Genomic DNA, 41,391 nt, shown 5'->3' with positions numbered 1-41,391 from the left:
GAAAGATGCCTTGACAAGCACCCCCGCGCCGCGTTTTTGGCTTCGTATCGGGGTGTGGGGGAGTGTGGCTGCGTTGGTGGGGTTGTGTGCGCGGGCTGCGGTTTGGTGGGTGGGGCTAGCGCCCCAATGTGGCATTGGGTGCATCGCATGCACCGAACGCCACATTGGGTGCATCGCATGCACCCAATGCCACATTGGGGCGCATCGCGGTGAGCGGGGGGCGGGCTGTGCAAGGGGGCAGTGAGGGAAGCTCAGTCCGTGAAGGGGCCCCTCACGGACGGTCGCGGGGGCGTGAGAGAGACCCTGAGGAAAACAGGGGCTGTGAAGGTGGCCGGACCCAAAGGACCGGGGGGGCTAGTTCAGGTCCGAGGGTTTGGTGAAGGTCGCCAGTTCGGTCGGCGGCAGGGGGACCGCCCCCAGGGTTTCCAGGAATCCGGCTTCTCTGGTGAGCAGGCGGCAGACGACGCGCAGGCGGCGCAGCGGGTGGGGTTCCTCCAGCAGCAGCTGACGGTCTTCTAGCGGCAGCAGGCAGTCGGCGGCTAGCTGGTAGGCGAGTTCGCCCAGGTCGGCGTCGTCGTGCGGGGGGTGCCAGTCGTCTGCGTGCCAGGCGGCTTCGCAGTAGCGCTGGTGGGCGGCTCGGGCTACCTCGGCCAGCTGGCGGGCGGTCGGTTCCATCGCGGGCGGGATCGGGTCGTCGGGGAGCCAGTCGACCACGGCCATCAGGTAGGGCGCGGCCGCTCGGTGCAGTTCGCGCAGGCGGAAGCGGCGGGCGGCGCGGGTGACCACGTCGTAGCGGCCGTCCGGGAGGCGTTTCGCTTCGCGCAGGATCGTGCTGCAGCCGACGCTGTACAGGTGGTCCAGACCACTGACCTCGCGGACCAGCGGGGCGCGCAGGGCGACTACGCCGAACTCGTGCTCGGGGACATTGCCGGTGACCAGGTCCGCGGTGAGCTGCCGGTAGCGCGGTTCGAAGATGTGCAGCGGCAGGTGCGTACCGGGGAGCAGCACTGTCTGCAGCGGGAACAACGGCAGTGTCGCCGTTCCGCTGGGGCATTGCTCTGGCTCGGTCACGCGTCCACGGTACGGGCTGCGGAGCACCGCCGCAGTTCGTGTTTACCGCCGCGGCGGGGGTTTCAGCACCGCGAAAGGGTCGGTGATGTGCATGTCTTTGGCGGCAAAAGAAAACAGTGCCGCAGGTCGTCCGCCGGTCCGGCCGGGGGGCGCGGTGTGCCCGGTGGGGACTAGCAAACCGCGTCGCTGGAGCACGCGTTGCAGGTTCGTGGCGGACACTTTGTAGCCGAGTGCGGCGGAGTACAGGCCGCGCAGGGCGGAGATGGTGAATTCCTCTGGGGCCAGTGCGAAACCCAGGTTGGTGTAGCTCAATTTCGACCGCAGGCGGTCGCGGGCGCGCAGCACGATCGCTTCGTGGTCGAACGCGGTGCGCGGCAGGGCGTTCACGTCGTGCCATTCGGTGTCTTCGGGGACCACGGGGTCCACATCCGAGGGGACCAGGCCGAGGAACGCGGTGGCCACGACCCGCGGTCCGGGAACACGGTCCGGGGCGCTGAAGACGGCGAGTTGCTCCACGTGCTTGAGCTGGCGCACGTCCACCTTCTCCGCGAGCTGCCGCCGGATCGACGTTTCGACGTCCTCGTCGGGGCGCAGCCTGCCGCCGGGCAGCGACCAGCGGCCGAGGTGCGGATCGAGCGCTCGGCGCCACAGCAGCACCCGGAGTGTGTCCGAGCGCACTTGAAGGACTGCCGCCAGAACCTCGTGGGCGAGGGGGGCTCGGGTGTTAATATGGCTTCGCACGGTTTTCGATTGTAAGGCGAAAACCTGGATGGGGCGGAACCGGGGTCGATCCGGTTCCGAGGCCGGCGATCCTCGAGAGGGCCGAAGATATGACCACCACGCTTGACCAGGACTTGACTCCCTACGGCGGGGTCGAGGCGGACGCGGATTGGGCGGCCCGCGTGCGGGAGCTCGCCCGGAAACGCGACGCGGTGCTGCTCGCGCACAACTACCAGGTCCCGGAGATCCAGGACATCGCCGACTTCACCGGCGACTCCCTCGCGCTCAGCCGGATCGCGGCCAGCAGCGAAGCGTCCACGATCGTCTTCTGCGGCGTGCACTTCATGGCCGAGACGGCGAAGATCCTGGCCCCGGAGAAGACGGTGCTGATCCCGGACGCGCGGGCAGGCTGCTCGCTCGCCGATTCCATCACCGGCGCCCAGCTGCGCGAATGGAAGGCCGAGCACCCGGGCGCGGTGGTCGTCTCGTATGTGAACACCACGGCCGAGGTCAAGGCCGAGACGGATATCTGCTGCACGTCGTCGAACGCGGTCGACGTGGTCGCTTCCATCCCGGCTGACCAGGAAGTTCTCTTCCTCCCGGACCAGTTCCTCGGCGCACACGTCAAGCGTGTGACCGGGCGCGAGAACATGCACATCTGGGCCGGGGAGTGCCACGTGCACGCCGGCATCAACGGGGCCGAGCTGGCCGCGCGGGCCGAGGAAAACCCGGACGCCGACCTGTTCATCCACCCCGAATGCGGCTGCGCGACCTCGGCGCTTTACCTGGCCGGAGAGGGTGCGGTGGCCCCGGAGCGGGTCAAGATCCTCTCCACCGGCGACATGGTGCACGCGGCGCGCGACACCAAGGCGCGCTCGGTGCTCGTGGCCACCGAGATCGGCATGATCCACCAGCTGCGCAAGGCCGCGCCGGAGATCGACTTCCGCGCGGTGAACGACCGGGCGTCGTGCCGGTACATGAAGATGATCACCCCGGCCGCGCTGCTGCGGAGCCTCACCGAGGGTGCGGACGAGGTGCACGTCGACCCGGAGACGGCCTCGCGGGCCCGCGCTTCGGTGCAGCGGATGATCGAGATCGGGCAGCCTGGCGGTGGAGAATGAGTGGCCTAGTTAACGCCGGTGAGGCGAAAACCTCACCGGAGCCGCGCTGGGAGGCGCGCGCCGACGTAGTGGTGATCGGCAGCGGCGTGGCGGGGTTGTCCGCAGCTTTGCGGGCCCGAGAGCTCGGGCTGCACGTGCTGGTCGTGACGAAGGCGGCGGTCGCTGACGGCAACACCCGGTGGGCGCAGGGCGGCGTGGCCGTGGTGCTCGACGGCGAGCGGGACGAGGGCGACACGGTCGAGCAGCACACGGCCGACACGCTCACCGCCGGTGCCGGGATCTGCGACGAGGACGCGGTGCGGTCGATCGTCGGCGGGGGTCCGGCGGCCGTCACCGAGCTGCGGCAGAACGGTGCGGTGTTCGACCACAGCTCGGGCGGGCTGCTGTCGCGGGCTCGCGAGGGCGGGCACAGTGCGTTCCGGGTGATCCACGCGGGCGGCGACGCGACCGGTGCGGAAGTCGAGCGCGCGCTGGTCGCGCAGGCGGGCGAACGGCGGATTCCGGTGCTGGAGCACCACATCGCGGTCGACGCGCTGCGCACGCCGGCGGGCGAGGTGGCCGGTGTGACGGTGCTCGACCGCAACGGCGTGCCGGGCGTCGTGCGTGCTTCCGCGGTGGTGCTGGCCAGCGGTGGCTTCGGGCAGCTGTACCAGGCGACCTCCAATCCGGAGATCGCGACCGGCGACGGGCTGGCGCTCGCGTTGCGCGCCGGGGCGGCGGTGGCCGACATCGAGTTCGTGCAGTTCCACCCGACGGTGCTGTACACGCCGGGCGCGCGCGGGCGGTGTCCGCTCGTCACGGAGGCGGTGCGCGGGGAGGGCGCGACGCTCGTGGACGGCGCGGGCGCTTCGGTGATGGCTGGGGTGCATCCGCTGGGCGATCTGGCTCCGCGCGACGTCGTGGCAGCGGCGATCACCCGGCGGCAGACATTGGCTCCCGGCGGCATCGACGATCACGTTTTCCTTGACGCCACCGGTATTTCCGGGTTCGCGAAGCGGTTCCCGACGGTGCACGCCGCGTGCGCGGTGCTCGGTATCGACCCGGCGGTGGACGCGATCCCGGTGACCCCGGCGGCGCACTTCGCATGCGGTGGGGTGGTGGCCACTGTGGACGGACGGTCGAGCGTGCGCGGGTTGTACGCGGCGGGTGAGGTGGCGCGGACCGGGTTGCACGGGGCGAACCGGTTGGCGTCCAACAGTCTTCTCGAAGGGCTGGTTGTCGGGCAGCGGACTGCGGAGGCGGTCGCGGCGGACCTGGCCGCTGGGTTGCTGCCGGATCCTTCGCGGGGCCGCATTCCGGAAAGGACAACGGCTCCGGCGGCCGAACGTGATGCGCTGCAACGGGTCATGAGCCGGTACGCGGCGATCGGCCGGGACGCGGACGGGCTCGCGGCCGCGGGTTCGGTGCTCGACTTGTCGGCAAAGGACAGTCCGTTGTGGACGCACGCCGCGGTTGAGGACGCCGCGCTCACCCTTGTGGCGCAAGCGTTGCTGGCGGCGGCGGAGCGGCGGACGGAATCGCGGGGATGTCACGTGCGGACGGACTTCCCGGAGCGTGACGAAGGATTGCGGCGGAGCCAGCTGATCCGGCTGAGCCCGTCGGGACAGCCGGTGCTGGTCGAAGCGACGTCGTTGGAAGGAGTGGCATGAGCGGGGAATTCTCCGAATCGGTCGTTCAGGCGCTGGTGGTGGACGGGCTGGACGTCGCCGATGTCCGGCGGGTCGTGACCACTGCGCTGGAAGAGGATTTGCGGTACGGGCCGGACGCGACGACGGCGTCCACGGTTCCGGCGGACGCACGGGCGGTGGCGGAGCTGACCCCGCGCGTCGCCGGTGTCGTGGCCGGGATTCCGGTGGCGCTGGCGGTGTTCGACGAGGTGCTCGGCGCGGACTACGAGGTGGTCTCGATCCGGGAGGACGGTTCGGCCGCGGTGGCGGGAGAACCGGTGCTCGTGCTGCGCGGTCCGGTGCGCGGGTTGCTGACCGCGGAGCGCACGGCGTTGAACCTGTTGTGCCTGCTGTCCGGAGTGGCGACGGCGACCGCGGCGTGGGTGTCCGCGATCGAGGGAACTGGTGCCGCGGTGAGGGATTCGCGCAAGACCCTGCCGGGGTTGCGGCTGCTGCAGAAGTACGCCGTGCGGTGCGGCGGCGGTGTGAACCACCGGATGGGGCTCGGCGACGCGGTGCTGATCAAGGACAACCACGTGGTCGCGGCCGGTTCGGTCACCGCCGCGCTGGCGGCGGCGCGGGAACAGGCGCCGCAGCTGGCGTGCGAGGTCGAAGTGGACGATCTCGCCCAGTTGGACGAGGCGCTGGCCGCTGGCGCGGACGAGGTGCTGCTGGACAACTTCACGCCGGAGGAATGCGTGAAGGCGGTCGCGCGGCGGGACGAGGTGTCGCCGAAGACGCGGCTGGAGTCGTCCGGCGGGCTGACGCTCGACCGCGCGCGGCCGTACGCCGAGTCCGGTGTGGACTATCTCTCCGTCGGCGGGCTCACGCATTCCTCGCCCGCGCTGGATCTCGGGATGGACCTGCGTTGACCCTGTCGCCGCGGCCCGCTCTCCCCTAGAATCTCCTTGTCGGACAAGGGGAGGGGGCCGCGGTGCGGGGAATTGCCGCCGGAGCGGTGGCCGCGCTCGTGGTGCTCGGCCTGCCCAGCACGGCGACCTCGGCGAGGGCAGCCTCGTGCGCGAATCCGTCCGGCCCGTACACCGGGGCGGTGTCCTGGGGGCAGCGGCTGGTGAATCCGCCGCGGCTGTGGGCGCTGACCAGGGGAGAAGGCCAGACCGTCGCGGTGATCGGCACCGGCGTCGACAAGCAGAACGCGCAATTCGGGCCAGGGCAACTGCTCGGCGGCGCGGGCACCGCGGATTCCGACTGCGACGGCCGCGGCACGATCGCCGCGGGAATTGTCGGCGCGCAGCTGGCGAACGAGACTACGTTCACCGGCGTCGCGCCCGGAGTGAAGCTGCTTCCCTTGCGCTACACCGAAAGCAACGGTTCGTCCTCGGACCGCGGCGGCGATCCAGGTGCGCTGGCGGGGGCGATCGACACGGCGGTCGACCGTGGTGCGGGAGTGATTCTCGTGGCGGTCCCGGCGGGTTCGGACAGCCCGGCGCTGAGTGCGGCGCTTGACCACGCGAAGTCGCGCGGGGCGGTGGTGGTTTCGGCTGCGGCGGCCACTCAGCAAGGGGCGCATACCTATCCGACAGCTTCGGCGGGTGTGCTCGCCGTCGGCTCGACGGACGAATCCGGCGCGCCGGTGCAGAGCGAAGCCGGGGATTACCTGGGAATCGCCGCGCCCGGCGCGAATCTGGTGAGCACGTCGGCGGGCGGCGGTGGTGCGGTCGCGCATCGGTGGCCGATCACCGACCCGAGTCTGGCCGCGGCGTACGTCGCCGGGGTGGCCGCGCTGGTTCGCTCGGCGCATCCGGAACTGAAGGGCGAGCAAGTGGTGAACCGGTTGCTGCTGACCGCTTCCCGCCCGCCGTCCGGGGCGCACGATCCGCGCCGGGGCTGGGGGATGGTCGACGCTTACGCGGCGGTGTCGTCGATGTTGCCCGCGGACGCGCCCGGTCCGAGTGCGGCGGCGGTGCGGTCTGCGTTGCCCGCGGTGGTTCCGGCTGCGGCGCAGGCTCGGCCGACGTCGGACGTGGCGGCGGGGGTTGTCGCGGTGGGCGGGGTCGCGGTGGCGGCCGCTGCGGGAATCGGAGTGGCGGCGTTTCGGCGGGGGCGGCGGCGCGGATGGCGGCCGTCGCGGTTTAGCGGGTGAGTGCGGCAGGTGGGGGTCGTGAGTGGCGATGCCGGTTCTAGCCGCGATCAGCACTCACGAGGCGGGAACCTCCGGCGGTGCGGGTCGAGAGGCGATAGTGCGCCCCAATGTGGCATTGGGTGCATGTGACGCACCGAATGCCACATTGGGTGCATGTGACGCACCCAATGTGGCATTGGGGCGCTTGAGCCCGCACGTAGGCAGCCGGAACGCGGTGCGCCCTAACCGGGATCAACACTCACGAGACGCGTCGAGCCGATGATGGCCACCCCGCGTCCGTCGCGCGCGATGTGCACGCTGAAATCCGCGCCATCACGGGAAAACCGCGCGATGACTTCCCGGTAAGTGCTGCGGTCGTAGGATTCCCAGCCCGCCGCTTCCAACGTCGGCCGCACCGCTTCGGCCAGAACCCGCGGCGCGCCCGGGCTGTCCTCCAGCCGCACCCCGTACTGCCAGCACACCAGATGTCCAGGCTGCGAAGGATCGCAGTCCAGCTCACCGTCCACTGTGGGCAGTGCGCGCGGGCCGAACGCCGCGGCGACGCTGTCGATCACGTTCGTCAGCTCGGCAGCCAGATCCTTCAGTTCGCGCGTGATCACGGCAGCACCGCCGGGACCGGCACGGGCGCTTCAGTGACGTGGCCGCCGGTCAGCACGCCGTAGATGTTCTCCCACGAATCCGAACCCGGTTTGAGCACGCCGCTGTGCGAGGACAGGCCCCACTGCACGTTTCCGGCGGCGTCGCGGCCGGTGGTGAGTTCGGTGACGCCGGGGAAGGTGTCCGGGTCGGCGCCGTGGCCGATGCCGGTCCATTCCAGTGCCCCGGCGTTGCCCTGGGCGAGGATGATCGGATCCAGCGGCGCGGTCATCGAATACCGCTGCACGCCGGCCTGGCTCGGCGGCAGGTCCGCTGGGCTCCATACGCCGTGTCCCATGCCCGCCGACTCTACGTGCAGCACCCGGTCCACTGGCAAGCCTTGCTGGTCAGCGAGCCCGACGGTGGCGCCGCCGTAGCTGTGGCCGATCGCGGTGATCGTGGCCGCTCCGCCGGTCTGGGAGTCGACCTGGCCGCGCAGTTCGTCGCCGAACGCTTTGAGGTTCGGGGCCATCGTCTGCGCGTAGCTGGCTTCGGAGCCTTCGGTGGTGACGTTCTGCGGGAACACCCCGTCGGCCCAGACGACCATCGCGGTCCGGCCGCTCGGGTCCGCGGCGACGAGGCTGCGGCCGAGGTCGGCGTAGGACTGGAAAGTGTCCATCCGGGTGTGCACGCCGGGCACGAACAGCCCGACGTTGCGCGTGCCCGGCTGGATCGAGCCGACCAGTTCGGCGATCCGGCCGTTGCCGGACGGATCGAACCGCAGGATCTGCCGGTGGTCGTCGAGAATGCTTTGGTACAAAGCGATTCGCCGCTTCGAACGGGCGATGGCGTCCGGATCGGACAGTCCCGCCAGCCGGGTCCGTTCGGCGGCGAGCGCGTCGGAAACCTTCATCCGGTTGGCCGCGATGGTCCCGGCCCAGCCGCCGCTGCTCGCGGATTTCCCGGCTGATGGCACCGGGTCTTCCGGCAGCAGCGACCGGTACATCGCCGCCACCTGCTCGTCAGCGCGCCGGTAACCCGCCGACGACGCGGTGAGTCCGTCCCGGAGGACCTGGGCGCGAACGACGCGCTGGTCGACATCGGCGGCGAGGGCGCCGAGCGTTTTCGCGAGCCCGGCGGCACAGCCGGACGACGCGGAGACCTGGCCGAAAGCCGTGGCGGGCACTCGTTCGCCCGCCACGGCCCGCTGCACGGTCCGGAGCGCGCCGGCGCGAGCGTCCAATTCGGACGCCGCGCCGGCGAGTTTCGCCGGGGCGACCCGGTAGCCGTCGGTCACGGCTGGTCGGCCGGCTCTTCGCCGATGACCGAGGGCGCGACCGGAGCCTGCTGGCCCCACACGTTCTCGGTTTCGACGAGCCACGCGGGAATCCGGCGGCCGGAGCCCATGTCGCCGCCTGCTCCCATGCCGCCCATCGGCATCATGGGCATCATCGGCATGGCGCTCTTGGCCGCCGCGCCCGCCGCGCCTGCGGCACCGCCCGCGAGCCCGCTGAGGACGTTCGACGGCGCGTTCCCGGCGAGCCCGGAGTGCGCGGCCGGGGCCTCCCCGGCTCCGCTGAAGCCGCCGCCGGACGGAATGCCGCCGCCGCCGTCGATCGACGGGGCTTCCCCGCCGCCGACCGGGATCCCGCCGCCGCCACCGCCCGCCGGACCGGCTCCGCCGCCGAGCTTCACACCCGGAGGAACGTCCTGCTCTTTGTCCTTGCCGTCCTTGTCTTTGTCCTTGCCCGAGGCCCACGGCGGCACCCTCGGCATGATCGACCCGAAGCGGCCGAACGCGGCGGCGGACGCGGCCGCGAGACCGGCGGTGAACATGTCGCCGAACAGCGGGCTGCCCGGGTTCTGCGCCGGGTGACCGGGCTGGGAACCGGGGACCTGCGTGCCGTCGGTGGGCAGCGGGTGCGAGTCGACTGGGGCTCCGACCGACGTCCCGCCGTCCGGGCTGTTGCCGATCGGGCCGGTGGCGCCACCGGTGGAGGCGCCGCCGCCGGGAACCGGCTTGGGCGGCGGGGCGGCCGCGTTCGGCGAGACCGGGATCGAATCCTCGGCGGTGTCGTAATTCGTCGCCAGGTTGTTCATGACGACGATCGCCTTCGCGTGCGCGGAGCCGGCGGCGTTGGCGGCCTGTTGCTGCGCTTCGACGTTGGCGATCGCCTGCTGCCGCTGCTGGGTCGCGGCGATGATCGTGGCCGGCGGGGTGTCCGGCGGAAGCAGCGGCGGGTTGACCGCCAGCGCGACGTCGGCCGGGGAGACGTCCGGCACCGCGACCGGCGGCGGCATCTCGGCCTTCGCCTTGACCAGCGCGTCCGCGGCGTCCTCCAGCATGTCGCGCATGCCCTGCGCGGTGACCGCGACCTTGCGGATGCCGCCGACCAGGTCGGTCATCATGGTCCGGTACTGGTCGGCCGCGCCGCCGGTCCACGAACTGGAGAAGTCGGTGAGCTGGTCGGACAGGTTCTCGGCCTGGTCGTACAGCCCGCGGGAGGCCGAGTTCCACTGCTCGGCCGCGGCGCGCGCGGTGGTCGGGTCGCCCGCCTGCAGCATCGCGTAGAGCTGCTGGTGGGTGTAGCCGGCGAAGTTGGTGCGAGGGCCGCTCATGCGTCCTTACCCCCTGAGGAATCAAGGCCCAGCAACGAAAAAAGCGGGTCCAGCAGACCGGTCTGCTGACCCGAGCGGTGCAGGTCGCCCGCGACCGACTGGTCGGCCTGGGCGTATCCGTCGGCGACGGTGGTGGTGACGTCCTGCGCGAACGTGATCGCCTCGCGGACCTGCGCCAGCAGGCCCTGCATTTCGGCGACCGCGGCGCGATGGGCGTCGGCGAGCGAAGCGGCTTCCCCGAACTCCCCGAACAGCAGCGGATGCTCCCCGAGGGTGCGCAGGAAGTCGTTCGGCCGGGACATCGCGTGGATCTGGGTTTCCAGCTCCCGGACGAAGTCCGTCAGCGATTCCAGGTGGACGTAGTACGACTGGTCGGGCATCGGCCGGTGACCTCTCGTGCGGCAGGACGCGGGAAAGCCGGCCGTCCGGAGCGGGCGGGGGGTGGTCCCGCCCCGGACGGCCGGCGTCGGGGCCGGATCAGGCGAACAGGCCCTGGTTGCGGTTCTCCAGCTGGTGCTGGAGATCGTGGGCGTCGCCGACCTTGGTGCCGAACTGCGCGATGATCGCGACGATGTCGGCGGTCGCCTGGCGGAGCCGGGTCTCGGAGGCGCGCGCCGCTTCACCGGCGGAGCTGCCCGAGGCGTACCAGGTCTGGGTGATCGGCTGCAGGTTCTGGTGCAGCTGCTCCAGCTGGGAGGTCAGTGCCTTCGCCTTGGCGGCGAGCGAGGCGGAGCTGTGCTGCAGCGCCCCGAAGCTGATTTCTACGACGTCAGCCATGGTGTCTTGTCCTCTCTCAGGGGTTGAGGCGAGGGATCACGTTGCCCTCGACGGTGTGGCTGACGCTCTGGAAGCTCTGGTGCACGTCGGAGTCGCCCGAGTTGTAGTTCGCGTGGCTGGTGTGCACGAGCTGCGACATGGTGTCGAGCTCCCGGACGGCGGCGCCCATCTTCTCCTGAAGCCTGCGCTGCAGGTCCCAGAAGGCGACCGCCTGGTCGCCCTTGTAGTTCCGCAGCGTCTCGGTCAGCTCGGACTCCAAGCTGGCCATGGTCGTCTTAGCGTTCGAAGCGGTTTCCTCGAAGCCCTGGACGGCGCGCGTCATGGCAGCGGAATCTGCCTGGAATCCCGGACTGGACATCTGACGGGCCACCTCCTTCCCTCTCGTGGAAAATCCCGGTGCGCGGCGGGCCGCGCGGTGTGAATGTCACGCTAGAAAAAGAGCGGGTGTGGTCAAACGGCACAACTGCCGGTCGCTTTGACGGCACTATTACCCACAGGTGGGGTTCGCCCTACCAGCAAGACGGGGGAGCGCGCCAGTGTCCGGCTCCCCGCGCGCGGCGAGGCTGTTCGCATGACTTCCTGGGGATTACGGCTGTTCCGGCTGCACCGCCCGCTGGGGGTGCTGGCCGGGGCGATGGTGCTGCTGCTCGTCGTGTGCGGGTTCGGGCTGCTGCTGGATGATCGCACGCTCGTCAACGCGCCGCTGTGGGCGAAACCGTTCAAATTCGCGGTTTCGGTGGCGTTGTACGCGCCGACCCTGGCATGGCTGTTGTCGCTGGTGAAACGCGGCCGCCGGGCCGGTTGGTGGATGGGCACGGTGTTCGCGGCCGGGATGGGCACGGACATGGCGCTGCTGGTGTGGCAGGTGCTCGTGAACGACCGTCCGCTGCACTTCAACCACGCGACGCCAGCTGACGACATGATCGGCAATCTTCTGGCCACCGGCGCGTTCGTCGCGTGGGGCGCGACCGCGGCGGTGGTTGTCCTGCTGCTGTTCCAAAAGCTGCCGGACCGCGCGCTGACGTCCGCGCTGCGCTGGGGAACCGCGCTCGCGGCGGGCGGAATGGGCTTGGCGCTCATGATGTTCTCGGCCAGCCCGGCACAGCAGCGGGTGCTGGACGGCGGCGGCAAACCGTCGATGATCGGCGGGCACACGATCGGGCTCGAGGACGGCGGACCGGGACTGCCGCTGCTGGGCTGGAGCACGGTCGGCGGGGATCTGCGGATCACGCATTTCGTGGGGATCCACGCGATCCAGGCGTTGCCGCTGCTCGCTCTCGCGCTGGTGGCGCTGTCGCGGCGGTATCCGGTGCTGTCGAACGAACTCGTGCGGCGGCGGCTGGTGTGGACGGCCGCGGTGGGATACGCCGGGGTCATCGTCATTACGGCGTGGCAGGCGATGCGCGGGCAGTCGATCGTCCGGCCGGACTTCTGGACGCTCGCCGCGACGGCTGGGCTGGTCGCCGTGGTGGCGCTGGGCGGGGTGCTGGCGGTGCGGTCTCGTGCTGGCGTTCCCGATGAGCGGCATGCGTTGAGGGGATTCTGAGATCTCTCCGGTACCTCTGGCCGGGCCAGCCGCGGCGGGCTGGCCCGACGGGAGGACGGTGTCATGGCATTTCCCCAGGAGCTGCTCGATTCGCTGCGGCGCGCGCCGGAGGCGATCGCGTTCGAGCACGGGGATCGGCGGGTGAGCCGGGGCGAGGTGCTTGAGCTGGTCGGGCGGTTCGCGGCCGGGCTTCGGGCAGCGGGGGTGCGGGCCGGGGACGGGGTGGGGCTCGCGACCGGGGTGACGCCGGAGGGGTGGGCCGCGCAGGTGGCGGTGCAGACGCTGGGGGCTCGGGCGGTGGGGGTGCGGGCTGGGTTGCCGCCGGCGCATCTCGCTGCGGTGCTGGACGGGGTGGTCGCGGTGGTGACTGATGGCGAGGCGTCGCGGTTTCCTGGGGTTCGGACGTTGTCTGTTGGGCCGGAACTTCTTGCTGTGTATGAGGAACCGGTTCCTTGTGGGAAGCCCGAGGATCTTGGGTGGGTGGTTTTCACGAGCGGCAGTACGGGGGTGCCTAAGGGGGTTACGTATCGGTTTGACGCGTTGGCTGAGTTCGGGCTGGAGCGGCGGGCGGGGGATTCCGCGGAGGATTATCGGCGGTTCTTGCTCTTCGGGACGTTGAGCAGTGCGGTGATGGTGCTGCATTTGCAGGCTTGTTTGCTTGCTGGCGGGACGGTGGTGATTCCGGAGGGAGTGCCGGACTTTCCGTGGATATTGCCGCGGTTGGGGATTACTGCGGCGTTGGTTACGGTGCCTCGGTTGTATCGGATGCTGGATGTGTTGCGGCGGGAGGAGGTCGATCTTTCCGGGGTGCGGATGCTGACTGTCGCTGGGTCGCCGGTGGAGCCTGGGTTGCTGGCGGAGGGGTTTGAAAGGGTTGGGCCCGCGTTGCGGCAGGGGTATGGGCAGACTGAGACTGGGAAATTGACTGTGCTCGACGCGGCGGATGTCGCGGAGTTTCCGGAGGCTATTCGGTCGGTGGGGTTGCCGGTTGAGGGGGTTTCGCTGGAGGTGCGGGACGCTGCTGGGGGTGTGGTGCCGGTGGGGGTTTCTGGGGAGGTGTTTGTGCGTACTGCTCGGGCGTTTGCGGGGTATTGGCGGGATCCTTCGTTGAGTGAGACTGTGTTGGTGGACGGGTGGGTTCGTACGCAGGATATCGGGTGGGTTGATGAGCGTGGGTTTTTGTATTTGACCGGGCGGGCTCGGGATGTGGTGATTGTTAATGCGGTGATTCATTACGTCGGGCCGATTGAGCGGGTGCTGGCGGCGCATCGGGACGTGGATCAGGCGTATGTGGTGGGGGTGCCGGACGAGCGGACTGGGGAGGCGGTGCATGCGTTTGTGGTTGCTGCGCCTGGGGGTGTGCCGAATCCGGGGGAGTTGAGGGCGGCGGTGGCGGAGGAGTTGGGGGAGGGGGCGGTTCCGGTTTCGGTGACTGTGGTGGGGGAGGTGCCGGTGGCGGAGTCTGGGAAGCCGGACAAGGGGGCGTTGCGGGGGTTGGTTGTGGGGGCGTCTGGTGGCGGCTCGTCGCCTGGCGGCGACATTGCGCCTCGTTCGTGAGTTGGGCACCCCGAAGCCGATTGTGATGACGGTTCGAGGGGGCTTGTCAAGGCGGGAAAGATGCCTTGACAAGCCCCTCGAACCGCATTTGGGCTTCGTATCGGGGTGCAGGGCGGGGGCTGGCTGCCTGGGTTGTTTGGGTGTGGTGGTGGGGGGTGGGCGCGCGGCTTGGGTGGGTGGCTGGATGGGGTGTGCGGGCGGCGGTTTGGGGGTGGGGCTTGCGCCCCAATGTGGCGTTGGGTGCGTGGGACGCACCGAATGTGGCGTTGGGTGCGTCAGATGCACCCAATGTGGCGTTGGGTGCGGTGGGCTGGGTGGCCCCGGAAAGCCGTGAAGGGCTCCTTGAGGGAATGAGATTCCCTCAAGGAGCCCTTCACGGATGGGGCGTGGGTTAGACGCCTGCGGTCTGCTTGATCCAGTCGCGGCTGTTGGCGATGCTGGCGTAGTTCTGGGTGCCGTGTTCGTCGCTGCCGGAGTTTTCGCCGGTCGAGCAGACGCCGACCTGGACGCCGTCGGCCAGCTGCGGGCCGCCGGAGTCACCGTGCCACGACGAGCCGGTGACGCCCTTGCTGGCGATTGCCTTGCCGTTGAAGGCGTCCGTGCTCTCGCCGGTCACCTGGACGTCCGCCGTCTTGAGCGTGTCCGAGGGCGGGCTCTGGTCCTTGGTGCGGCCCCAGCCGTAGATCTGGTTGGTGGCACCGGTTTCCGGGTCCTTTTCGGCCAGCTTCATGAACGTGGTGTCCACAGCGGACTTGAGGTGCAGCAGCGCGATGTCGCCGTTGGGCGAGGCCTTCTGCTCGTCGACCGCGGCCTCGGTGCCCTGGCCCAGCGCGACGTCGCCGACCTTGACGTGCATGCCGGGCTTGTTCAGGCAGTGCTGTGCGGTGAGCACCCACTGTGAGGCGATGATCGTGCCGGAGCATTCGAAGCCGCCGTAGTCGGTGACGTCGTCCCAGAAGATCTGGGCGCCCCACGGGGCCGACTTCACGGTGTCGCCGCCGATGATGTACGTGTCGGCACTCGCCGGGACCGCTGCCCCGAGCCCGAACGCCATCGCAGCCCCGGCGACGACCGCCGCCGCTTTCGCGTAACGCATGGAAAATCCCTCCGCCTCGGTGGTGATTTCCCGACCGTAGGCGGCATCCGGAAATCCGGTAACCTACGGAAGTCGGTCTTCGATCCACGTTTCGCGGAGTGCGGGGTCCGGATCAAGCCGCCGGTGGGAGCCCGGCTTGCTCCGGACGGGTGAGGGGCCCGGGGACGGGACCGGGATCCCTTGCTCGCGGACTGCATATGCTGGCCGGGCAGGCAGTGGGAGCTACCGGGGAGCGGGATGCATACGGTGACGTTCGGCGCGGCGCGTGGAGATCGGCTGGTGATCGCGGTGCGCGGGCGGATGCATCCCGGCGCGGACGATTTCTGGGACGGGAACTGGCTGATCAGCCCGATCGAGATCGTGTCGGGCGGATTCACCGCGCGGTTGGACGCCGGGTTGCGGGTCAACGAACTGCAGGCGTTCCGGGAGGAACTGGAAGCTTGCGACAAGTCGGGCGGCAGCGCGCGGCTGACGTCGCTGGAGGATTGGCTCGACCTGACCGTGACCGTCGCCGCCGATGGACGGGTCGAGGCGGAGGGCGTCGCGATCGCCGATCATTCGAGCGGGAACCGGTTGTCGTTCCGGATCGAGGGGATCGAGTACGCGCAACTGACAAAGATCACGGCCGCACTGGTCGCAGTGGAGACAGACTTCCCCGTGCTGGGGCTGCCGTGAGGGGAACCCTGAGGGAATCAGATTCCCTCAGGGGTCCCCTCACGGACAGTCGGGCTACAGGACGGTGATGGCCCTCGGGGCGGGGACTTCGTTGTTGAACGCGAAGTTGTCGTGCCATTTCACGCTGATGCCGGTGAACTGGCCGCCGTCCGAGAGGGACACGAAGACGTCTCCGGCCGGGCCCCGGGTGAAGGTGGCGATGTCGTCCTTGCCGTCGCCGTTGAAGTCTCCGATGGCGGGGATTTCGTCGTTGAAGGCGAAGTTGTCGTGCCATTTGGCGCTGGTGCCGTTGAACTTCGTGCCGTCGGAGAGAGCGACGAAGACGTCCCCGGCCGGGCCTCGGGTGAAGACGGCGATGTCATCTTTGCCGTCTCCGTTGAAGTCTCCGATGGCGGGGATTTCGTCGTTGAAGGCGAAGTTGTCATGCCATTTGACGCTGGTGCCGGTGAACTTGCCGCCGTCGGACAGGGCCACGAAGACGTCCGCGGTGTCGCCCCGGGTGAAGGTGGCGATGTCGTCCTTGCCGTCCCCGTTGAAGTCGCCGACCATCGGGACCTCGGTGCCGAAGCCGAAACCGTTGTGCCACACCTGGGCCGGGCCGAATTTGGTGCCGTCGGACAGCACGACGTAGACCGCGCCGCGCGTGGTGAAGGCGACGACGTCGTCTTTGCCGTCGCCGTTGAAGTCACCGATCGCGAGACGGTCGTCGTTGTGGCCGAAGTCGTCGTGCCACAGCAGACCGTTGCCGTTGAACTTGGCGCCGTCCGACAGCGCGACGTAGACGTCGCCGGTGACGCCTCGGGTGAAGGTGGCGACGTCTGCCTTGCCGTCGCCGTTGAAGTCGCCGGTCAGCGGGATCTCGTCGCCGATGGAGAACCGGTCGTGCCATTTGACGCTGCGGCCGACGAACTGCCCGCCGTCCGAGTTCGCGACGAAGACGCTGCCTTCGCTGCCCCGGACGAAGGTCGCGATGTCCGCCTTGCCGTCGCCGCTGAAGTCGGTCAGCGAGCGGTTCCCGGTCTTCGCGGTGAAGGACTGGCTGGCGACGCCGGTCGAGGAAACGACCAGGTACGACCAGTTTCGCCGCGCGGCGGCGGAGTGCACCAGCGACGTTTGAGCGGTAGTGCCGACCAGCTGCTCCGGCACCGCCTTGGCGGGTCCGGCGGAGTTGGCGTAGACGGAGTAGGTCGCGTTGTCGGACGCGGCCAGCGGAGTCCACGACACCGTGACGCCGTGGCCGACCGCCGCTGCCGAGCCGACGATCGACTGCTCGTGGATCCAGCCGGTCAGGTCGTCGGCCCTGGCGCCGTTCGTGCCCTGGCGGGTCTGGGTTTCGCCGAGGCAGCCGTGCTGCCACGACGCGCCCGCGACGGCGACGAGCACGTTGTCCTGGCTGTAAACCGGTCCGCCCGCGTCGCCCTTGCACGCGTCGGCGCCGTTGGCTCCGGTGAGCGAGACGGACGTCGCGGTGCTGGCCGAGACGGTGAACTTCGCGACGCTGGCGTCGGCCGGAAGCCATTCGGTGGACGTCCGGCCCCAGCCGGCCAGGGACAGCTCGCCCGCCGGAATCCCTGCCGCGGCGGGGAGTTTCAGCGGTGCGGCGTCGGTGATCGTGGTGTCGAGCCGGGCCAGCGCGACATCGCGATCAGTCCGGGTGATCAAGGCGGCGACCTTGGCGGTGTGCCCGCCGACGGTGACGGTGGTCGGCTTCGCGGGCGTTCCGCCTTGCGGGTTTTCCGGGAAGCAGCTCGCGGCGGTGAGCACCAAGGTGGGCTCCACGAGCGCGCCGCTGCAGGCGCGCCCGTCAGCGGTGAGCTTGGCGGCGAAACTCAGTTTCGCTGTGGTGCCTTGGGAAACGGCTGACGCGGGGAGTGCGGTCAGCAGACCGGCTGCCGTGACGGCTGCCGCGACCGCGGCGGATTTCGAGTGCAGTTTCATGTGTTTCGTCGTCCTTGGCGGGTCAGCTGGCGAGTTTGCAGGAATCAGGAGCCGCGGTTACGTGGATCTCGGTGTTCCAGCCGGAGCCCACGGTGACGCCCGCGCCGTCCGGGCCGGACGGCGCCCACGTGTCGGTGTTGTCGGAGAAGCGGTACCAGCGCAGCACCGGAGCCGGCTGGCCGCTCCACGGATCCTTGCCGTAGCTGCCGCGGCCGTACAGGATGTCCGCGCCCGGCGAGAAAATCTCGCTGAACATCTGCCAGCCGACGCCGGAGGGCTTGTTCCGCTGGGTCCATTTGGCGGTCGCGAAATCGTATTTGAACCGGAACAGGTCGCCGTTCGGCTTGCGCGCGTAGAGCACTCCGTCGCCGGCCGCGGTGATCGAGTCGAAACCGCCCCAGCCGGTGTCGACGACGTCGCCGCTGCCGTTGACCCAGGTGTCCGTCGTGTCGTTCCACACGTAGACCTTCAGCCGGGCCTGGTCGTCGATCATGAAGATCCGGCCCTGCTCGTCCACGGTGATCCGGTTGCGGTACTCCGGGGTCAGGTAGCGCTCCCAGCCGTTGCCGACCTCCTTGTTGCCGCTCCAGCCGGTGGCGGGAGAGTACGCCCAGCGCTTGAGGATGCCGGTGCCGAACGGATCGCCGGCTCCGTGGTTGCGGTGGATGTCCCAGATCGTGCCTGCCTTGCCCGCGATCGTCCGCCCGTCCCAGCCCTGGCCGACGTCGGTGCTCGGCACCGTCCAGTTGAGCGTTCCGCCGACCGGGTCGTGGTGGGTGTAGCGCCAGAGGGTGGCGTCGGCGCGGGCGCCCCAGACGACCGCGCCGCCCGGACAGGACACCGGCGTCGGGACGACGTGCTGCCGGATCCAGTCGCCGAGGTCGTCGACGCGGGTCTCGTAGCTGCCCTGGCGGGTTTCGGTGACGTTGAGACAGCCGTGCTGCCACGAAGCACTGTGCAGGGCAACGACTTCGGCTTTCTGCCCGGCGATGCGCAGCGCCGGGCCGCCGGCGTCGCCGAGGCACGTGTCGGCCCCGTCCGCTGACTTGGTCACGACCGTCGAACCGGTGCTGCTGACGACAGCCAGCGGCGCGATCCGCGGCCGGGCGGGCACCCATTCGGTCGCGGTGCGGCCGAAACCGGCCAGTTGCAGGGTTTCCCCGGCTTGCGGGGCGGTGCCGCTCACCGTCGCGAGAGCGACGCCGGTGGCCGGGACGTCGAGTTTCGCGAGCACGACGTCGCGATCGGCCCGGCGGACGACTTTGGCGACCTTGGCGGACTTCCCGGCACCGGTGCTGACGTCGACGTCACCGACCGCGATGGTCGCGGGTTCGGTGGGTTTGCCCAGGTCGTCGGGGGTGAGGCAGGTGGCGGACGTGAGGATCCACGATGGATCGACCAGAACGCCCGAGCAGGCTTTCGTCGCGGTGGAGACGCGCGCGAGATAAGGGTGGGAGCCGAGCGGCACAGCGGTGCCGCCGGAAATCGCGGAAGCGGGCGCGGCGGTGCATACCGCGGTGGTCACGAGGAGCGCGGCGACTGCGGACGCCGCGCCGGGTCTGAAGTTTTTCGGGCGCACTGAATTTCCCTCTCAAGATTGCGGAATCCGGCCCCGCATTACTGTTCCGCCGCGAATCCGGCTTAATGCGGCGACGCGGAACAGGAAAGGAATTCGTCGTTGTTCGCTGCCGCACCCGGCAGCGAACAGCGGCTGAATCGTCAGGAAGAGGTGTTCAGTTCCAGCAGCGTGGCCGGGTCGGTTCCGGTGCCCTCGCCGATGCCGGTCCAGCCGTTTTTGACCAGCGGGACAGTGGTGTTCTTGCCGTTGACCGCGACGGTGGCCTGCGCGGTGTGGTTGCCCGCCCAGGCCTGGTAGGCGTAGGGCACCTCCATGCGGAGGTGGCCGGTGGCTCCGGTGACCCGGAAGCAGTAGTGGCCGGGGTCCGGGTCGTGGTCGGCCGAGTTGTAGGCGTGCACCTCGACCATGTTGGCCTCGCTGCCGCATTTGGCGAGCAGGATGTGGCCGTCCCCGCTGATCAGCTTGATGGCCCGGTCCTGGAAGATCTGCGCCGCGCCCGGGTAGGCGTAGTCCTCGACGATCGGCGGCGGCGTGTCGTCGGCGTGCGCGGTGCCGGCGAGGGCGAACGCGCTTCCCGAAGCGACAGCGGTGGCGGCGGTGGCGAGTCCGAGCAGGCGTGTGCGCATTGATTCCCCCTGAGGTCGAAAGCGGACGTGGCGAAGCCCGCGGCACTGCGGCAATTGGCGTAGCGAAAGTGCGTCCGACCCCGAGCGGACACGAACGGGACTTTAGCGATGGCGTCGGGGAAAGGTCAACGAGTGCCCGGCGGGATGTCCCGCTGAACGGTCCGGGCGCGGTTGCCACCCGGTTGCCGCTTACCGGAGGTATCGGCGTTCTGCTAATTTCCGTCCGGTATCGGGGGGATTCGAAAACGGCGCTTGCCTTTCTTTTCCTTTCTGGCTGCCCTTTCGTTCCCGGCCGGCAATCGCTTCGTCGTACGCACGGGAGGGCAGGGCGGGTGCGAATCTGGAAATCAGCCGCGCGAAGAGCGCGGGCCGCGATGGTGACCACGCTGGTCGCTGCGGTGGCCTCGGGAGCGGTGGCGGTGCCCGCACGGGCCGCCGAACCGACCGGGCCGAGCGAACGGGCGCAGGTCGTCGCGCTGTGGCAGGCAGGCGGACCGGCGACGAAACAGGCCGCGGCCGCGGCGCTCACCGGGTCGGACGACGAGGTCCGCACTTTTCTGGGCAAGGGCAAGGATGTCGCCGCCGAACACGACGACCGGATCAAAACCAGCCAGCTGCTGACCGTCGCCGGTCCGGGGCTGCGGCGCGCGGCGCAGGCGGCGCTGAGCGGCACCGCGGCGGACGTGCACACGTTCCTCGCGACCGGCTGGCAGGGGCCGTGGCGCGACGACGACCGCGCACAGGTTTCGCGTTACATCGCGACCGGCGGGCACTGGGTGCAGGTCGCCGGGCAGAAAGCGCTCAACGGCACCGAGGAGGACGTTCGCAAGTTCCTCGAAACCGGCCGCCAGCAGGCGCAGAACGACGACGACCGGATCAAGGTCACCCAGCTGCTGACGACCGGCGGGCCGGAGGTCCAGAAGGGGGCGAACCGGGCGCTGAGCGGGACCGTCGAGGATGTCCAGGCGTTCCTCGAAACCGGGTACGCGCTCGCCGCGGAGCGGGATCAGGAAACCGCGACCGTCTCGCATCTCGCGGACCTCGCGCGGGCTGCCGGCGAGCAGGCCGCGGCTCAGACCAAGCAGGCGCAGGACGCTGCGGAGCGGGCGATCCAGGCCGCGCAGCGAGCCAGGGAAGCCGCTCAGCAGGCGCGCGACGAAACCGAGAAGGCCAAGGATTCCTCGGTACAGGCGGCCGGTGCGGCTGCGCGCGCTGCTTCGGCGGCACGCGGTGCGGCCGAGGCGGCGAAGACGGCGATCGGTGCGGCGGCTGAAGCAAACCGCGCGTCCCGTGTCGCAGCGAACGCGGCTGCTCAGGCTGCGTCTGCCGCGTCGTTGGCCGAGCAGGCTTGCGCGCGGGCGTACAACGCGGCGTCGAATGCCGCAGCTGACGGCGCACATGCCGCCGAGGCAAGGAAAGCCGCGGTAGACGCCCGGAATGTTGCCGCAGGCGCGCGTACGGCCGCCGCTGCCGCTGATGCCGCTGGACAGGCGGCGCAGGCATCAGGTGCGGCGTCGGGCGCGGCCCGGAGCGCCTCTGCCAACGCTGACGCGGCGGCGGAAGCGGCCAGCCAGGCAGCGGGTTACGCGAGGTCGGCCGGTGCGGACGCGCGTCAGGCGGAGCAGGCTGCTGCTGCGGCCAAGGCTGCTGCCGCGCGGGCGAACCGGGCAGCGACCCGAGCGGAAGCGCTGGCGAGCGAGGCTGCTGCTGCGGCCCGCGATTCCCGAGACGCGGCGAATGCGGCGGCTGCGCACGCGGAAGCGGCAGCAGCGGCGGCCGAACGAGCCGCGGCTGCGGCCGACGAGGCGAAGAAGGACGCTGCTGAGGCAAAGAAATACGCCGACGCGGCACAGGTGTCGGCGAACACCGCGACGACGGCGGCCAACCAGGCAGCCCAACTGGAGAAGACGTCCCGCGACGCGGACGCGGCCCGCTTGGAAGCGCAGAAGGACGCGGTCGTCGCGGACGCGGAGGAAGCCAAGCGCGTCGAGGCAGACCGCGAGTCCACCGCGGAGTGGAAGGCGGGCGAGGCGGCCAAGCGCTCGGCGGAGACCCAGCGTCTGCTCGACGAGGCCGCGAAGCCGGAAACCCCTGCGGACACGGTGACTCTGGACATCCGGAAGGCAGCGGTCCAGCTCCTGCAGACCGGAGGCCCGTGGACGAAGGCGGCCGCTGCGTCGGCGCTGGGCGGGGACGAGGCCGGGTTGCGGCAGTTCCTGAAGGCGCAATTGGCCACGGCCACCGAGCAGGACGACCGCTCGAGCGTCGTCGCGATCGCCGACGGCACCGCGAATCCGCGATTCAAGCAGGCGGCGCTGACCGCGTTCGCCGGTTCGACCGGTGCGGTCGCGGACTTCCTGCGCACCAGGGCCTACCCCGGCAAGGTGGACGACGACCGGGTGGCGGCGCAACTGCTCCTCAACAACGGCGGTCCCGCGACGAAGGAGGCCGCCAACCGCGCGCTCAACGGAACGCCGGACGACGTCGCGGAGTTCCTCCGGACCGGGCAGTACGTGGCCGCCGAACACGACGACCGGATCGCCGTTACGCAGGCGCTGACGAACGGCGGGCCGGAAGTCAAGGCGGCCGCGGAAGCGGCGCTCGCCGGGCCCGCGTCGTACCTGCGGAATTTCCTCGAAACCGAGCGGTACAAGGCGGAACAGCGGGACATCGACTCGGCGGTCCACGCCGCGGACGTGCACCGCTTCGTGACCGAAGCGGCGAGCATCGCCGCGACTGCGCGGGCGAACGCGGCGCTGGCCGCGGAAGCCGCCGCCCGGGCCCGGAACGCCGCCGACGAAGCGACCGCGGCCGCGATCGAAGCGGACCGGCAAGCCGGCCTTGCCAAGACGTACGCCGATCAGGCGAACGAAGCGGCGAAAGAAGCGCAGAAATCGGCCGATGAAGCCGCGCAGTCGGCGCGGCAGGCGCGCAACGCGGCGCAGAGTGCTCAGCAAGCGGCCCGGAGTGCGGCGAATTCGGCTGTCCAGGCGCGTACGTCGGCCTTGCGGGCGAACACCGCCGCCAGCTCCGCCCAGCAATACGCCGAACACGCCCGGGCGGCCGCGGTCCAGGCGGGCAAGGACGCCGCCACCGCGGCTCAGGCCGCTTCCGAGGCGGCGAAGTTCGCCGCTGACCGGCAGAACGAAGAGACCCAGCGGAAACAGGCGGCGGGACCGGGCCAGTCGGGTCCGCTCAGCGCGGAGGACGAGGCCGCGCTGCGCGCCGCGGGCGGCCAGGAACTGGTCGACCAGTACAAGCGCGCGCTGAGCGGCGCCGAGCAGAACCTGATCGACTGGATCATCGCCAACGGCGGGCAGATTCTCGTCGACCTCTTCATCGGCGGGATCAAGGCGTGCGTCAAGGACCCGAACCTCGTCAACTGCCTGATGGGCGCGATCGACGTCGCGTCGCTGGGCCTGGCCGTGCTCAAGGCGTTCGACGTCGGCAAGGCGCTCTGGCGGGTCATCTCCGGCATCGGCAAGTACTTCGAGGAGAGCGCCTTCTTCCAGAAGGTCCTCGAACGCGGCAAGGGCGTGATCGCCGAGTCGAAGGTCAACTGCTTCCCAGCGGGGACTTTGGTAGCCACTGAACACGGCGACCGGCCGATCGAACAGATCGAGTCCGGAGACCTCGTGTGGGCCAAGGACACCGCCACCGGCAAGGTCCGGTTGCAGAAGGTGGTGCGGACCTTCTCGCACGACGCGCAGTCGCTCGTCACGGTCCGCTTCGGCGAAACCGCTGTGCAGGTGACTCCGGAGCATCCGTTCTGGGTTCCGGCCCGGGGCTGGGTGCACGCCGAAGACCTTCAGGTCCACGACCAGGTGCAGAGCATGTCCGGCGATTCGCCGGAGGTCACCGCGGTCGAGACCGGCACTGCTCACGCCACGGTCTACAACCTGGAGGTCGAGGGCGATCACGACTACTTCGTGTCGAGCGCGCGCCTGCTCGTGCACAACACCTGCTTGGACGACCTCGGCGAGAGCTGGGTGCCGAAGTCGGCGGCTCAGGTGTGCGGCACGAACACCTGCACGCAGACCGCGCGCGAGATCCAGTCCAAAATCGGCGGTGACGTCTACCGGATCACCGACCGTCACGGCGGGCCGTTCCTCGGGGAGATCCGCGACCTGGAACGGCCGGACATCTGGTACGACTCGGGATGGGCCTATCACGACGTGCTCGTCAAAGAAGGCCGGGTGTACGACGCTACGACCGGGCGCTACGGCCTCGCGATGGAGGAGTACGTGAAGAAGTTCAAGTACGGTGAGTACCTCGAATTCAAGCTGTCGACGGGAGGCTGAGCACCGTGGAGCGGGACGAACGGGTCGCCGACGCCATGCTGCGTCCGGGCGTCTACGGGATCCGTTCTCTCGAACAAGCCCTGTCCTTCTTCGTCGGCTTCGACGCGGCGACCGAGTTCGAGCTTCTCGGCGGCTTCACCCGGTGGCTGTCGGAGCACGGCGGCCCCGGCCCGAACCTCGCGTGGCCGCACCAGGCAGCCGCGATCGTCGACGGCCGGGCGGGTCCGGAAGCCGGGAACGAACAGCAGGTGCAAGAGTTCTTCGCGCTCGTGCGAGAGTTCTTCGCGGATCGTTCTTGAGCGGCTGGCTTCGGCCGGTGCGGCGGTTCGCTGACCTGGCAGGAGGATCGAGATAGGGATGACCCCCGCGGCTGCGCGGTGGCCCGCGTAGAGTGTCCCCGCGGGGCCACGGCGTTTTGCTGACGAATGGCTTGCGGCGGAAGGAAAAACCGTCGCTCCGATGATCGCTCTGTCCGGGGTGGACAATGCGCTCCTGGACCGGCTGCGCACGGGGGCGCGGGTCGTCGGCGCGAATGAGGTGCTGCGCTGCGGTCTCGAACCGGGGCCGGTGCCGGAGCTGCTGGCGGTGGACTCCGTGCTCAGGGGCGGTGCCTCGGTGCTCTTCGTGGTGCCTGGCTTGTCCGGGGCTGTTCTCGCCGGCGGCGGGGGATACGCGTTGGTCGCAGGTACTGCCTCGTTTCTCTCCGGTGCGGTTCCGGAGGGGGTCGACGATGTCCGGGCCCGGTTCGGCCGGACGGCGCGGCGGCTGGCCGGGCGGTACCCCGAACTGCCCGGCATAGCGGCGGAGTACCCGCCGGTGGAGCACGCCTGGGCCAAACGGAGCGAGGTGCCTGCCGGCACTGGCGTGGGGCAGCAGCTGGCCGCGATGGAGTCGTTCGCCCGAGGAGAGTTGTCCGGGCCGGAGTTCGCGAGGATCTGGTACGCGGCTTGGCAGCTGTCCCGGGAAAGAAGGGAACGGCTGCGGGATCCGTTCGAACGGATCCTGAGCGGCCTCTTTCTCGCGCTGGAGGACTACCCGATCGATCCGGCGCTGCGCGAGCAGGGCGACCTGACGGACGATGAGCTGGTCGCCGAGGTGCGTGCGGCTCTGCACCGGCTCGCGTGATGGCGTACGGGATCCGGTTGTACTGCCGAACTGGCGGGCTCAGCGCTGCTGCCGGGTTCGAGGCGTTGACTGCGGCGCTCCCCGTCGAGGATCGGTGCGACGGCGACGGGTGGGTGTCTGCTGACGTTGGTTGCGAGATTGAGTTCTCCGCGGGGACACCGTTGGTCGCGAAGGCGATCGCGGAGGCGTCGGACCGGGTTGCTGCGGCTGACGCGGTCGTGACGCTGACACTCAGCGGCGAGGTCGCGTGGCCGGCGGTAACGGCGGTGTGGCGCGCAGCGAAGTCGTTGTGGGACGTGGTTCCTCACGATGACGGCTCCGGTTTCGCGGTGGACCTCGACGAGTGGTGACTTTGGGGGCTGGATGAGCTACCTCTTCGAGGTCGGCGACGAGACGGTCTGGAGTCCGGCGCTTCGGGTCGGCCGGCTGTTCGTGAGCATGGCGGAGACGCTGGCGGTCAACTTCGACATCGATCTCGGCACCGCTGGGTTCAGGGCGATCGCCAGCGATTACTGCTCCGTCGACCCGCCCCGGCTCGCCCTGTTCGTCCGGGCGATGCTCGACGGTTCCGTGATGAGGCATTCGGAGTACCGGGAACTCGCGCGCGGGTTTATCGGGATTTGCCTGGCCATGCTGGAATGGTCCGGCCTTCCGGTCGAAGACGTGCCGCCGGATCTGGCCGAGGCCCGGGACTCGGTGCGGATGACGTCCCGGTGACGGGCTGGACGTGGCCGGTGCTCGAACCGGTGGCCGGGATGTCGCACCGGGACCGGTTCGCCTGGTGGATCGGCGGCGGGCAGTTGCCCGAGGGACTCAACCGAGACGGCTGGAGCGAGTTTCTGCGGCTGCTGTTCAACGGGTTGCGAGCCGAACTCGGCCCGGACGGGCGCGACGATCCGCAGTGGTCGGAGGCGGAGAAGGAACGGTATCTGCGCGTGGCCTGCGATGTGCTTTCGTTCGTGGAGGCGTGCGAGCTGATCAGGGCGGACGAAGTGCTGAACCAGCAGCTGTTCCTGTCGATCTGGCTCGTCGAGTTCGGGTTTTCCTTGCCAGACAAGGGGTATGGTCCAGAAGACGCCATCCGGCGGATCAGAGCGGTGCTCACCCCGGAACGGATCGACGAGTGCGAGCGGCTGAGTCCGGAGTGGACGAAGCTGTCGACGCCGGAGATCGGCCGGCTGCACCGTGCCAAGGTGCTCATCAAGCTCGCCGGTGGGTTTCGGGAGCATCTCGCTGATCCGGAGATGCGGGCTGCCGTGGTCCGGTGGGAAGCGCTGTATCCGCGCTTGCCCTGAGAGGGAAAGCTGTTGGAGCTGCTGGTTGTCGTAGGCGACAACGGCTACGTGGTGAGTGCGTATCCGCAGTAGCGGACCGCTTTGGGCGAGCGTCGTATCGTCGAACCTGTTCGCCGGACCGTTCGACGGGAGACTGGAATGCGGAGGAAAACCGAAGAGCCGATCCAGTGGTTGTGCTCAATCAAGATCATGGCGGAGTGGAGTGCCCACCCCGTATAATTCTTCGATTCGCTCGTCAGCTCGGCGACCACCTCAGTCGATCCGGCTTCTCCGGAGCTGGGGCTGAGTGCTGACTTGGCTCGCGATCTGACAGCGTGGCAGGACGAATGGGAGACCACGCTGAAGAACGCCGACCCGGCACCTGCCTTCCCCTCGGAGGAAGCCGGGCGCCGTTTCGACGAGCGAGGCTGGGAACTCACCCGGCGGGTTCGGCGCGGAGTGCCCGCGGACTGGGACGTTTCCTACTTGAGCCATCTGACCCACCGAGAGGTCTTCCTCGACTGAGCCAGCTCAGTCCTCCACCGGCTTGGTCCACGCCACCTGCACCAGCTCCGTCCCGTGCCGACGCGACACCAGCGTCCCCCGCCCGGCGGGCTGCGGCGAAGGCTTCACATCGCCCAGCAGCGCGCCCTCTTCCTTCCCTCCCGACATGACCAGACCCGGCGAGCCCAGTTCCCGCACTCGCTGGATCACCGCCTCGTACAACCCCCGCCCGGCGCCGCCGGAAGACCGGGCCAGGATCAGGTGCAGGCCGATATCCCTTGCCTGCGGCAGGAATTCCAGCAACGGCAGCACCGGGTTCCGCCCAGCCGTCGCGACCAGTTCGTAGTCGTCGATGACCACGTACAGGTCCGGGCCGCGCCACCACGACCGGTTCCGCAGCTGATCGGGCGTGACGTCGGGGCCGGGGAGCCGGTTGCGCATCGCGGTCGCGCATTGGTTCACCAAGTCGGTCAGCGTGTTTTCCGCGCCCGCGTAGCCGAGCAGGTGCGGTTGGTCGACCACGCCCAGCAGGCCGCGGCGGTAGTCGCCGACCAGGATGAGGGCCTCGTCGGGGGTGTGGGCCTGGCAGATGCCGGTGACGAGAGCGCGCAGCAGGGAACTCTTGCCCGATTCGACGTCGCCGAACGCCAGGAAGTGCGGGTCGGTCCGGAAGTCCAGGTGGACGGGACGCAAAGTGGATTCCGCCAGTCCCAAGGTGATCCGGCCGCGCGGGGCAGCGGGGAAGGAGTCCAGGGGGACTTCCGGGGGGAGGAGGCGGACCTGGGGTGCACGCGGGCCGGTCCAGGCCGCCGCGACCCGGCGGACCAGGTCGAGGCCGCCCGCGCCGACGGTTTCCGGGCGTTGGTCGGAATCGATGCGCGGCAGGGCCGCGAGGAAGTGCAGTTTGTCCGCGGTGAGACCGCGGCCGGGGCGGTCGGCGGGGACGTTTTGCGCGACCTTGCGGTCGATCGACGAATCCGCCGGGTCGCCCAGGCGCAGTTCGAAGCGGGTGCTGATGGCGTCGCGGAGTTGCGCGCGGGCGCCGATCCACTGGTTCAGCGAGACCAGGACGTGGATGCCGAAGCCGAGACCCCGCTGGGCGAGCGCGGTGATTTGTTCTTCCAGGCGTTCGTATTCGGAGCGGATGGTGGTCCAGTTGTCCACGAACAGGAACACGTCGCCGAACTCGCGGTCGTCGCTGCTTTCGGTGAACTCGCCGCGGCGGCTGCGGAAGGCGGCCATCGACTCGATCCCGTGCGCGGCGAAGAATTCTTCCCGTTGTTCCAGCAAAGTCACGAGTTCCGCGACGACCCGGCGGCAGCGTTGCGGATCGCGGCGGGTGGCGTAGCCCGAGACGTGCGGGAGGCCGGCGATCGGGGCCAATGCGCCGCCGCCCATGTCGAGGATGAAGAACTGCACCTCGGCGGGGGTGTGGGTGAGCGCGAGCATCGCCGCGATGTCCTTCATCAATGTCGACTTGCCGCTTTGCGGTGCGCCGACGATCACCGCGTTGCCCGCCGCGCCGGAGAAGTCCGCCCACAGCATGTCGCGGCGCTGTTCGAAAGGCTTGTCCACCAACGCGACCGGGATGGTCAGCTTGCCGTTGCCGCCCCAGCCAAGCGGGCACAGGCCGCGGCGGGGGTCTTCGCCGATCGGGGGCAGCAGCTGGTCCAAGGTGGGCGGTTCGGCCAGCGGAGGCAGCCAGATCTGGTGCGCAGCGGGGCCGCGTCCCTCCAAACGGGACAGCATCGCGCCGATGATGGTTTCGCCGGTGCCCTTCGCCGGTGTCTCGGCTTCGGGTTGTTCGGCGACTGGTACTTCAACCGGGGCCAGGGTGAACGGCAGAACGCCGAGTTGCTGTCCGTCCGAGCGCACGATCCGGCTGCGCGGCGGCAGTTCGCCGGAGACGTAGGCGGCTTTCAGCCGGATCAGGGTGTCGTTGTCCGACTTCAGATACGCCGAACCGGGCACCGGCGGAAGTTGGTAGGCGTCCGCGACACCCAGCACCGCACGGCTTTCCGCGGCGGAGAACGTCCGCAGGCCGATCCGGTACGACAGGTGCGAGTCGAGCCCGCGCAAACGGCCTTCCTCCAAGCGCTGCGACGCGAGCAGCAGGTGGATCCCCAGCGAACGGCCGAGCCGTCCGATGGCGACGAACAGGTCGATGAACTCCGGCCGCGACGACAGCAGTTCGGAGAACTCGTCGATGATCACCAGCAGCGACGGCAACGGCTGCAACGGCGCGCCGTCCGCGCGCGCCTTCTCGTAATCGCGCACCGACGCGTAATTCCCGGCTGAGTGCAGGAGTTCCTGCCGTCGCAGCAGTTCGCCGTTCAACGCGTCGGCCATGCGGTCGACGAGCGCGAGGTCGTCGGACAGGTTCGTGATCACCGCACAGGTGTGCGGGAGGTCGGTCATGCCCGCGAAGGTCGCGCCGCCCTTGAAGTCGATCAGCGCGAGGTTCAGCTTCTCCGACGAATGCGTGACCGCCAGCGCGGTGACCAGCGTGCGTAGCAGCTCGCTCTTGCCGGACCCGGTCGCGCCGATCACCAGCCCGTGCGGGCCCATGCCGCCCTCTGCGGATTCCTTGAGGTCCAGTTCGACCGGACGGCCTTCGGGGTTCACGCCCAGCGGAATCCGCAGCCGGTCGCGCGCCGGGCGCGGAGCCCAGGTGACGGTTGTGTCGGTGTCGCGCGGATCGCCGATGCCGAGCAGCCCGGCCAGCCCGAACGTCGAGGACATCGGCTGTTCGCTGACCACCGCGCCGCCTTGGTGCAGCGGCGTCAGCATCCGGGCCAGCGCTTCGGCCGCGCCGTGGTCGAGCCGGTCCGGCAGGCCGAGGAACCCGAGCCGCGCCTCGGTGCCGTCGAGCACCACCATGCCGAGCTGATCAGGGGCGATGTGCAGGCTCAGCAGCCGGTCGGTCGACGTCGCGCGCGGCTGGTCGCCGCCGACCTCCAGCACCGTCACCCCGAGGCGGCCTTCTTCGGCGAGCAGCCGCGGTTCGCCGTGGGAATCGCCGCCGTCGACGACGAGCACGATGTGCGGCAAGTCCGCCGACGCGCCACGACGCGAGAACGCGGGACGGTCGCCGAGATCCGGGCCGAGCAGCCGGGCCAGTTCCGCCGCGCTGTCGGCGAACAGCCGACGCGGGCCGGTCGCGTCGGCGAGCACCGGCGCGGTGGCGTGCGGCAGCCATTTCGCCCATTCCCAGTCGTGCGAACGGTCCGGGGCGACGCAGAACGCCACGCGCAGGTCGTTCGGGGAGTGGAAAGTCACCAGTTGCGCCAGCACCGCGCGGGTCAGGCCGAGCACGTCGGGACGACGGCCGGAAAGCGTCGCGGCCGCGTACGAGCGCAGCGACACCGAAACCGGCAGCCCCTCGACAGTCGAGAAGGTCTGGATGAAGTGCTTGAGGTTGGTGGAGGAAACCGGGTCCAGTTCTTCCAGCGGAGCGATCTGCGGTGCGCGCAACGGCGTCGCGAGCGGCTGCGGACCGGTGGCCGCGCGCACCATCGCGAACGAGCGGTCGCCGCGGCGGCGGTCCCAGTGCTGGTCGGTTTCGACGTACGCCCACAAGTCCGCCGGATCCGGCTGCTGCGCGATCAGCGTGGCGCGCTGGGAGTCCGCGACCGCGCGCACGCGCGTGCGCAGGCCCGCGAGGTACCGCTGGTAGTCGCGGCGTTCCTCGTTGATCTGCGCCTTCTTCGCCATGCCGCCGCGGCCGAGCGACATCACGATCATGCCGCCCATCGCGGTGACGAACAGCGCGCCGAAGATCCAGGTCATTACCCCGCCGTCGCGTCCGATGTAGACGAACGACATCGCGCCCATGCCGAGCATCATCGGCAGGAACATCATGAGCTGCATCACGCCGCCGGAACCGCTCTTGGGCAGCATCGGCGGGGACTGCAGCATGATCTCCCCAGGCTGCTCTCCGAGCAGGCCAAGGCGGTCGCGGGCGGAACTCATGCCCCGTATTTTGGCCGTCCGCTGTCCGGTCGCGGTGGGTACTTTTGCCGTCCGCTCGCCCGGCGGCGCGAACTTACGCTCTGCGCAGACGCCCCGCACCGGTGCGTCGACCGCGGGAGACCGGAGGGAGCGCCATGGGCACGACCGGCGAGTACCGGGCCGAGCCGGAGGCCATGCGCTCCACCGTCGGCAACGTGGGCGGCATCATCGCCCACGGCATCAACGCCGTCGCAGACCTGGAAAAACTCGTCCTGCAGCCGACGACGTTCGCCACTTTCGGCAGCGTCGTCGCGGCGGCCAACGAGGCGCTGCACTCGCAGCAGGTGACCGCGGTGCGGTCGCTTCTGCAGTTGCTGCAGGAGATCAACGGCCTGGTCAAGCACAGCGCGGACGCTTACCAAAGCGCCGACGAAGCAGTTTCCGACGGCTACGGCGGCGGCCGCAGTCATTCTCCGTCGCTGACTTCGATCTGGGGAGCACCACACGCGGCGCACCTGGCCGCGGCGGCGATCACCGACAGCGCCGGCGCGCACGGCGAACCGTCGTCGGTCGGCAACGTGCTGCGGTACCTCGGCGACGCGGACCTCGGCCGGCTCGCCGAACATCCGCTGACCGACGCCAGGTTCCACGGCGTCGCGGACTTCAACGACTGGCTCGCCGGCGACGCCGACAACCAGGCGCGCGTCGGCCTGATCGAGGTCTATTCGGGCACCGCGCGCACCTTCGGCGACGTGCCCGGCGGCGTGCACAGCGGCGACGTCGTCGTGGTGGAGCCGCTTCTGCTCGCCGGCCGCCATCCGGTGATCGGCGTCGCCGGGGACGGCGGCGCCCTCTACAACCACGGTCCTGTCGATCCGGGCCTCGGCGGACTGGCCAAGGTCAGCGTGTACCGGCCCGCCTCCGTCTGACCCCGAACCCTGACCAAGTGAGGTCCGATGCTCTTCCCGAACTCCAGCGCGATGGACGCCACCGCAACCAGCGGCGGCCCGATCACCGTGCTGCCGCAGATCGTCACCGGCCAGCCCGAGCAGATCGCCAAGCACGTCCTCGACCTGCTGCACAAGGCCGCCGAGCTGACCTCGCTCTACACCGAGCTGAGCAAGGCCGCCGACCAGCTCGGCAAGGTCTGGTCCGGCGGGGCGTCGGAATCGGCGCTGCAGAAGATCTCCCACTCGCTGGAGCAGCTCACCAAGATCATCAACGTGATCGAGAAGGGCGCTGAACTGCTCGGCGTCTCGGGCACGCTGGTGAAGACGGCGCAGGAGGCCTACCGGTCGGTGGTCGCGGCGGTGAACCCGACCGTCGCGTCGCTGATGTCGAACTGGTGGACCTACGGGGCCGCGGTCGCGCTTTCCACCGCTACCAGCGCCACGCTGCGCGGATTCATCACCGCGGTCGGCGGTCTGCTGAAGGCGCTCGGCGCGGGCGACCTCGCGAACCAGATCACCCAGGTCGCGACGATCATCGGCGACATCGAAAAGCTGTTCCACCATGGTTCTTCCGACGCCAACGGCGCGGCGGGGAACGCAGCGGTTTCCGGCACTCCGGTCACTGCGCCGCAGATGCCCGCTCCGGTCGCGAGCGCGTCCGGGCAAGCGGCGATCGGCGGCAGCGGCGGGGGAGTGCCCGGCGGCACCCCGTCGTTCACGAACTACACACCGCCAGCGCTGGCCAACAACGGCGGCTGGCCGTCCGGCAGCGGTACTGGCACTGGGGCCTGGCCGTCTGGCGGCGGTGCCGGTTCGGGGGCGAATCTTGGCAACAGCTGGATTCCCGTTGATCCGGCACCAGCCCCCGCCCCCGCCCCGGCTCCCGCGCCTTCGGTGCCGGGACAGTCGACCGGTGCGCACGAGGTCGTGATCCACACCGACCTCAACACCGGGCAGTCGACGGTGGAGGCTCCGGCCGGGCAGGACGTGGACATCGATGTCGACGTCACCTACCAGGGCAAACACTTCCAGCAGCACGTCGACATCGACGCGAAGGGCGCGTAGCCGGTGGCCGTGGACGCGTCCGGAGTCGTCAGCTCGGTGCTGTCGAACTACCGGCAGGTGGTGGTCGAATACCAGCGCCGGGTCACGGGCGACCCGGCGGCGCTGGAAGCGGCCGCGAACCGCTGTGGCACCAACGCGTCCACGATTTCCGGCAAAGCCACCGAGATCGCGGACGCAGCCACGGCCTTGCGCGCTGACTGGGACGGCGCGGCGTACACCGCGTACGCGACAGCAGCGTCCGATGTCGCGCACGCGTTGACCGAAGACGGCACGAAGCTGGCCGACCAGAGCAAGCGATTGTCGATGGCCGGACAGCTTTTGCGGTGGGCGCGCTCTGGGGTCGACTCGGTTCTCTCGCAGTTCGACCAGTACGGCGCGCAGCTCACCAATCAAGCACGGTCAGCGGACCCGAACGCGGTGGGCGCTTTTATCGCCGCCGCAAGGGATTTGGGCGAACAGGCGGTCGCGGCGGCCGGGCAGGTCGCCGAGGAGCTGTCCGACGCGTTGGCGGAGTTGTTCCCCGCGCCGTGGGCCGGGCCGATGAGCAAACCGGGCAAGCTCGGCAAGCGCATCTACGGCCCGCTGTCCTGGGTCAACGGCGACACTCTCGACGGGCGCAAGCGGCCGCGTTCGGCACCGTCGTGGTTCGGCAATTCCGGTTGGAAGAAGCTGACCTGGAACGGGTTGGAAGGCACTCGGGCGCCGAAGAAGGCCGACACTCCGTTCGGGCAGGCGAAGCAGAAGAGCGCGATCGCCCGCGCCACCGAGATCACCTATTACAAGACCGCGCACGAGCAAGACGGCTTCATTCCGGAGTACGACGGGAAAATCTCCTCGCAGGGCTGGGACGCGAAGGCGTCCGGCCACGCCGAGTTAGGTTTCCGGGAGGACATCGGGACCGAGGGAAGCTACGGCGTCGCGCACGGCAGCGCCCGCGGTTCCGCGTTCGCCGGCGGTGAGGTCAGCGGTTCGGCGCAACTCGGCGTGCACGGGCTTGGCGTGCACGCCAACGCTTTCGCGGGCGGCAAGCTGGAGGGCCAGGTCGCGGCGGATGTCGCGGGTGTCGGCGTCGGCGCGAGCGGAAGTGTCCAATATGGAATCGGTGCGCAGCTCGACGGCCAGTTCGTCTACGACAACGGGCATCTGAAGATGAACTTCAAGGCCGGTGCCGCGTTGGGGCTCGGTGCGGGACTGGGCGCGAAGATCGACATCGACCTGCCGAAGGTCGGCGCGGCGGTCAGCGAATACGGCGGAGCGGCAGTCGACGCGGTCGGCCATACGGCGAGCGAGGCAGCGGACGCGCTGGGCGGGGCTTGGGACGACGCCGTCCAGTATGTGGGTTCGTGGTGAGCGCCATGGCGGACCTGGTGACGCTTCCGCTGGGCTTCGACGTCCCCGACGGCTGGACGCCGGTGCCGCCGATCGCGCCCGGCCTGGTTTTCGTCGCGGTGCACCCGAAGCCGAAGGCGGACTTCACGCCGAACATCACGCTCGGCATCCAGCAGCGCCAGGATTCCTTGCCGCTGCCGGAAATCGCCGACGAGGCCGTGGAACGGCTCGGCCGGACGATGGCGCTGCTGGACGTCCTCGACCGCAAGGAGGTCGGCAGTCCCGCCGCGCCGGGCTGCACCCAGACGTTGCGGCTGCGCACCGGCGAAGGCCAGGATCTGCTGCAGATCCAGGTGTTCCTGACCGTGCCCGGTCCGGCCGGGCGGGTCGTGCTGGAGCTGGTCTGCACGGCCGGCCCCGAGGACTTGCGCACGCTCGTCCCCGACTTCCGGAAGTTCGTCGCCAGCGTGCACGTCCGCCGGGAAACCCCGCAGGAAAAGGAGAACGACGGTGACTGAACCGTATGCCGTGCCGGACATGGACGAACTGCTCGCGCAGGTCCGCAAGCAGACCGAAGAGGTGCAGCGGATCCAGCGCACGGTCGAGGCGATGGAGGTCGAGGCCGCCTCGCGGCAGAACGAGGTGACCGTGACGCTGCGCGGCGACGGCCGGTTCACCTCGATCGACATCGACCAGCGAGCGATCCGCGAGTACGACGCGCGCACGCTCTCGGAGATCGTCCTCGAAGCGGTGAACGCCGGCCTGCAGAAGCTTGCCGAGGCGAGCAGCGCGAAGTTCGCCCCGGTGATCGAGGCGTCCAGGTCCCAGCAGTGAGCGCCCCGGCCGTCGCCGGATCGACCCGGCGCGTCACGATCGTCACCCCGCGCGCCAGGGTGGACGTCGCGCTGCCGCAGCAGAGCACGTTCGCCGAACTGGTGCCGCAGCTGGTCCGGCTGGCCGGGGCTGCCGGGCAGGCGTCGGCCGAGCATCCGGGCTGGGTGCTGTCGCGGCTCGGCGGCGCGCCGCTCGCGCTCGGGCTCACCGTGGCCGCCGCGCAGGTGCGCGACGGCGAGGTGCTGCACCTGACCCCGCGCGAACGTCCGCGCGGTCCGCTGCTGTTCGACGACGTGGTGGACTCGATCGCGAGCGTCGGCGAATCCGCGTCGACCGCGTGGGGGCCGAGAATCGCCCGGCGGGCCGGGATCACGGCGGCCGCGCTGCTGTTGTTCGCGGGCGGCCTGCTGATCCAGGCCTCGCTGGCGGGCAGCGTGCTCGCGCCGATCGGCACCGGGCTGCTCGCCGTCGTGCTGCTGCTCGGCGGTGGTGCGTTGAGCCGGGCGTACGGCGATTCGGGCGCGGGCGCGGCCGGGGCGCTGGCCGGCGTCGGCGTTGCGTTCCTTTCCGGGATCTCTTTGCTGCCACCGCATTCGGTGTTCTCGCTGTCTGCCGGACCGCTCGCCGCGGGACTCGCCGCGGTGACTGTTTACGGGGTGCTGGCCGCGGTTTCGGTGGCCGACCGGCTGCCGTTCTTCGTCGCGGTCGTCGGTTCGGCCGGGATCGGCGCGATCGCGACCGGGGTGGTGCTGCTGACCGGCGCGAAGCCGGTCGCCGCCGCGGCTGTCGCGGCGGTGCTGGCGACCGCGTTGGCCGCCGTCGCCCCGATGCTCGCTCTGCGGCTGGGCCGGATGCCGCTCCCGCGCGTGCCGGACGACATGGAATCCTTCCGTGCCAACGAACAGCCGTCGCTCGGCGCGGAAATGGCCGGGCGGACCACGTACGCGCAGGCGTTGCTCACCAGCCTGCTGGTGGCGCTCGGTTTGGTGGTCGTCGGCTCGTCTGTCGTACTCGCCACCGGCGGCCCGTGGGAAGCCGGACTGGCCGCACTCCTCGGGACTGCGTGGATCCAGCGTTCGCGCGCTTACGCTGGCCGCACGCAACGGCTGGTGCTGGTCGGTTTCGGCCTCGCCGCCTTGCTGACCGCGGGTTTCTGGCTGATCGCGGACGACCAGCGGATCGCCCTGCTCGCGGCCGGGCTGACGCTGGTGCTGGCCGCGGTGGTGTCGCTGTTCTACGCGACGCGGGTCGCGCGCGGGGTGCGGTCGCCGTACTGGTCGCGGCTGCTGGACATTTCGGAGTTTCTGGTGCTGTTGTCGTTGGTGCCGTTCGTGGCGTTGATTGCCGGGGTGTACGAGGCGGTCAGCGGCTGAGGGGGCTGGCGGCTTTCAGCGTGCGCAGGACTGGTGCGGTTTCGCAGGACCGGATGCCCGGCAGCGCGCCGAGCCGATGAGTGAGATAGCGGTGCAGCGCCGGAGGATCGGCGCAGAGGGCGTGCGCGAGGAGGTTCGTCGGCCCGGTCGTCGCTGCGACGACGGCTAGCTCGCGGTGGGTGGCGAGTTCGGTGGCAACGGCGTCGAGATCGGCTGGGGCCACGGCCATCCACAGCAGAGCCTGCGTGGTCGCACCGAAGAGCCGGGCGTCGATTTCCACATCGAAGTAAAGGGTTTCCGCCGCGCGCAAGTCGGCGATCCGGCGGGCGACTGTCGCGGCGGACCAGCCGGTGACGGTCGCCAGTTCCGTCTGACCGAGACGGCCGTCTCGTTGCAGCGCGGTGAGCAAAGGTTCGTCGCCAGGCGTCGCATCGGCGTGTGCGGTGCGGGTTTCCGGTTCCAACTGGCGGCGTTGGGCATCGGTCAGGACCTCGGCACGGCCTAGCCAAGCCGTCGGTCCGCCGTGGTACAGGTGCAGCAGCTGGTGCGCGGAGACGGCGGTGATGCCGGTCGTGCGCGGGATATCGTGCAGCAGCAGGCCGTGTTCGGGCGTCGAGGCGTTGGCGGAGTTGACGATCACGCAGATTTCCGTCCCGCCGCCGGCGAGTTTGACCCAGGTGGTGTCGGTGCGCCGGACGAGCGCGTCGGCCACCCGCTGCGCGACCGCCGGGACGACGGTCAGCCGCACGAGCCACTGTGTCTGTCCAGCGCGATGTGGTGCGGCGAGCCCGACGACGCGCAGTCCGGCTTCGGCGCGCAGCCGCCGGTAGCGGCGCGCGACGGTCTGCGTCGAGACGCCCAGTACGGTGCCGATCCGCGCGAACGAGGCGCGGCCGTCGATCTGGAGCGCGTGGACGAGGGCGTGGTCGAGGTCGTCGAGCATGGTTCGATTCTGCACCAAACTGTCCTGAGTGGAAGATTTCTGCTCATTCGCGCTGGTGACTGGAACACTCGACAGCTGTTGTCCACGCTGGCCGCATGCCGAACGAATCACGCCGCTGGGCCGCGCTCGCGGTCCTGCTCGTCGCGGAAGCGATGAACCTCCTCGACACCACCATCGTCCAGGTCGCCGCCCCCGCGGTGCACGCCGAACTGGGCGGCGCGCCCAGCACGATCTCCTTCTACACCGCCGGTTATACGCTGCCCTTCGCGCTCCTGCTGATCACCGGCGGCCGCCTCGGCGACATTCTCGGCCGACGCCGCACCTTCCAGCTCGGCGTGGCCGGCTTCGTGCTCACCTCGGCTCTGTGCGCGGCCGCGGCCACGCCCGGGTTCCTGCTCGTTTTCCGGGCGCTGCAAGGGGCTTCGGCCGCTTTGGTGATCCCGCAGACGATCGGGCTGATCCGGGTCCTGTTCGACGGCGCGGCCCGGGCGCGGGCGCTCGGCATGATCGGCCCGGTGATGGGACTGGCCGCGGTCAGCGGTCCGGTGCTCGGCGGCTTGCTGACCGACGCCTGGTCGTGGCGGTCGGTGTTCCTGGTGAACGTCCCGCTCGGACTCGCCGTGCTCGCCGCGTCCGGGCTGCTCGCCGAAGACCGGTCCGCCTCCCGGCCGCGGCTCGACTTGCTCGGGACCGGCCTGGTCGTGCTGGGCGCCGGGCTCGTGGTCTATCCGCTCCTGACGCACTGGAACGGCTACCTCGTCGCCGCCGGAGTGGTGGTGCTTGTTGTTTTCGTGTTGCAACAACGGTTTCACGGGAACCTGGTCGAACGCAGCCTGTTCCGCGGCCTGGGTTTCCCCGCCGGGCTGGTGACGTCCGTGCTGTTCTTCGCCGTGATGACCGGCCTGACCCAAGTCGTCGTGCTGTTCCTGCAACTGACCCAGCACGCGGACGCCCGCAGCGCCGGACTGTCGTTGCTGCCGTGGTCGTGCGGCCTGGCCGTATCGTCCTTTGTGGCCGGACGCTGGCTCGTTCCGCGCTTCGGCACCCGGATTCTCTTTGCTGGCGTTGCATTCCTCGCCGCCGGAATCGCGGGCATCGCGCTCGGCTGGCCGTTGTTGCTCGCGCTGGCGGTCGCGGGAACGGGGACCGGGATGTTCACCGTGCCGTTCTTCACCGCGGCGCTGGCCCTCGTCCGCCCCTCGGAGACGGGTTCGGCGGCGGGGCTGCTGAACGCGGTGCAGCAACTCGGCGGAACCGTCGGAGTGGCTGTGCTGACCGCGGTTTTCCTTGCCACGGACGTGACGGTCGCATGCTGGATCGCGGTCGGGCTGACCGCCGCGGCCGGGCTGACCGCGATCGGGCTCATCCGGACTCGCGGAACGCGCGCCGATAGTCCGTCGGAGCCGTCCCGAGCCGGAGTGTGAAGTGGCGGCGGAGGTTGGCCGACGAGCCGAGGCCGCTGCGCTCGCCGATCAGGCCGATCGGAAGGTCAGTGGATTCCAGCAGGCCGCGAGCGTGCAGAACGCGCTGGTCGAGCAGCCATTGCAACGGCGTGGTGCCAGTGGCTTCGCGGAACCGCCGGACGAACGTGCGCGGGCTGACCCCGGCTCGGCGGGCCAGCTGCTCGACGGTCAACGGCCGGTCGAGGTGGCGCGTCGCCCAGTGCAGCACCGGACCGAGCCCGGCGTCGTCGGTCTCCGGCACTGTGGCGGACACGTACTGCGCCTGCCCGCCGCTGCGGTGCGCGGGCAGCACCATCCGGCGCGCGACTTCGTTGGCGACGTGCGCGCCGAGGTCGCTGCGCACGACGTGCAGGCACAGATCGATTCCCGCGCTGCGTCCGGCGCTGGTGAGCACCTGCCCGTCGTCCACGTAGAGCACCGACGCGTCCACCTGGACCTGCGGATGCAGCATGGCGAGCGTGGCGGCGTACATCCAATGCGTCGCCGCGCGCCGGCCGTCCAGCAGCCCCGCCGCCGCGAGCGCGAACGCCCCCGTGCACAGCGAAACGATCCGCGCGCCCGCTTTAGCCGCCTCTCGAATGGCACCGACCAGCTCTGCCGGGACCGGTTGTCCAATTTGGACACACGCGTACGGCAAGGCGGGCACCAGCACGGTGTCGGCGTCCTTGAGTGCGTCGAGACCGTGGCTGGCGTGCTGCCGGAAACCGAACTCGGTGCGGGTTTCCGGCTTCGCCGCGCAGAACCGCAGCTCGTACCAAGGGTCGGCGAGGTCGGTCCGGGACGGCCCGAACACCTCGGCCGCGATGGCCAGCTCGAACAGCGGCATGTCGTCGACCAGCGCGACCGCGACGGTTCGCATGGCTTCGAGGATACGGCAGGAATTTTGCGGAAGCAGTCAGTCCTGCCACTCGCTCCGGCTTCGGCGGGGTGGCAGATTCGCTGCCGTGACCGTCGTGGAACTCCGCCAGTACACCCTCCGGCCCGGGCAACGGGACGTCCTGATCGACCTGTTCGACCGTGAGCTGCTGGAACCGCAGGAAGCCGCGGGCTGCACCGTCGTCGGCCAATTCCGCGACGAGGACGACCCCGACCGGTTCGTGTGGTTCCGCTCCTTCCCGGACCTGGCCGCTCGCCACGCCGCGCTGACGGCTTTCTACCTCGAAGGCGAGGCTTGGCGGAAACACCGCGACGCCGCCAACGCCACCATGCTCGACAGCGACAATGTCCTGTTGCTCCGCCCCGAAACCGACTTCCCGCCACTCTCGCGCCCGCTCGACGCCGTGGAGTCTTCGTCGCGAATCCTGGTGCTTATCGGCCTGCCTTCTGCTGACTTTCCCGAGCCGTTCGCTTCCTTTGTCACCGAGCCAGCGGAAAACACCTTCCGCGCACTGCCGGTGCGGGGAGGGGAGAACGTCCGGGTAGGAGTCTGGATTTTCCCCGATCTCGCCGCGTTGCGGGCTTTCGAACGCCGGTTGCCTACGACCGGCCAGGTGCGGCGGCTTCGCTTGGCTCCGACGTCGCGGTCTTCGCTTCGCTGAGCCTCCGGGCGACGAGCTGGTCGATGCGCCGCCAAGCAGGGCTGTCGAGATGCCCGCTGAGAAGCTCGACGACTTGGCGGGGCACCTTCCGGAACTCCGGCAGATCAGACGGCAGCGTCATCCTCTGCGCGAGTGCGGCGGCCGTTTCGGCGATCCCTTCGAGTCTTGGGTCGTCAGGGCTCCAGTCGATCGCCTCGTCGTACCCGCGCAGAACGGCGACGTACTCCGGATCGTCCAGCAACGCCGTCCGGCTGACGAGAATCGCGCGGCTGACGTCCGGGGCGAGCGCGCAGGCGAGGATCCAGCCGTCGCGGATCGCGTGCTCGTGGCGTTCGGACAGTCCCAACGGCTTCAGCCGCTCCATGAACGCGACGGCTTCCGGCGGCAGGCAGAGCCGGTCGGGCTGAGCGAGGTGCCGCAACCGGGCCCGGCGTTGTTCGAGCTGCCGGATCCGGTCGCGCAACTCGGCGTCGATCCGGTCGAGCTGGCCGGAGGTGTCGTCGGCGTCGAGCACCTGGGGAATGCGCGCCAGCGGGACCCCGGCCTGGGCGAGCGTGACGATGCGGGCCAGGTCGATGACCGCCTGCGCGTCGTAACGGCGGTAGCCGGAGGCGTCGCGTCCGGGCTCGGGGAGGAGCCCTTTGGCGTGGTAGACGCGGACGGCCTTGGCCGAGACTCCGGCGTGACGGGCGAGCTGGCCGATGGTGAGCATGTCCCAGTATCGCGCTTGACCTTGTCCCTGGGGCAAGGTTGGAGGCTGGCCGCATGCACGATTACGACACCCTGCGCGCGCTTGCCGACGAGGGAAACGAGACCGCGCTGGACCGGCTCGCCGACCTCGCCGACGGACGCAGTGACCTGGCCGAACTGTCCGAATTGCTCGACGAGGGCAGCGAACACGCCGGACGGCTGCTGACCCGCCGGGCGGTGGCGAACCGAGACCTGCGGGAGCTGCAGCGGCTGTCGGACGCGGGGAGCAGCGAGGCGGAGACGGCGTTGGAGCGCCTTCTCCGCGGCGATTCCCCAAGTCCGTGAGGGGACCCCTGAGGGAATCTGATTCCCTCAGGGG

The 41,391-nt window shown here is 69.8% G+C and carries 39 protein-coding genes; 23 read left to right on the top strand and 16 right to left on the bottom strand.

Features of this window, described 5'->3' with window-relative positions:
* Window positions 1–354 precede the first annotated feature (354 nt).
* Both ACWGIC_RS33770 and ACWGIC_RS33765 read right to left on the bottom strand, forming a co-directional pair.
* Entirely contained in the window at window positions 355–1,071 is a 717-nt protein-coding gene (locus ACWGIC_RS33770; protein ID WP_452079970.1) for an LON peptidase substrate-binding domain-containing protein, read from the bottom strand.
* A 42-nt stretch (window positions 1,072–1,113) separates the two neighbouring features.
* Window positions 1,114–1,767 carry an NUDIX domain-containing protein gene (locus tag ACWGIC_RS33765; RefSeq protein ID WP_452079971.1) on the bottom strand — a complete coding sequence of 218 codons (654 nt, stop codon included), beginning with the start codon at window positions 1,765–1,767 and terminating at the stop codon, window positions 1,114–1,116.
* A gap of 134 nt (window positions 1,768–1,901) precedes the next feature.
* Here ACWGIC_RS33765 and nadA point away from each other — a divergent pair, with 134 nt between their 5' ends.
* From nadA to ACWGIC_RS33745, 4 genes are all read left to right on the top strand, one after another.
* Window positions 1,902–2,912 (top strand): quinolinate synthase NadA, encoded by a 1,011-nt coding sequence (gene nadA / locus ACWGIC_RS33760; RefSeq protein ID WP_452079969.1) that lies wholly within the window; start codon window positions 1,902–1,904, stop codon window positions 2,910–2,912.
* Window positions 2,909–4,561, top strand: coding sequence for an L-aspartate oxidase (locus tag ACWGIC_RS33755; RefSeq protein WP_452079968.1), 1,653 nt, complete (start codon window positions 2,909–2,911; stop codon window positions 4,559–4,561). Before nadA ends, ACWGIC_RS33755 begins: the two co-directional genes overlap by 4 nt.
* Entirely contained in the window at window positions 4,558–5,451 is an 894-nt protein-coding gene (gene nadC / locus ACWGIC_RS33750) for a carboxylating nicotinate-nucleotide diphosphorylase (RefSeq protein WP_452079967.1), read from the top strand. Before ACWGIC_RS33755 ends, nadC begins: the two co-directional genes overlap by 4 nt.
* 62 nt (window positions 5,452–5,513) lie before the next feature.
* On the top strand, window positions 5,514–6,683 hold the full coding sequence (locus tag ACWGIC_RS33745) for a S8 family serine peptidase (RefSeq protein ID WP_452079966.1): 1,170 nt from the start codon (window positions 5,514–5,516) through the stop codon (window positions 6,681–6,683).
* A gap of 221 nt (window positions 6,684–6,904) precedes the next feature.
* Here the strand turns inward: ACWGIC_RS33745 and ACWGIC_RS33740 are convergent, their stop codons facing one another.
* From ACWGIC_RS33740 to ACWGIC_RS33715, 6 genes are all read right to left on the bottom strand, one after another.
* A complete protein-coding gene (locus ACWGIC_RS33740) occupies window positions 6,905–7,282 on the bottom strand; it encodes a hypothetical protein (protein ID WP_452079965.1) in 378 nt (125 codons plus the stop codon).
* A complete protein-coding gene (locus tag ACWGIC_RS33735) occupies window positions 7,279–8,556 on the bottom strand; it encodes an alpha/beta hydrolase (protein WP_452079964.1) in 1,278 nt (425 codons plus the stop codon). Before ACWGIC_RS33735 ends, ACWGIC_RS33740 begins: the two co-directional genes overlap by 4 nt.
* Entirely contained in the window at window positions 8,553–9,878 is a 1,326-nt protein-coding gene (locus ACWGIC_RS33730) for a WXG100 family type VII secretion target (RefSeq protein WP_452079963.1), read from the bottom strand. Before ACWGIC_RS33730 ends, ACWGIC_RS33735 begins: the two co-directional genes overlap by 4 nt.
* Complete coding sequence (locus ACWGIC_RS33725) at window positions 9,875–10,258, bottom strand: hypothetical protein (protein WP_452079962.1); 384 nt, start codon at window positions 10,256–10,258, stop codon at window positions 9,875–9,877. Before ACWGIC_RS33725 ends, ACWGIC_RS33730 begins: the two co-directional genes overlap by 4 nt.
* Before the next feature lie 97 nt (window positions 10,259–10,355).
* A complete protein-coding gene (locus ACWGIC_RS33720; RefSeq protein ID WP_037809581.1) occupies window positions 10,356–10,655 on the bottom strand; it encodes a hypothetical protein in 300 nt (99 codons plus the stop codon).
* Window positions 10,656–10,671: 16 nt separating this feature from the next.
* Complete coding sequence (locus ACWGIC_RS33715; protein ID WP_078870305.1) at window positions 10,672–11,013, bottom strand: WXG100 family type VII secretion target; 342 nt, start codon at window positions 11,011–11,013, stop codon at window positions 10,672–10,674.
* A gap of 213 nt (window positions 11,014–11,226) precedes the next feature.
* Between ACWGIC_RS33715 and ACWGIC_RS33710 the strand changes: the two genes are divergently transcribed.
* Both ACWGIC_RS33710 and ACWGIC_RS33705 read left to right on the top strand, forming a co-directional pair.
* Window positions 11,227–12,201: a hypothetical protein gene (locus ACWGIC_RS33710; RefSeq protein WP_452079961.1), complete on the top strand. Its 975-nt coding sequence runs from the start codon at window positions 11,227–11,229 to the stop codon at window positions 12,199–12,201.
* 63 nt (window positions 12,202–12,264) lie between these two features.
* Window positions 12,265–13,758, top strand: coding sequence for a class I adenylate-forming enzyme family protein (locus tag ACWGIC_RS33705; RefSeq protein WP_452079960.1), 1,494 nt, complete (start codon window positions 12,265–12,267; stop codon window positions 13,756–13,758).
* 391 nt (window positions 13,759–14,149) lie between these two features.
* Here the strand turns inward: ACWGIC_RS33705 and ACWGIC_RS33700 are convergent, their stop codons facing one another.
* Window positions 14,150–14,854, bottom strand: a complete 705-nt coding sequence (locus ACWGIC_RS33700) for a S1 family peptidase (protein WP_452079959.1) — start codon at window positions 14,852–14,854, stop codon at window positions 14,150–14,152.
* 237 nt (window positions 14,855–15,091) lie between these two features.
* Here ACWGIC_RS33700 and ACWGIC_RS33695 point away from each other — a divergent pair, with 237 nt between their 5' ends.
* On the top strand, window positions 15,092–15,529 hold the full coding sequence (locus ACWGIC_RS33695; RefSeq protein ID WP_452079958.1) for a WapI family immunity protein: 438 nt from the start codon (window positions 15,092–15,094) through the stop codon (window positions 15,527–15,529).
* 54 nt (window positions 15,530–15,583) lie between these two features.
* Here the strand turns inward: ACWGIC_RS33695 and ACWGIC_RS33690 are convergent, their stop codons facing one another.
* From ACWGIC_RS33690 to ACWGIC_RS33680, 3 genes are all read right to left on the bottom strand, one after another.
* Entirely contained in the window at window positions 15,584–17,467 is a 1,884-nt protein-coding gene (locus tag ACWGIC_RS33690) for an FG-GAP-like repeat-containing protein (protein ID WP_452079957.1), read from the bottom strand.
* 22 nt (window positions 17,468–17,489) lie between these two features.
* Window positions 17,490–19,046, bottom strand: a complete 1,557-nt coding sequence (locus ACWGIC_RS33685) for a tachylectin-related carbohydrate-binding protein (protein ID WP_452079956.1) — start codon at window positions 19,044–19,046, stop codon at window positions 17,490–17,492.
* Window positions 19,047–19,186: 140 nt separating this feature from the next.
* Window positions 19,187–19,672, bottom strand: a complete 486-nt coding sequence (locus ACWGIC_RS33680) for a hypothetical protein (RefSeq protein ID WP_452079955.1) — start codon at window positions 19,670–19,672, stop codon at window positions 19,187–19,189.
* 374 nt (window positions 19,673–20,046) lie between these two features.
* On the opposite strand from ACWGIC_RS33680, the gene ACWGIC_RS33675 reads away from it, so the two are divergent.
* The 7 genes from ACWGIC_RS33675 to ACWGIC_RS33645 all read left to right on the top strand — a co-directional run bounded on the left by ACWGIC_RS33675 (window position 20,047) and on the right by ACWGIC_RS33645 (window position 26,897).
* Window positions 20,047–23,973 (top strand): polymorphic toxin-type HINT domain-containing protein, encoded by a 3,927-nt coding sequence (locus ACWGIC_RS33675; RefSeq protein ID WP_452079954.1) that lies wholly within the window; start codon window positions 20,047–20,049, stop codon window positions 23,971–23,973.
* Window positions 23,974–23,978: 5 nt separating this feature from the next.
* A complete protein-coding gene (locus ACWGIC_RS33670; RefSeq protein ID WP_452079953.1) occupies window positions 23,979–24,272 on the top strand; it encodes a hypothetical protein in 294 nt (97 codons plus the stop codon).
* Between the two features lie 160 nt (window positions 24,273–24,432).
* Complete coding sequence (locus ACWGIC_RS33665; protein ID WP_452079952.1) at window positions 24,433–25,098, top strand: colicin immunity domain-containing protein; 666 nt, start codon at window positions 24,433–24,435, stop codon at window positions 25,096–25,098.
* Window positions 25,098–25,448, top strand: coding sequence for a hypothetical protein (locus ACWGIC_RS33660; protein WP_452079951.1), 351 nt, complete (start codon window positions 25,098–25,100; stop codon window positions 25,446–25,448). The genes ACWGIC_RS33665 and ACWGIC_RS33660 overlap by 1 nt, the downstream gene beginning before the upstream one ends.
* 13 nt (window positions 25,449–25,461) lie before the next feature.
* Window positions 25,462–25,815, top strand: a complete 354-nt coding sequence (locus ACWGIC_RS33655) for a DUF6086 family protein (protein ID WP_452079950.1) — start codon at window positions 25,462–25,464, stop codon at window positions 25,813–25,815.
* Window positions 25,812–26,393 carry a hypothetical protein gene (locus ACWGIC_RS33650; protein ID WP_452079949.1) on the top strand — a complete coding sequence of 194 codons (582 nt, stop codon included), beginning with the start codon at window positions 25,812–25,814 and terminating at the stop codon, window positions 26,391–26,393. Before ACWGIC_RS33655 ends, ACWGIC_RS33650 begins: the two co-directional genes overlap by 4 nt.
* Window positions 26,394–26,687: 294 nt before the next feature.
* Window positions 26,688–26,897 (top strand): hypothetical protein, encoded by a 210-nt coding sequence (locus ACWGIC_RS33645; RefSeq protein WP_452079948.1) that lies wholly within the window; start codon window positions 26,688–26,690, stop codon window positions 26,895–26,897.
* A gap of 6 nt (window positions 26,898–26,903) precedes the next feature.
* On the opposite strand, the gene eccCa is transcribed toward ACWGIC_RS33645, so the two are convergent.
* Window positions 26,904–30,848 (bottom strand): type VII secretion protein EccCa, encoded by a 3,945-nt coding sequence (gene eccCa, locus ACWGIC_RS33640; RefSeq protein ID WP_452079947.1) that lies wholly within the window; start codon window positions 30,846–30,848, stop codon window positions 26,904–26,906.
* Window positions 30,849–30,982: 134 nt separating this feature from the next.
* Here eccCa and ACWGIC_RS33635 point away from each other — a divergent pair, with 134 nt between their 5' ends.
* From ACWGIC_RS33635 to eccD, 6 genes are read left to right on the top strand one after another with little or no spacing between them, the layout of a single operon-like run.
* A complete protein-coding gene (locus ACWGIC_RS33635; RefSeq protein WP_452079946.1) occupies window positions 30,983–31,756 on the top strand; it encodes a WXG100 family type VII secretion target in 774 nt (257 codons plus the stop codon).
* 27 nt (window positions 31,757–31,783) lie between these two features.
* Window positions 31,784–32,842 carry a WXG100 family type VII secretion target gene (locus ACWGIC_RS33630; protein ID WP_452079945.1) on the top strand — a complete coding sequence of 353 codons (1,059 nt, stop codon included), beginning with the start codon at window positions 31,784–31,786 and terminating at the stop codon, window positions 32,840–32,842.
* A 3-nt stretch (window positions 32,843–32,845) separates the two neighbouring features.
* The gene (locus tag ACWGIC_RS33625; protein WP_452079944.1) at window positions 32,846–34,192 is read left to right on the top strand and encodes a WXG100 family type VII secretion target; all 1,347 of its coding nucleotides are present in this window, start codon (window positions 32,846–32,848) and stop codon (window positions 34,190–34,192) included.
* A 5-nt stretch (window positions 34,193–34,197) separates the two neighbouring features.
* Complete coding sequence (locus ACWGIC_RS33620) at window positions 34,198–34,689, top strand: hypothetical protein (RefSeq protein ID WP_452079943.1); 492 nt, start codon at window positions 34,198–34,200, stop codon at window positions 34,687–34,689.
* Window positions 34,682–35,005, top strand: a complete 324-nt coding sequence (locus tag ACWGIC_RS33615; protein WP_452079942.1) for a YbaB/EbfC family nucleoid-associated protein — start codon at window positions 34,682–34,684, stop codon at window positions 35,003–35,005. Before ACWGIC_RS33620 ends, ACWGIC_RS33615 begins: the two co-directional genes overlap by 8 nt.
* Window positions 35,002–36,378: a type VII secretion integral membrane protein EccD gene (gene eccD, locus ACWGIC_RS33610; protein ID WP_452079941.1), complete on the top strand. Its 1,377-nt coding sequence runs from the start codon at window positions 35,002–35,004 to the stop codon at window positions 36,376–36,378. The genes ACWGIC_RS33615 and eccD overlap by 4 nt, the downstream gene beginning before the upstream one ends.
* On the opposite strand, the gene ACWGIC_RS33605 is transcribed toward eccD, so the two are convergent.
* The gene (locus ACWGIC_RS33605) at window positions 36,368–37,336 is read right to left on the bottom strand and encodes an Lrp/AsnC family transcriptional regulator (protein ID WP_452079940.1); all 969 of its coding nucleotides are present in this window, start codon (window positions 37,334–37,336) and stop codon (window positions 36,368–36,370) included. The genes eccD and ACWGIC_RS33605 overlap by 11 nt on opposite strands.
* A gap of 80 nt (window positions 37,337–37,416) precedes the next feature.
* Here ACWGIC_RS33605 and ACWGIC_RS33600 point away from each other — a divergent pair, with 80 nt between their 5' ends.
* A complete protein-coding gene (locus ACWGIC_RS33600; protein WP_452079939.1) occupies window positions 37,417–38,745 on the top strand; it encodes an MFS transporter in 1,329 nt (442 codons plus the stop codon).
* Here the strand turns inward: ACWGIC_RS33600 and ACWGIC_RS33595 are convergent.
* Entirely contained in the window at window positions 38,684–39,643 is a 960-nt protein-coding gene (locus ACWGIC_RS33595) for a helix-turn-helix domain-containing protein (protein ID WP_452079938.1), read from the bottom strand. The genes ACWGIC_RS33600 and ACWGIC_RS33595 overlap by 62 nt on opposite strands.
* A gap of 85 nt (window positions 39,644–39,728) precedes the next feature.
* Here ACWGIC_RS33595 and ACWGIC_RS33590 point away from each other — a divergent pair, with 85 nt between their 5' ends.
* Window positions 39,729–40,322 (top strand): NIPSNAP family protein, encoded by a 594-nt coding sequence (locus ACWGIC_RS33590; RefSeq protein WP_452079937.1) that lies wholly within the window; start codon window positions 39,729–39,731, stop codon window positions 40,320–40,322.
* Here ACWGIC_RS33590 and ACWGIC_RS33585 read toward each other — a convergent pair.
* Window positions 40,261–41,070, bottom strand: a complete 810-nt coding sequence (locus tag ACWGIC_RS33585; protein ID WP_452079936.1) for a MerR family transcriptional regulator — start codon at window positions 41,068–41,070, stop codon at window positions 40,261–40,263. The two genes, ACWGIC_RS33590 and ACWGIC_RS33585, sit on opposite strands and share 62 nt — an antisense overlap.
* A 17-nt stretch (window positions 41,071–41,087) precedes the next feature.
* Here ACWGIC_RS33585 and ACWGIC_RS33580 point away from each other — a divergent pair, with 17 nt between their 5' ends.
* Entirely contained in the window at window positions 41,088–41,357 is a 270-nt protein-coding gene (locus ACWGIC_RS33580) for a hypothetical protein (RefSeq protein WP_452079935.1), read from the top strand.
* Window positions 41,358–41,391 lie beyond the last annotated feature (34 nt).

Source organism: Amycolatopsis sp. NPDC054798, from assembly GCF_053611505.1.
The sequence above is the reverse complement of the archived record's forward strand: the minus strand, read 5'-3'. Positions and strand labels throughout refer to the sequence as shown.

Excerpts from the sequence above, each read along its gene's own strand:
- ACWGIC_RS33730 (WP_452079963.1), bottom strand. The coding sequence starts at position 9,878 with ATGAGCGGCCCTCGCACCAACTTCGCCGGCTACACCCACCAGCAGCTC.
- ACWGIC_RS33630 (WP_452079945.1), top strand. The coding sequence starts at position 31,784 with ATGCTCTTCCCGAACTCCAGCGCGATGGACGCCACCGCAACCAGCGGC.
- nadC (WP_452079967.1), top strand. The coding sequence starts at position 4,558 with ATGAGCGGGGAATTCTCCGAATCGGTCGTTCAGGCGCTGGTGGTGGAC.
- ACWGIC_RS33655 (WP_452079950.1), top strand. The coding sequence starts at position 25,462 with ATGAGCTACCTCTTCGAGGTCGGCGACGAGACGGTCTGGAGTCCGGCG.
- ACWGIC_RS33710 (WP_452079961.1), top strand. The coding sequence starts at position 11,227 with ATGACTTCCTGGGGATTACGGCTGTTCCGGCTGCACCGCCCGCTGGGG.
- ACWGIC_RS33595 (WP_452079938.1), bottom strand. The coding sequence starts at position 39,643 with ATGCGAACCGTCGCGGTCGCGCTGGTCGACGACATGCCGCTGTTCGAG.
- ACWGIC_RS33665 (WP_452079952.1), top strand. The coding sequence starts at position 24,433 with ATGATCGCTCTGTCCGGGGTGGACAATGCGCTCCTGGACCGGCTGCGC.
- ACWGIC_RS33725 (WP_452079962.1), bottom strand. The coding sequence starts at position 10,258 with ATGCCCGACCAGTCGTACTACGTCCACCTGGAATCGCTGACGGACTTC.
- ACWGIC_RS33620 (WP_452079943.1), top strand. The coding sequence starts at position 34,198 with ATGGCGGACCTGGTGACGCTTCCGCTGGGCTTCGACGTCCCCGACGGC.
- eccCa (WP_452079947.1), bottom strand. The coding sequence starts at position 30,848 with ATGAGTTCCGCCCGCGACCGCCTTGGCCTGCTCGGAGAGCAGCCTGGG.
- nadA (WP_452079969.1), top strand. The coding sequence starts at position 1,902 with ATGACCACCACGCTTGACCAGGACTTGACTCCCTACGGCGGGGTCGAG.
- ACWGIC_RS33675 (WP_452079954.1), top strand. The coding sequence starts at position 20,047 with ATGGTGACCACGCTGGTCGCTGCGGTGGCCTCGGGAGCGGTGGCGGTG.
- ACWGIC_RS33720 (WP_037809581.1), bottom strand. The coding sequence starts at position 10,655 with ATGGCTGACGTCGTAGAAATCAGCTTCGGGGCGCTGCAGCACAGCTCC.
- ACWGIC_RS33755 (WP_452079968.1), top strand. The coding sequence starts at position 2,909 with ATGAGTGGCCTAGTTAACGCCGGTGAGGCGAAAACCTCACCGGAGCCG.
- ACWGIC_RS33695 (WP_452079958.1), top strand. The coding sequence starts at position 15,092 with ATGCATACGGTGACGTTCGGCGCGGCGCGTGGAGATCGGCTGGTGATC.
- ACWGIC_RS33715 (WP_078870305.1), bottom strand. The coding sequence starts at position 11,013 with ATGTCCAGTCCGGGATTCCAGGCAGATTCCGCTGCCATGACGCGCGCC.
- ACWGIC_RS33700 (WP_452079959.1), bottom strand. The coding sequence starts at position 14,854 with ATGCGTTACGCGAAAGCGGCGGCGGTCGTCGCCGGGGCTGCGATGGCG.
- ACWGIC_RS33580 (WP_452079935.1), top strand. The coding sequence starts at position 41,088 with ATGCACGATTACGACACCCTGCGCGCGCTTGCCGACGAGGGAAACGAG.
- ACWGIC_RS33690 (WP_452079957.1), bottom strand. The coding sequence starts at position 17,467 with ATGAAACTGCACTCGAAATCCGCCGCGGTCGCGGCAGCCGTCACGGCA.
- ACWGIC_RS33635 (WP_452079946.1), top strand. The coding sequence starts at position 30,983 with ATGGGCACGACCGGCGAGTACCGGGCCGAGCCGGAGGCCATGCGCTCC.
- ACWGIC_RS33600 (WP_452079939.1), top strand. The coding sequence starts at position 37,417 with ATGCCGAACGAATCACGCCGCTGGGCCGCGCTCGCGGTCCTGCTCGTC.
- ACWGIC_RS33705 (WP_452079960.1), top strand. The coding sequence starts at position 12,265 with ATGGCATTTCCCCAGGAGCTGCTCGATTCGCTGCGGCGCGCGCCGGAG.
- ACWGIC_RS33680 (WP_452079955.1), bottom strand. The coding sequence starts at position 19,672 with ATGCGCACACGCCTGCTCGGACTCGCCACCGCCGCCACCGCTGTCGCT.
- ACWGIC_RS33660 (WP_452079951.1), top strand. The coding sequence starts at position 25,098 with ATGGCGTACGGGATCCGGTTGTACTGCCGAACTGGCGGGCTCAGCGCT.